50 protein-coding genes, 2 pseudogenes and 1 riboswitch are annotated in these 53,660 nt (G+C 37.6%); of the genes and pseudogenes, 36 read left to right on the forward strand and 16 right to left on the reverse strand.

Translation table 11 applies throughout. From position 1 onward, the window contains the following. The first annotated feature begins 291 nt into the window (after positions 1-291). From ACIGHG_RS07160 to ACIGHG_RS07180, 5 genes and pseudogenes are all read left to right on the forward strand, one after another. A complete protein-coding gene (locus ACIGHG_RS07160) occupies positions 292-1,491 on the forward strand; it encodes an MFS transporter (RefSeq protein WP_090916233.1) in 1,200 nt (399 codons plus the stop codon). Positions 1,492-1,646: 155 nt separating this feature from the next. Beyond that, positions 1,647-2,363 (forward strand): LytR/AlgR family response regulator transcription factor, encoded by a 717-nt coding sequence (locus ACIGHG_RS07165; protein WP_396547803.1) that lies wholly within the window; start codon positions 1,647-1,649, stop codon positions 2,361-2,363. A gap of 124 nt (positions 2,364-2,487) precedes the next feature. Further along, the gene (locus tag ACIGHG_RS07170) at positions 2,488-4,563 is read left to right on the forward strand and encodes a carbon starvation CstA family protein (RefSeq protein WP_336471830.1); all 2,076 of its coding nucleotides are present in this window, start codon (positions 2,488-2,490) and stop codon (positions 4,561-4,563) included. Further along, entirely contained in the window at positions 4,556-4,759 is a 204-nt protein-coding gene (locus tag ACIGHG_RS07175; RefSeq protein WP_090916228.1) for a YbdD/YjiX family protein, read from the forward strand. The genes ACIGHG_RS07170 and ACIGHG_RS07175 overlap by 8 nt, the downstream gene beginning before the upstream one ends. Before the next feature lie 311 nt (positions 4,760-5,070). Then, positions 5,071-5,148 (forward strand): annotated as a pseudogene (locus ACIGHG_RS07180) (LytS/YhcK type 5TM receptor domain-containing protein); the annotation flags it as partial. 38 nt (positions 5,149-5,186) lie between these two features. Here ACIGHG_RS07180 and pdxK read toward each other — a convergent pair. The 3 genes from pdxK to ACIGHG_RS07195 form a co-directional block, all read right to left on the reverse strand. Beyond that, positions 5,187-6,011, reverse strand: coding sequence for a pyridoxine/pyridoxal/pyridoxamine kinase (pdxK, locus tag ACIGHG_RS07185; protein ID WP_396547806.1), 825 nt, complete (start codon positions 6,009-6,011; stop codon positions 5,187-5,189). 169 nt (positions 6,012-6,180) lie between these two features. Next, positions 6,181-7,428 (reverse strand): chloride channel protein, encoded by a 1,248-nt coding sequence (locus ACIGHG_RS07190; RefSeq protein ID WP_336471831.1) that lies wholly within the window; start codon positions 7,426-7,428, stop codon positions 6,181-6,183. Positions 7,429-8,285: 857 nt separating this feature from the next. Beyond that, positions 8,286-8,657 carry a hotdog family protein gene (locus ACIGHG_RS07195; protein ID WP_090916221.1) on the reverse strand — a complete coding sequence of 124 codons (372 nt, stop codon included), beginning with the start codon at positions 8,655-8,657 and terminating at the stop codon, positions 8,286-8,288. Between the two features lie 188 nt (positions 8,658-8,845). Further along, positions 8,846-8,949: riboswitch (SAM riboswitch) on the forward strand. A gap of 92 nt (positions 8,950-9,041) precedes the next feature. Here ACIGHG_RS07195 and ACIGHG_RS07200 point away from each other — a divergent pair. The 5 genes from ACIGHG_RS07200 (at position 9,042) to thrB (ending at position 14,640) form a co-directional block, all read left to right on the forward strand. Then, complete coding sequence (locus ACIGHG_RS07200) at positions 9,042-10,334, forward strand: bifunctional O-acetylhomoserine aminocarboxypropyltransferase/cysteine synthase (protein WP_396547809.1); 1,293 nt, start codon at positions 9,042-9,044, stop codon at positions 10,332-10,334. Continuing rightward, positions 10,318-11,223 (forward strand): homoserine O-acetyltransferase MetA, encoded by a 906-nt coding sequence (metA, locus tag ACIGHG_RS07205; protein WP_396547811.1) that lies wholly within the window; start codon positions 10,318-10,320, stop codon positions 11,221-11,223. Before ACIGHG_RS07200 ends, metA begins: the two co-directional genes overlap by 17 nt. 143 nt (positions 11,224-11,366) lie before the next feature. Further along, a complete protein-coding gene (locus tag ACIGHG_RS07210) occupies positions 11,367-12,662 on the forward strand; it encodes a homoserine dehydrogenase (RefSeq protein WP_090916215.1) in 1,296 nt (431 codons plus the stop codon). Then, the gene (thrC, locus tag ACIGHG_RS07215; RefSeq protein WP_396547813.1) at positions 12,662-13,720 is read left to right on the forward strand and encodes a threonine synthase; all 1,059 of its coding nucleotides are present in this window, start codon (positions 12,662-12,664) and stop codon (positions 13,718-13,720) included. Before ACIGHG_RS07210 ends, thrC begins: the two co-directional genes overlap by 1 nt. After that, entirely contained in the window at positions 13,717-14,640 is a 924-nt protein-coding gene (gene thrB / locus ACIGHG_RS07220) for a homoserine kinase (RefSeq protein ID WP_336471835.1), read from the forward strand. The genes thrC and thrB overlap by 4 nt, the downstream gene beginning before the upstream one ends. Before the next feature lie 3 nt (positions 14,641-14,643). On the opposite strand, the gene ACIGHG_RS07225 is transcribed toward thrB, so the two are convergent. Next, on the reverse strand, positions 14,644-15,267 hold the full coding sequence (locus ACIGHG_RS07225) for a YczE/YyaS/YitT family protein (RefSeq protein WP_396548051.1): 624 nt from the start codon (positions 15,265-15,267) through the stop codon (positions 14,644-14,646). Positions 15,268-15,388: 121 nt separating this feature from the next. On the opposite strand from ACIGHG_RS07225, the gene ACIGHG_RS07230 reads away from it, so the two are divergent. The 5 genes from ACIGHG_RS07230 (at position 15,389) to ACIGHG_RS07250 (ending at position 19,882) form a co-directional block, all read left to right on the forward strand. Beyond that, positions 15,389-16,366, forward strand: coding sequence for a LacI family DNA-binding transcriptional regulator (locus tag ACIGHG_RS07230; protein ID WP_396547815.1), 978 nt, complete (start codon positions 15,389-15,391; stop codon positions 16,364-16,366). Positions 16,367-16,476: 110 nt separating this feature from the next. Next, positions 16,477-17,286, forward strand: a complete 810-nt coding sequence (locus ACIGHG_RS07235) for an SGNH/GDSL hydrolase family protein (RefSeq protein WP_336471836.1) — start codon at positions 16,477-16,479, stop codon at positions 17,284-17,286. Continuing rightward, the gene (locus ACIGHG_RS07240; RefSeq protein WP_336471837.1) at positions 17,283-18,200 is read left to right on the forward strand and encodes an ABC transporter ATP-binding protein; all 918 of its coding nucleotides are present in this window, start codon (positions 17,283-17,285) and stop codon (positions 18,198-18,200) included. Before ACIGHG_RS07235 ends, ACIGHG_RS07240 begins: the two co-directional genes overlap by 4 nt. Next, positions 18,193-19,185: an ABC transporter permease gene (locus tag ACIGHG_RS07245; protein ID WP_336471838.1), complete on the forward strand. Its 993-nt coding sequence runs from the start codon at positions 18,193-18,195 to the stop codon at positions 19,183-19,185. Before ACIGHG_RS07240 ends, ACIGHG_RS07245 begins: the two co-directional genes overlap by 8 nt. Positions 19,186-19,204: 19 nt before the next feature. Next, positions 19,205-19,882 carry a uracil-DNA glycosylase gene (locus ACIGHG_RS07250; protein WP_336471839.1) on the forward strand — a complete coding sequence of 226 codons (678 nt, stop codon included), beginning with the start codon at positions 19,205-19,207 and terminating at the stop codon, positions 19,880-19,882. 282 nt (positions 19,883-20,164) lie between these two features. Here ACIGHG_RS07250 and ACIGHG_RS07255 read toward each other — a convergent pair whose 3' ends face one another. The 3 genes from ACIGHG_RS07255 to ACIGHG_RS07265 form a co-directional block, all read right to left on the reverse strand. Continuing rightward, positions 20,165-20,461 carry a DUF3817 domain-containing protein gene (locus tag ACIGHG_RS07255; protein ID WP_336471840.1) on the reverse strand — a complete coding sequence of 99 codons (297 nt, stop codon included), beginning with the start codon at positions 20,459-20,461 and terminating at the stop codon, positions 20,165-20,167. A 231-nt stretch (positions 20,462-20,692) separates the two neighbouring features. Beyond that, complete coding sequence (locus tag ACIGHG_RS07260; protein WP_396547819.1) at positions 20,693-21,514, reverse strand: Cof-type HAD-IIB family hydrolase; 822 nt, start codon at positions 21,512-21,514, stop codon at positions 20,693-20,695. A gap of 513 nt (positions 21,515-22,027) precedes the next feature. After that, positions 22,028-23,311, reverse strand: a complete 1,284-nt coding sequence (locus ACIGHG_RS07265; RefSeq protein WP_396548053.1) for a purine/pyrimidine permease — start codon at positions 23,309-23,311, stop codon at positions 22,028-22,030. Positions 23,312-23,551: 240 nt separating this feature from the next. Between ACIGHG_RS07265 and ACIGHG_RS07270 the strand changes: the two are divergent. The 3 genes and pseudogenes from ACIGHG_RS07270 to ACIGHG_RS07280 form a co-directional block, all read left to right on the forward strand. Then, positions 23,552-23,641 (forward strand): annotated as a pseudogene (locus ACIGHG_RS07270) (TrkA family potassium uptake protein); the annotation flags it as partial. A 6-nt stretch (positions 23,642-23,647) separates the two neighbouring features. Beyond that, a complete protein-coding gene (locus ACIGHG_RS07275) occupies positions 23,648-23,929 on the forward strand; it encodes a YwdI family protein (RefSeq protein WP_396547821.1) in 282 nt (93 codons plus the stop codon). 62 nt (positions 23,930-23,991) lie between these two features. Further along, the gene (locus ACIGHG_RS07280; protein ID WP_396547823.1) at positions 23,992-24,360 is read left to right on the forward strand and encodes a DUF423 domain-containing protein; all 369 of its coding nucleotides are present in this window, start codon (positions 23,992-23,994) and stop codon (positions 24,358-24,360) included. Between the two features lie 162 nt (positions 24,361-24,522). Here ACIGHG_RS07280 and gerQ read toward each other — a convergent pair whose 3' ends face one another. The 4 genes from gerQ to hemQ all read right to left on the reverse strand — a co-directional run bounded on the left by gerQ (position 24,523) and on the right by hemQ (position 27,968). Then, positions 24,523-24,939: a spore coat protein GerQ gene (gene gerQ, locus ACIGHG_RS07285; RefSeq protein ID WP_336471843.1), complete on the reverse strand. Its 417-nt coding sequence runs from the start codon at positions 24,937-24,939 to the stop codon at positions 24,523-24,525. A gap of 26 nt (positions 24,940-24,965) precedes the next feature. Continuing rightward, on the reverse strand, positions 24,966-25,388 hold the full coding sequence (locus ACIGHG_RS07290; RefSeq protein WP_090916186.1) for a cell wall hydrolase: 423 nt from the start codon (positions 25,386-25,388) through the stop codon (positions 24,966-24,968). Positions 25,389-25,777: 389 nt separating this feature from the next. Then, positions 25,778-27,052, reverse strand: a complete 1,275-nt coding sequence (locus ACIGHG_RS07295; RefSeq protein WP_336471844.1) for a serine hydrolase — start codon at positions 27,050-27,052, stop codon at positions 25,778-25,780. 172 nt (positions 27,053-27,224) lie between these two features. After that, on the reverse strand, positions 27,225-27,968 hold the full coding sequence (gene hemQ, locus ACIGHG_RS07300; protein WP_336471845.1) for a hydrogen peroxide-dependent heme synthase: 744 nt from the start codon (positions 27,966-27,968) through the stop codon (positions 27,225-27,227). Between the two features lie 224 nt (positions 27,969-28,192). On the opposite strand from hemQ, the gene pta reads away from it, so the two are divergent. Beyond that, positions 28,193-29,164: a phosphate acetyltransferase gene (pta, locus tag ACIGHG_RS07305; RefSeq protein ID WP_336471846.1), complete on the forward strand. Its 972-nt coding sequence runs from the start codon at positions 28,193-28,195 to the stop codon at positions 29,162-29,164. A 32-nt stretch (positions 29,165-29,196) separates the two neighbouring features. On the opposite strand, the gene lipL is transcribed toward pta, so the two are convergent. Beyond that, the gene (gene lipL, locus ACIGHG_RS07310; protein ID WP_396547826.1) at positions 29,197-30,042 is read right to left on the reverse strand and encodes an octanoyl-[GcvH]:protein N-octanoyltransferase; all 846 of its coding nucleotides are present in this window, start codon (positions 30,040-30,042) and stop codon (positions 29,197-29,199) included. Positions 30,043-30,302: 260 nt separating this feature from the next. Further along, positions 30,303-30,992 (reverse strand): RsfA family transcriptional regulator, encoded by a 690-nt coding sequence (locus ACIGHG_RS07315; RefSeq protein WP_396547828.1) that lies wholly within the window; start codon positions 30,990-30,992, stop codon positions 30,303-30,305. Between the two features lie 236 nt (positions 30,993-31,228). On the opposite strand from ACIGHG_RS07315, the gene ACIGHG_RS07320 reads away from it, so the two are divergent. From ACIGHG_RS07320 to ACIGHG_RS07345, 6 genes are all read left to right on the forward strand, one after another. Next, entirely contained in the window at positions 31,229-31,453 is a 225-nt protein-coding gene (locus tag ACIGHG_RS07320; RefSeq protein ID WP_336471849.1) for a YuzB family protein, read from the forward strand. Positions 31,454-31,689: 236 nt separating this feature from the next. Then, positions 31,690-32,736 (forward strand): FecCD family ABC transporter permease, encoded by a 1,047-nt coding sequence (locus ACIGHG_RS07325; protein WP_396547830.1) that lies wholly within the window; start codon positions 31,690-31,692, stop codon positions 32,734-32,736. Next, complete coding sequence (locus tag ACIGHG_RS07330) at positions 32,733-33,749, forward strand: FecCD family ABC transporter permease (RefSeq protein ID WP_396547832.1); 1,017 nt, start codon at positions 32,733-32,735, stop codon at positions 33,747-33,749. The genes ACIGHG_RS07325 and ACIGHG_RS07330 overlap by 4 nt, the downstream gene beginning before the upstream one ends. A 14-nt stretch (positions 33,750-33,763) precedes the next feature. After that, positions 33,764-34,555: an ABC transporter ATP-binding protein gene (locus ACIGHG_RS07335; protein WP_396547834.1), complete on the forward strand. Its 792-nt coding sequence runs from the start codon at positions 33,764-33,766 to the stop codon at positions 34,553-34,555. A 557-nt stretch (positions 34,556-35,112) separates the two neighbouring features. Beyond that, on the forward strand, positions 35,113-36,054 hold the full coding sequence (locus ACIGHG_RS07340) for an ABC transporter substrate-binding protein (protein WP_396547836.1): 942 nt from the start codon (positions 35,113-35,115) through the stop codon (positions 36,052-36,054). A gap of 138 nt (positions 36,055-36,192) precedes the next feature. After that, entirely contained in the window at positions 36,193-37,497 is a 1,305-nt protein-coding gene (locus ACIGHG_RS07345; RefSeq protein WP_396547838.1) for an HD domain-containing protein, read from the forward strand. A gap of 35 nt (positions 37,498-37,532) precedes the next feature. On the opposite strand, the gene ACIGHG_RS07350 is transcribed toward ACIGHG_RS07345, so the two are convergent. Continuing rightward, positions 37,533-37,721 carry a 2-hydroxymuconate tautomerase gene (locus ACIGHG_RS07350; RefSeq protein WP_035434058.1) on the reverse strand — a complete coding sequence of 63 codons (189 nt, stop codon included), beginning with the start codon at positions 37,719-37,721 and terminating at the stop codon, positions 37,533-37,535. A 109-nt stretch (positions 37,722-37,830) separates the two neighbouring features. Here ACIGHG_RS07350 and ACIGHG_RS07355 point away from each other — a divergent pair, with 109 nt between their 5' ends. The 3 genes from ACIGHG_RS07355 (at position 37,831) to ACIGHG_RS07365 (ending at position 39,711) form a co-directional block, all read left to right on the forward strand. Further along, a complete protein-coding gene (locus ACIGHG_RS07355) occupies positions 37,831-38,505 on the forward strand; it encodes a site-2 protease family protein (protein WP_090916162.1) in 675 nt (224 codons plus the stop codon). 16 nt (positions 38,506-38,521) lie between these two features. After that, positions 38,522-39,031 carry a YwhD family protein gene (locus ACIGHG_RS07360; protein WP_090916160.1) on the forward strand — a complete coding sequence of 170 codons (510 nt, stop codon included), beginning with the start codon at positions 38,522-38,524 and terminating at the stop codon, positions 39,029-39,031. 134 nt (positions 39,032-39,165) lie between these two features. Then, on the forward strand, positions 39,166-39,711 hold the full coding sequence (locus ACIGHG_RS07365) for a GNAT family N-acetyltransferase (protein ID WP_396547841.1): 546 nt from the start codon (positions 39,166-39,168) through the stop codon (positions 39,709-39,711). Between the two features lie 79 nt (positions 39,712-39,790). On the opposite strand, the gene ACIGHG_RS07370 is transcribed toward ACIGHG_RS07365, so the two are convergent. Together ACIGHG_RS07370 and ACIGHG_RS07375 are read right to left on the reverse strand one after the other, a co-directional pair. After that, positions 39,791-41,848: a transglycosylase domain-containing protein gene (locus ACIGHG_RS07370; protein WP_396547843.1), complete on the reverse strand. Its 2,058-nt coding sequence runs from the start codon at positions 41,846-41,848 to the stop codon at positions 39,791-39,793. A gap of 275 nt (positions 41,849-42,123) precedes the next feature. Further along, on the reverse strand, positions 42,124-42,849 hold the full coding sequence (locus tag ACIGHG_RS07375; RefSeq protein WP_396547845.1) for a glycerophosphodiester phosphodiesterase: 726 nt from the start codon (positions 42,847-42,849) through the stop codon (positions 42,124-42,126). Between the two features lie 154 nt (positions 42,850-43,003). Here ACIGHG_RS07375 and ACIGHG_RS07380 point away from each other — a divergent pair, with 154 nt between their 5' ends. The 8 genes from ACIGHG_RS07380 to ACIGHG_RS07415 all read left to right on the forward strand — a co-directional run. After that, on the forward strand, positions 43,004-43,411 hold the full coding sequence (locus ACIGHG_RS07380; RefSeq protein ID WP_396547847.1) for a MerR family transcriptional regulator: 408 nt from the start codon (positions 43,004-43,006) through the stop codon (positions 43,409-43,411). Between the two features lie 5 nt (positions 43,412-43,416). Beyond that, positions 43,417-44,571, forward strand: a complete 1,155-nt coding sequence (locus tag ACIGHG_RS07385; protein WP_396547849.1) for an MFS transporter — start codon at positions 43,417-43,419, stop codon at positions 44,569-44,571. A gap of 185 nt (positions 44,572-44,756) precedes the next feature. After that, positions 44,757-45,584, forward strand: a complete 828-nt coding sequence (gene speE, locus ACIGHG_RS07390; protein ID WP_396547851.1) for a polyamine aminopropyltransferase — start codon at positions 44,757-44,759, stop codon at positions 45,582-45,584. Between the two features lie 343 nt (positions 45,585-45,927). Then, positions 45,928-46,803, forward strand: coding sequence for an agmatinase (speB, locus tag ACIGHG_RS07395; RefSeq protein WP_090916150.1), 876 nt, complete (start codon positions 45,928-45,930; stop codon positions 46,801-46,803). 539 nt (positions 46,804-47,342) lie between these two features. Then, positions 47,343-47,702 carry a YxeA family protein gene (locus ACIGHG_RS07400; RefSeq protein ID WP_336471862.1) on the forward strand — a complete coding sequence of 120 codons (360 nt, stop codon included), beginning with the start codon at positions 47,343-47,345 and terminating at the stop codon, positions 47,700-47,702. A 200-nt stretch (positions 47,703-47,902) separates the two neighbouring features. Further along, a complete protein-coding gene (locus ACIGHG_RS07405) occupies positions 47,903-48,340 on the forward strand; it encodes a YwiB family protein (RefSeq protein WP_336471863.1) in 438 nt (145 codons plus the stop codon). Continuing rightward, on the forward strand, positions 48,340-50,010 hold the full coding sequence (gene argS / locus ACIGHG_RS07410; RefSeq protein ID WP_396547854.1) for an arginine--tRNA ligase: 1,671 nt from the start codon (positions 48,340-48,342) through the stop codon (positions 50,008-50,010). The genes ACIGHG_RS07405 and argS overlap by 1 nt, the downstream gene beginning before the upstream one ends. Positions 50,011-51,869: 1,859 nt before the next feature. Further along, the coding region (locus ACIGHG_RS07415; RefSeq protein ID WP_396547856.1) for a Cna B-type domain-containing protein at positions 51,870-53,660 on the forward strand (1,791 nt) is incomplete at its 3' end.

Raw genomic sequence — 53,660 nt, forward strand, 5'->3', positions numbered from 1 at the left:
TGTGGATGAATTAGCAATAAAAGAGAAAGTCTTTTGACTTTTGAAGCCCCCACTTCAAACAGACCGTAAGGTCGTTAAGTGGTGGGTAGTTCACACAGCTATTTGTAGAGTCACCTTTTTACAGGGAGAATTCGTCTATTCATTGAAGAACGCCTATGTATGAGGTGTTTTTTTGTGGAAATGATAAGAGTCATATGAGTAATGATTATTCTTACGTATAAATTGTTTTACTTATACGGTATACATATGTAAAATGTGATGTAAAGACATCTGTATTGAGGAGGGCCTATAGTGGGGAAATTTAAAGAAATCTCGAATCGAAAGCTTCTCGGAATTGCTGGGCTAGGTTGGCTATTTGATGCAATGGATGTTGGGATTCTTTCATTTATTATTGCTGCTTTGCAAAAAGAGTGGCAGCTTAGTGCACAGCAGATGGGATGGATTGGTAGTATTAACTCCATCGGAATGGCAGTCGGGGCGCTCGTATTTGGGATATTAGCAGATAAAATCGGACGCAAATCTGTTTTTATTATTACATTATTATTATTTTCCGTTGGAAGTGGGTTAACGGCTTTATCAACAACATTAACCGTATTTCTTATACTTCGTTTTTGTATTGGAATGGGGCTTGGAGGAGAGCTTCCTGTTGCATCCACACTTGTATCTGAAAGTGTTGCAGCGCATGAACGTGGGAAAATCGTTGTCTTGTTAGAAAGCTTTTGGGCTGGTGGTTGGTTAATTGCTGCTCTCATTTCATATTTTATTATTCCAACATATGGTTGGCAAACAGCGATGGTTTTAAGTGCACTTCCAGCTTTTTATGCACTATATTTACGATGGAGTTTACCTGATTCACCGCAATTTCAAAAAGTAAAACAAAAACAATCTGTATTTGCAAACATAAAGGCCGTTTGGTCAGGGGAGTACAGACGAGCGACCATTATGCTTTGGATTTTATGGTTTTGTGTTGTATTTTCATATTATGGAATGTTTCTTTGGCTTCCAAGTGTATTAGTGCTAAAAGGATTTAGTTTAATTAAAAGCTTTCAATATGTATTGATTATGACATTTGCACAGCTTCCAGGTTATTTTACGGCCGCTTGGTTTATTGAACGTCTTGGCCGTAAGTTTGTGTTAATCACATACTTACTTGGAACGGCATGTAGCGCATATTTCTTTGGAGCGGCAGATTCAGTGATCACCCTAATGATTGCAGGAATGTTGCTTTCATTCTTTAATTTAGGAGCTTGGGGAGCATTGTATGCATATACACCGGAGCAGTATCCAACCGTTATTCGTGGTACAGGAGCTGGGATGGCAGCAGCATTTGGGCGCATTGGTGGTATTTTAGGGCCATTATTAATTGGTTATCTTGTAGCTACACATGCTTCGCTCTCTTATATTTTTACAATCTTTTGTATGGCCATTGTAATAGGTGTTCTTGCTGTACTTGTGCTTGGGCAGGAAACAAAACAACGAGAATTAGTATAATGAAAAGGAAGCTGTGTATAGCTTCCTTTTCATTGTTTTCTGACAAAGATATGGTATATTTGATAGAAAAATGGCCTGTAAAAAGGGATTATTTCTAAAAAAGCGAATGTATACAACAAGGCGTATGGACAAAAGGATTAGGTGGTTGGGCAGACATGAAAATTTTAATTGTAAATGAAAGAGAAGAAAACAGAGGTCAATTAATAGATTTTTTCACAGAACATGTAAACAATTTGGAATGCTTTGAAGCGAAATCGGGAATGGAATCATTGCAACTAGCGAAAAGGCATACGCCAGATTTTATTTTTTTAGATACACATTTGCCAGACGGAACAGGATTTGAAGTTGCAGGATTGCTGCGCCAATTAACGTTAAGCACAAAATTTATATTCACAGGAAATAATATAAAAGATGCGATTGTATCATTTCGTTTCCATGCTTTCTATTATTTGTTGCAACCATTTGAACAGGAAGACTTGCAATTTTTACTGCATAGTATTGAGCAAGAAAAAATAAAACAAGTGAAGAATCGATTGCAAAAGCTTCCTATCGAGAGTCATGAAGGAATTTCATATATTCTTCCAGATGATATTGTATACATAAGCAAGAATAAAGAAAATAAAACAGTTTCTATTTATACAAATGGTAATCAATATATTTCCACATATACATTACAAGAATTAGAAGGTAAGTTAGCGGCATATGATTTTTTACGTGTGCATAAAAGTTATCTTATTAATGTTATTTATGTGAAAGAATTAAAGCCTTATTATAACGGGACGTATAATCTATATTTGGAAAGGTATGATAATCAACCAATTCCTGTCAGCCGAAATTATGTAAAACGGCTTCGAAATAAAATTGAATTGTAGCAGGTCGTGGAAGAATTTGGTCATGTTAAATTAGGAAATATTCATCATAAGGAATATTATTTTTAATTATTCTGAAAATTTAGTACAATTCCCTCTAGGACATAACAATAGGAGGGGATTATGTTTGAAAGCATGGAAGTCTATTTTACTTTGGGGTGTGATTACGGCTTTAGGGGCAGTGGGATTTGCTGTGTTAGCGTTATCTCGCGGTGAAACCATTAATGCGGTTTGGCTACTTGTTGCTGCTGTTTCTGTATATGCTATTGCGTATCGGTTTTATAGTAAATTTATTGCAAGGAAAGTCTTTGAATTGGATGACAATCGAAAAACACCAGCAGAACTTTTGAATGATGGGAAAGATTATGTTCCAACAAATAAATGGGTTTTATTTGGACACCATTTTGCTGCAATTGCTGGAGCTGGTCCATTAGTTGGTCCCATTTTGGCTGCACAGATGGGGTATTTACCAGGAACACTTTGGATTATTGTTGGAGTTGTTTTAGCTGGAGCTGTCCAAGATTTTGTGATTTTGTTCGCATCTATGCGCCGCAACGGAAAGTCACTTGGTGAAATGATTAAGGAAGAGATTGGTCCTGTAACAGGTTTTATTGCAATGATCGGGATTTTAGGCATTATGATTATTTTATTAGCGGTATTAGCTCTTGTTGTGGTAAAAGCGCTTGTAGGAAGTCCATGGGGAATGTTTACAATTGCAGCAACCATTCCAATTGCTATTTTAATGGGTGTATATATGCGTTACATTCGCCCAGGTCATGTTGGAGAAGGTTCAGTTATCGGTATTATTTTACTTCTTTTATCGATTGTAGCAGGTCAATATGTAGCGGAAAATCCAGCGCTTGCGACTATGTTTACATTTAAAGGTGAAACAATTGCTATTATGCTAGTCATTTATGGATTTATCGCTTCTGCATTGCCTGTTTGGTTATTACTTGCACCGCGTGATTATTTAAGTACGTTTTTAAAGATTGGAACAATTGTTGGATTAGCGATCGGCATCATAATTGTTGCGCCAAATTTACAAATGCCGGCAGTTTCAAAATTTATTGATGGAACGGGTCCGGTATTTGCAGGGAATTTATTCCCATTTTTATTTATTACAATCGCTTGCGGAGCTGTATCCGGTTTCCATGCGCTTGTTTCTTCTGGTACAACTCCAAAAATGATAGAGCGAGAAGGACATGCACAGCCGATTGGTTACGGTGCTATGCTTATGGAATCATTCGTCGCAGCAATGGCAATGATTGCAGCTTGTGTACTAACACCAGGTACATACTTTGCAATTAATAGTCCACCGGCAATCATTGGAACAGATGTAACACAGGCAGCACAAGTAATTAGTTCTTGGGGTTTTACTGTGACGCCAAATGAGTTGAAGGAACTGGCTGTAAACGTCGGAGAACAAACGATATTATCTCGTACAGGCGGGGCACCATCGTTCGCAATTGGGATGGCTCAAATTTTTTCTCAAGTAATTGGCGGAAAAGCATTAATGGCATTTTGGTATCACTTTGCAATTTTATTTGAAGCGCTCTTTATCTTAACAACGATTGATGCAGGAACGCGTGTTGGTCGGTTTATGATTCAAGATATTTTAGGGCACGTTTATAAACCATTTGCAAAAACAGATTCAATGTTTTCTAATATTGTTGCAACAACACTTTGTGTACTAGGATGGGGATATTTCTTATATCAAGGGGTAATTGACCCACTTGGCGGTATTAATACGTTATGGCCGCTCTTTGGAATCGCAAATCAAATGTTAGCTGGGATTGCATTATTACTGGGAACGACTGTTTTGTTTAAAATGGGGAAAAAGGCATACGTTTGGGTGACACTCGTGCCGACAACATGGTTACTGATTGTTACAATGACAGCGGGCTACCAAAAGTTATTTCATGAAAATCCGAAAATTGGATTCCTCTCTCATGCAAAAGTATTCCAAAGTACACTAGATAAAGGGAAACTGTTAGCACCAGCGAAAAACGTAGCACAGATGAAACAAATTATTCTTAATGATTATATTGATGCGGCACTTTGTGGAATTTTTATGCTTGTTGTGATCGCGGTACTAATATCGTCTATTAGAATATGGATACAAGTATTGAATAATAAAGCAACGCCTTTAAAAGAAGCAGCGTATGTTCCGCGTGATGAAAGCGAGGCGCAGCATTATGCTTAAAACAATCAGTAACATGTGGAGATATCGAAAACAATTTATTAGTTTGCTTGTTGGTGTACCAAGTTATGAAAAGTATGTTGCGCATATGAAACAATACCATCCAAATGAGAAAGTATTATCTCGAAAACAATTTTTTTCTGAAGCACAAGAGGCAAGATTTAATGCAAAGGGTGGTAAAGTTTCGAGATGTTGCTAGCGAGGTTATAGTGAAAAAGGGCGAGATTTCGCTCTTTTTTTATTTGAAAGTTTCACGTGAAACATAAGTTGTAGAAAGGCCAGGTATATGTTTATACTATATAAATCCATTTTAATTTTTCGACATATAAGTCGTTATTATGCAGAATACAATATAACCTGTACCCTGCTTCCTCCTTTTGTTTTAAACCTCGCATGTGGCAGGAAAAGGCCCTGACCGCTTCTATGCACGACCAGATGCTCTCGTCCTCCCCTAAAAAGAAAGGGGTTTTTAGGTCGTTTTTTTAACTTATATAGAGAGACGAACTATTTATTCATACAACTATTATTCTTTCCTTTATTTTTGTTGGGGGTCAACTCTTAAACGATATTTTATTAAAAGAGTCATTCATAAAAAATAAAGTCACCACGTATGGCGACTTTATTTTTCATACAAGTTCTTTTCCAGCGCTAAATTTACGATATGCACCGTGATGTGTTGGCCCTACATATTCATTTAATTTGAAAGAATGAAGAATAGCAGCTGTAATAAATTCTTTTGCTACTTGAACTGCTTCTTTTACAGATTTTCCTTTAGCTAGCTCTGCTGTAATTGCAGCAGCATATGTACAACCTGCGCCATGCGTATATGTTGTTTCAATTTTTTCAGATTCTAAAATATCAAATGTTTCTCCATCGTATAATAAATCAATTGCTTTTTCTGTTCCTAGCTTGCTACCGCCTTTAATAAGTACATATTTTGTCCCTAAAGCATGGATTTTTTCAGCAGCTTGCTTCATATCTTCAAGTGAGCTAATTTTGACGCCACTCAGTTGATACGCTTCAAATAAGTTTGGTGTTACAATTAAAGCTTTTGGAACGAGTTTGTCACGTAAGCAGTCATTTGTTTCTGGATGAAGTGCTTCATCTGCGCCCTTGCATACCATAACTGGGTCTACTACTACGTTTTGTAGATTATGTTTCTCAATTGTTTCAGCAACAAGTTCAATAATTTCAACAGAGCCAAGCATACCTGTTTTTAATGCATCAACGCCAACGCCTTCAATTGTTGTTTCTAATTGTGGTTTTAATGTAGACGCAGGAATTGGGAACACGTTATGTGCCCAACCGTTATGCGGGTCCATTGTTACGATTGTTGTAAGAGCTGTCATACCGTATACACCAAGCTCTTGGAATGTTTTTAAGTCTGCTTGCATACCAGCGCCGCCGCTCGTATCCGATCCAGCAATTGTAAGTGCTTTATTTAATGACATTGTGAAAGCCCCCTCGGGTGATAGAATGAAAACTACATTTTTAATTATTATATCAATGTTATGAGGAAGTACAAAGCGAAAAAAGAAAGTAGTTAAATATGTTTTAATTAACAAAACAAGCAGTACCAACGCTTTTATAGCGGTAGTACTGCTTGTTTATTTTCTTACTTTATTTTTGTTCCATCTCCTCTTGTTTATTCCCATTATGATTAGGAAGTGGAAAAAGATTACCAATCATTGCAGCTCCAATCATTGGTAACAATAAATTAATTGGGAAGAACATAAGTAATAATAATGTAATAGCGATTGGTTTTCGTACTGCATAGCTTGAAATGGCTGTTGTCACAATAGCTACAGAAGCAACTGGGTCTAACGGTATGACAGTAGCCACAGCATATCCAATACTTGCACCAGCGAATATAATCGGAAAAATATGTCCACCACGCCAACCTGTACTTAAACAGACTGCCGTTACACATAATTTTAAAACTCCTGAAAGAAGCAGCATCCAAAATGATAATGCTGTCCATTCATGGACTAAGTCTTTTAATTGATGTTCTCCTGAAAACATTGTGTAGGGTAGTAAAGTTCCGGCAATCCCTAAAAGAATGCCACCTATAATTCCCAATGTGACTTTATATTCTTGAAAAGGATGAACGATTTTTTCAAATATATATTCTATCTTGAAATAAAAATAGCCTACACCAGCTCCTATACAAATCAGAGGTAAAAAGGCAATCCATTCCTGAAGTGAAAAAGACCCTTTCCCAAAATCAACAATAAAAGATCCTCGATTATCAAACTTACTAAGTAATAAATAAACAGAAAAACCAGCAAAAGTAGTAGCGAGATATACAATAGTTTTTTTTCCTTTGGAAATTTCGTCAATTGGTTTATTCTCATTTTCACTCGGAGCTAAATAACCGAATAATGGCGCATTAAAAATAACACTTAAAGTAGCACCAATTCCAATTTCAGTTAATCCCTTCATTCCTTTTAAAGCGAAATGAAAACGATCCCCAACCCACGTACAAAGTCCACCGATAATTCCAACAAGTGCTGCTTCCGGTCCTAAGCTTGCACCAAATATTAAAACAATAATAGCTGTTAACGTAGATTTATGTACAAAACTATACTCAATTCTACCTGTTTTTTTATATTCGCCCATTACTTCTGGCATTAAACGCGGGTATGTACCGAAGTATTTTTGTGACAGTCCGACAAGAACACCGCCAATCATTGTTACACAAATTGTATAATAAGGTGGTAATGAAAATTCTTTGGGTAAATATCCCCAAATAAAGTGAATTCCAGCATTTGTGGTAACTAAAAATAACCAGACTGTAGCACCAACTATAGAACCTAGAAACATACCGTACATGATAAGTAAAGAATGCATGCCTCTTCTAATAGTCATTTTTATGCCTCCTTTATGTTACATTCTTGTTATGAAAAATTTAGAGATTCTGATACGAGAATAATTATACTTATATATGTTATGACAGCTCTTTTTTACATTTTTGTAAAAAGACTTACTGAAGAGTAATTTATATAAAAGATAGAGAATTACCTATAGTGTTTAATATTAAAGGATTTATATGAATTTTATTTGAAATTCATATGAAAAATGTGCAGGAGTGCAGCAACATAGTTATTAAGTTAAGTTTTTAATCCCCATAAAGAAAAAATATCACTTTATAATAAGTGATGTGGAAACATTTGTATAAGTAGCGTTGTGAAAAATAGCATTTTCAAGGTTATCCTAATGAATTAAATATAACTCTTTCATTTTACATAGTAAGTAAGGTTTTTTAAATGTATTTTTGGCCTTTAAATAGAACATTTCCTGTATTTTTTCAAATTTATCCCGCTATTTGTGGGCAGTAAGACCTCCACCTCAAGATTTAGAGAGAAGGTATTGTCCAGTTCCAGTGGCTAGAATGTTCGGTGGCTTCGCTTCTTCCTACGAGGTAAAATACATCTCTACGTCAGAAGCTCCATCCCCCTCACATTCTGAACGAGCCACTTCCACTTTTCTTCATTGTCCAGCTCTAGTGGCTAGAATCCCCGGTCGTTTCGCTCCCTCGGACGAGGCAAAAAGCGCCTCTCTGTCGGGTGCTCCAACGTCCTGCGATTCTGAGCGAGCCGCTTCTGCTTTTCTAAAGAAGATAGGCGGGGAAGTCAAAAGCCTGATTGGGCGGTTTTTTTAATCAGTAAGGAATGAAAAATCCCCCACTTCAAGAGGCATTGGCCGATAAGTGGGGGTAGTTCAAATTATTGACGAATAATTCCTTGGAAGGATCCTTCCAATACTTTTTTACCATTTTGATTAAAGCATTCTGCCTTTGAAACAGCAATTATTCGATCTGCTTGTTTTTCATGATGAATAAGTGTGACTTCACATCGAACAGTATCTCCGGTAAAGACTGGGCGTAAGAAAGTAAGCTCCACATCTCTTGCAATAAAATTTAAATCGCCGCCAATTTTTGTAGGTAATGTTGCAACGAGTAATCCTTGTACCATTACGCGTCCATGTTCATCTGGAACAACATGATGTTCACCAGCATCACCAGAAATTTTACTAAATAGCTCTACATCCTCTCTCGTAAATGATTTTTCAAAAGTTAAAATTTCTCCGACTTTCATGTATCTATCGCCTCCTATTGGTTTATGAATGAGTTATCATTCATACTTTTAATTTTACAGAATATTCTTTATTTGGTAAAGTTCAGCGGTAGAGGGAATAAAACAGTTAATGAAATACTTTAGAAATATTCAGAAAAATATATTGACATGAGGAAATAGTTTCTATAAAATCATCGGTAATTGCATAAGTCTTATCAAGAATAGGTGGAGGGAACGGGCCCTATGAAACCTTGGCAACAGCCGTAAATCGGAATTGTGCCAAATCCTGCAGGTATTTCCTGAAAGATAAGAAAGGCTACATGGCGAGCGTTTATCTAAGCTGCTTCTTTCTTATTTAGGAAAGAAGCAGTTTTTTATTTTATATAAAAGAAAGGAGTTTGGGAAATGGGAGAATCATGGGGAAAAGGAACGATTTGCGTGCAAGGTGGCTATACGCCGAAAAATGGTGAACCGCGTGTTTTGCCGCTTTATCAAAGTACGACGTATAAATACGACACTTCTGACGATTTAGCGGCTCTCTTTAATTTGGAGGCAGAAGGATATATTTATACGCGTATCGGCAACCCGACACTTGCGGCATTTGAGCAGAAGTTGACAGAGTTAGAGGGCGGTGTTGGTGCGGTTGCAACCGCATCAGGGCAAGCTGCGATTATGCTAGCGGTATTAAATATTTGTAACAGCGGCGATCATTTGCTCTGCTCATCAACAGTATATGGCGGTACATTTAATTTATTTGCAGTTAGTCTTAAGAAGCTTGGGATTGAGGTTACGTTCTTTAATCCAAACCTATCTGCTGATGAAATTGTTGCCCTCGCAAATGAGAAAACAAAGCTTGTGTATGCGGAATCGCTTGGAAATCCTGCGATGAATGTACTGAATTTTAAAGAGTTTTCTGATGCGGCAAAAGAGCTTGGAATACCGTTTATTGTGGATAATACGTTAGCGACACCGTATTTATGTCATGCATTTGAACATGGTGCAAACATTGTTGTTCATTCTACAACGAAATATATTGATGGTCATGCAAGCTCACTTGGCGGCATTGTCATTGATGGGGGAAATTTCGATTGGAGTAAATTTCCTGAATTTGTTGAACCAGATCCGAGCTATCATGGTGTGAACTATGTGAAAAAGTTCGGGCAAGCAGCATACATTGTGAAAGCTCGTGTACAGTTATTAAGAGACTATGGAAATTGTATGAGCCCATTCAATGCGTACATGAGCAATATTGGCTTAGAAACGTTGCATCTTCGTATGGAGCGACATAGTCAAAATGCATTAGCTGTTGCACAGTGGTTATCGCAGCATGAGCGCGTTGATTGGGTCAATTATCCTGGACTTCAAAATAATGAAAATTATGCATTGGCGCAAAAATATTTACCGAAAGGTGCGAGTGGTGTTTTGACATTTGGAGTAAAAGGAGGTCTTGAATCTGCTAAACAGTTTATTAAAGATGTGAAGCTTGCCACATTGGTGACGCATGTTGCAGATGTAAGAACTTGTGTCATTCACCCTGCAAGCACAACGCATCGTCAGCTTACAGAAGAGCAGCAGCGTTTAGCAGGTGTAACGCCTGATTTAATTCGATTATCGGTTGGTATTGAAGATGCGGCGGATATTATTGCTGATTTAAAAGCAGCACTTTCTGGAGGAAAACAGTATGCCGATCATCATTGATAAAGATTTACCAGCTCGTAAAGTATTACAAAATGAAAATATTTTTGTGATGACGAAAGAGCGAGCAGAAACGCAAGATATTCGTGCCTTGAAGATTGCTATTTTAAATTTAATGCCAACAAAACAAGAAACAGAAACGCATTTGCTTCGTTTAATTGGAAATACACCACTTCAACTCGATGTCCATTTACTTCATATGGGGTCCCATACATCAAGAAATGTAACTCAGGAGCATTTAACAAGCTTTTATAAGACATTTCATGATATTGAAGGAGAAAAATTTGACGGGCTCATCATTACGGGTGCTCCGGTTGAAACACTTACTTTCGAAGAGGTAGATTATTGGGAAGAACTGAAGAAAATTATGGCTTATTCGAAGACACATGTTACATCAACGCTTCATATTTGCTGGGGGGCACAAGCTGGATTGTATTATCACTACGGCGTTCCGAAATATTTGCTAGAGCAAAAGATGTTTGGGGTATTTGAGCATGAAGTGCAGCAGGAGCATGTGAAATTATTACGCGGTTTTGATGAAAACTTTTTTGCACCGCATTCTCGTTATACAGAAGTCCGTGCATCTGATATTCAAAAAGTAGAGGAGCTTGATTTGTTAGCGACATCTGAAGAAGCCGGTGTGCATATCGTTATGAATAAAGATGGAAAGCATATTTTTGTTCTTGGTCATAGTGAATACAGCTGTGAGACATTAAAGCAAGAATACGAGCGTGATCAGCAAAGAGGACTGGATATTCCTATTCCCAAAAACTATTTTAAACATGACGATCCTCTAGAAAAACCAGTAGTAAAGTGGCGTAGCCATGGAAATTTACTATTCTCAAATTGGTTGAATTACTATGTGTATCAGGAAACCCCGTATATTTTGTAAAGGAAGGTGTGCATAACACTTGGTAACGTTTTCTTTGTAAAGAACGATCTTTATTATTCAGAATGTTCTAAATATATTGTTTTTTGTAATTTTAACTTATATAATGGCACCTAAATACAATTTTTAGAGGGGTGGACAGTACTATGAACGAAATTCAAGTCGGCCTATTAGGTCTTGGAACTGTAGGAAGCGGCGTGGTGCGCATTATTGAAGATCATCAAGATCGTTTAGCGCACCAAATCGGTTGTCCTGTCAAAGTGGCAAAAGTATTAGTACAAAATTTAGAAAAAGAACGAGAGGTCCAAGTAACCCCTACATTATTAACGAAAAATCCCAATGAAATTATAAATAATCCAGATGTTGATGTTGTGATTGAAGTGATGGGCGGTATAGAAGATGCAAAAGCATATATTTTACAATCGCTGCAAAACGGTAAGCACATTGTCACAGCAAATAAAGATTTAATGGCACTTCACGGTGCAGAACTTCTTACTGTAGCAAAAGAAAATCAAGCAGATTTGTTTTATGAAGCAAGTGTAGCCGGTGGTATTCCAATTCTACGAAGCATTGTGGAGGGCCTTTCTTCTGATCGGATTACAAAAATGATGGGCATTGTGAACGGAACAACAAATTTTATTTTGACAAAAATGTCTGACGAAGGGAGAGCGTATGACGACGTGTTAAATGAAGCGCAGCAGCTTGGATTTGCAGAAGCAGATCCAACATCGGATGTTGAAGGTTTAGATGCGGCACGAAAGATGACAATCTTAGCGACACTTGGATTTTCTACGAATGTAGAACTTCATGATGTGAATGTAAAAGGAATTACATCTATTACGGAGGAGGACATTACGTATAGTAAGAGTCTAGGCTATACAATTAAGTTAATTGGTGTAGCTAAGCGTGATGGTGAAAAATTAGAGGTAACGGTAGAACCAACATTGTTACCAAATACACACCCGCTTGCAGCTGTTCAAAACGAATATAATGCAGTATATGTATATGGTGAAGCGGTAGGAGAAACAATGTTTTACGGACCAGGTGCGGGAAGTTTGCCAACAGCAACAGCTGTTGTATCTGATTTAGTAGCGGTTATGAAAAATGTACGCCTTGGTGTAACAGGAAATAGTGCAGTAACTCCGCAATATGAGAAAGTATTAAAAGCAGAAGACGAAATTTACGTGAAGAAGTTTCTACGCCTGCATGTAAAGGATGAAGTAGGGGTGTTTGCGAAAATTACATCGCTATTCTCTGAACGCGGCGTAAGCTTTGAAAAGATTATTCAAATGCCATTACAAAAGAAAGGAGCAGCTGAGATTGTTATTGTTACACACCGTGCATCCCTTGCAGATTATACGTACATTCTAGAAACACTAGAGACGTATGAAGAAGTAGATTGTGTGAAAGCAAACTACCGTATTGAAGGAGATGCTCGCTAATGTGGAACGGATTACTTGCTGCTTATAAAGAGTACTTACCGATTACTGAGCAAACACCGTCGCTTTCACTATCAGAAGGAAATACACCACTGATTTTATTAGAGAACCTTTCAGAAAAATGGGGTGTTTCTGTTTACGCGAAAGTAGAAGGTGCAAACCCGACGGGTTCTTTTAAAGATCGCGGGATGGTTATGGCTGTAGCAAAAGCAAAAGAAGCTGGCAGCAAAACGGTTATTTGCGCTTCAACAGGAAATACATCTGCGTCGGCAGCTGCTTATGCAGCGCGCGCAGGTTTATCTTGCATTGTTCTGATTCCAAATGGAAAAATCGCTTACGGCAAGTTAGCGCAGGCAGTCATGTACGGGGCTGAAATTATTAGTATTGATGGGAACTTTGATCATGCTTTACAGATGGTACGAAAGCTTAGCGATGCAGCGCCGATTACCCTAGTGAATTCAGTAAATCCATATCGCATTGAAGGACAAAAAACAGCAGCATTTGAAGTTTGTGATGCACTTGGAAAGGCGCCTGATATTTTAGCCATTCCAGTTGGAAATGCGGGGAATATTACAGCGTACTGGAAAGGTTTTATAGAATATAACGATAAGCATGGAACAGGATTACCAGAAATGCGTGGTTTCGAAGCGGAAGGATCGGCGGCGATTGTGCGTGGATATAAAATTGAGGCGCCGGAGACAGTTGCTACTGCAATACGTATTGGGAATCCGGCAAGCTGGGATAAAGCCGTCGCTGCTGCACATGACTCAAATGGGAAAATTGATGAGGTAACAGATGCAGAAATTCTTCAGGCATATGAAAGGCTTGCTAAGTATGAAGGGATTTTTGCGGAACCTGCTTCTTGTGCATCGCTTGCTGGAATTTACAAGCAAGTACAAACAGGAGAAATAACAACAGGAAGTAGTATTGTTGCTGTTTTAACAGGAAATGGTTTAAAGGACCCTAACATTGCAATTGATACGAAAAAAATTCAGCCACTTGTGTTGCCAAATGATGAAAAGATTGTGTTTGAGCATATTCAAGGAGCTGCCCTTCGATGAAGGCGGCTCCTATGTTTACAATTCGTGTGCCAGCTAGTACGGCAAATCTTGGGCCAGGCTTTGATTCAATTGGTCTTGCGGTAAGTAAATATTTAACGGTAGATGTATGTTCACATTCTAGCTGGGAGTGTACGGCAAAAACAACGATTCTTCAAGGGATTCCAAAAGATGAGAAGAATTTGCTCATTCACACAGCGCGCCAGGCAGCTGCTCGTTACGATAAGGAGCTTCCTTATTGTCATCTTCATCTAGACAGTGATATTCCATTAGCACGCGGACTTGGAAGTAGTGCTTCGGCAATTATTGCGGGGATTGAACTTGCGAATCAGCTTTGCGGATTACATTTATCTAGAAGAGAAAAGCTATTGATTGCAACGGAAATGGAAGGGCATATCGATAATGTTGGAGCAGCGTTATATGGCGGACTTATGATAGGAACATATGATGGAAAAGATATTTCATTTTTGTCACAACCTATTTATGATATAGAACTTGTAGCGGTTATTCCTTCATATGAACTAAAAACAGTTCATTCGAGGGACGTGCTTCCGAGTACGTTACAGTATATGGACGGCATTCGCGGCAGCGGTGTTGCTAATGTACTTGTAGCGGCTTTATGTAAAGAGGACTGGGTGCTTGCGGGTGAAATGATGAAACAGGATATGTTTCATGAACCATACCGTAAAGAGCTCGTACCAGAACTGCAAAAGCTTCAAGAATTAGAACATCAAAATTTATATGGTGTTTCTTTAAGCGGCGCTGGGCCAACTGTGCTTTGTTATGTGAAAAAAGGAAGTGCTGAAGAAGTAAAGATATGGCTGCAATCGATTTTCAGCCATTGCGTAGTAGAAAAGCTTCAAGTTGTGAACGAAGGGATTCATATTATATATGAACAACAAAAGCCCATTGAAAGTATATAACTTTCAATGGGCTTCTTGCGTACGACAGCTTTGTAATGCTTTTGTACCAACTTGAATAAATGTTTGAATGAGCCAGCCAGTTGTAAAAGAGAGAATAATGGTGCCGAAATAAATAGGACCATTTAGCATGAAACTAGCAGTTAGAAATAAACAAGCTAGAGAAATTTCAGTTTTTTGAAAGGACCATTTTGTTTTTTCCGAGATTGTTAATACAAATGCTTCTTGCGGTGCAGTCCCAAGCTGTGATGAAACATAGATACCAATACCTGCGCCGACAGATACATTTCCGCATATGAGTGTTATATACTTTGGAAGAGCTCGAATGCCATCCATTATAACTGTAACTGAGCCAATCATATCAACAAAGACAGAGATTAGCACCATCGTCACGATTGTCCCAATTGTAATACGCTTTCGATTCATACAAAGTACGATAAGAGTAAAAATCAAATTAATAATAAACATCCAAGAGCCGATGCTTAAACCAAAGTTTTGATATAAAGCAATGAAAAGGGAATCATATGGGCTAAGGCCAAATGAAGTAATGGTTGTCATCATATTGATTCCGAGAGAAAGTAAGAGTAATCCACCTATGAAAAAGATATGCTCTAATTTAAGATTCATAATGCAACGCCAATCCTTTCTTATTTCGTCTGCTAGCACAGGATATAATGTGGAAAGCTTACCAGGTCAAGGGGCATTTCTAAATTTTTTTGTATGCGGTAATATGGGAGAAGGAGGTGTTATGATGTCAAATATAAAAAAAATCGCAGAAATGGCAGGGGTTTCGATTTCTACTGTTTCTCGCGTTTTAAATAATCATCCTTATGTAAATGAACAGAAACGAAAAGAGATATTAGCCATTATTGAAAAGTTAAATTACACGCAAAATTCAAATGCGATTCATTTAGTACGTGGAAGAACCAATGCGATTGGTGTGCTTCTCCCGTTCGTCAATAATCAGTATTACAGCGCCATTATAGAAGGTATTTCAAGAGAGGCTGCAAAGCATAATTACAATATGATGCTCTGTCAAACGGGTTATAACGCTGATAAAGAGATAGAAGTTTTGAATATGTTAAAGATGAAAAAATTGGACGGGGTTATTATATGTTCGAAAATAAATGCTTGTAAGGAGATTGAAAAGTACGCAACATTTGGCCCGGTTGTGACGTGTGAAGATACGATATCCAATACAATTTCTAGTATTCATATTGATCACTACAAAACGTTTGCTTTAGGAATGGAGTATTTAATAGAAAAGGGACATACACAAATCGGTTACTGCATTGGACGAAGTGATAGTTTTAATAGCCAAAATCGAAAAAGAGCTTACGCAGATGCCTTATCATCTATTTACGTTACGCCGCAAGAAGAGTGGCAATTTGTAGACTGTTTTACAGTAGAAGATGGGGCTCGGATTGTTCAATCATTACTTCGTATGAAAGAGCGTCCAACAGCTCTTCTTGTTTCTTGTAATCATATTGCAGCTGGGATTGTAACAGCTGCTCAAAAAAGCGGTCTTTCCATCCCAGAGGATCTCACAATTATTGGGTGCGATGATCAGCAGGTTGCAGAAATATTAGATATTACAACCATTGCTCATTCAAGTGTGGAAGTTGGTGCAGGTGCATTTACAATTTTGCACGACCAAATTATGAATAGAGAAGCAGAAGTAAAACGAATTGAGTTATTTGCGAAGTTAACGGAAAGACTGACAACATAAACGAAAAGCACAATCTTAATTAAAATGATTGTGCTTTTTTATAAGAGGAGGAAAATCGCTTTTCAAATTTCTGTTTGGTATAATATGGTCAATCTATAAGGGGGGATAGCGTGAGACCGAAATTTGTGAAAGTTATTTTATTCGTTGCACTAGCGTCTTTTTGTTTATTTGCATACGGATTTATTACTAGTGTGAGTGATGTTTTAAATCCGAAAACTTCTAAGCTAACTCCTGCCGTGCAAAAAGAAGCTAAAGGGAAACAACAAAAGGAAACATTGCAAGTTGTTAGCTTAGGTGATTCGTTAACACGTGGTGTTGGAGATAAAGAAGGTATTGGATATATTGGACGGATGAAGAATGAACTGCAAACAAAATACAAACAAAAGGTAGCGCTCACAAACTTGGCGGTGAGCGGTGCGAAAATGCCAGATTTATTAAAACAAATGGAAAGCAGCGGTGCCGGGTATGCAATTAAGCAAGCGGATGTGCTTGTTTTGACAATTGGCGGAAATGATTTATTTCCAGGATGGGAATCACTTGGAAACTTAGATTTAACGACATATCGTCCTGATACCGCAACATTTCAAGCTAATGCAAAGAAAATTTTGGAACAACTGAGGAGTTTAAATCCAAACAGTCCGATTTTTTGGATTGGCTTGTATAATCCATTTGAAGATGTAGAAGAGTTAAAAGGCTCGTCTCCAATTGTTGTCGATTGGAACGGATCATTAGAAAAGCTTGCGCTTAGTTATGCAAATGTATACGTTGTTCCAACGTTTGATATGTTCCAAAATCGCGGTAAGGATTTATTATATTCTGATCACTTCCACCCGAATGAAACTGGCTATACATTGATAGCAGATCGTTTATTACAAAACGTTGTTAGTCAGTTAGAACTAGCTGGAGGTGAGAAAAAATGACGATGGTCCTATCTGTCCGGAATTTAAAGAAGGTTATTAAGAAAAAAACGCTCGTTGAAGATGTATCATTTGATATACAGCAAGGAGAAGTATTTGGATTTTTAGGACCAAATGGAGCAGGGAAGACAACGACGATTCGGATGCTTGTTGGTCTCATTACAGCAACAGAGGGAAGTATTTCAATTGGTGGTTATGACATAAAAGAAAATTTTCGCGGTGCGATGCGGCAAATTGGAAGCATTGTTGAAAACCCTGAATTGTATACATACTTAACGGGATTTGAAAATTTAAAGCAATTTGCCCGTATGTTAGGGGGAATTTCCGATGAGCGGATTATGGAAATTGTCAAAATGGTACATCTTGATGAACGCATTCACGATAAAGTGAAAACATATTCACTTGGGATGAAGCAACGTCTTGGGATTGCACAAGCTCTTCTTGGCAGTCCGAAACTCCTTATATTAGATGAGCCGACAAATGGTCTTGATCCGGCTGGTATTCGAGAACTTCGTGAATTTGTGCATACACTTGTGAAGGAAGAAAACATGAGCGTATTTATTTCCAGCCATTTATTAAGTGAAGTACAAATGATTTGTGACCGCGTGGCGATTATTAATAAAGGAAAAGTAATTACGGTAGCAAGAGTTGAAGAGTTAGTGAAACAAGCAAGCGACCGCGTGGAGTGGATTGTGACGCCGCTTGATAAAGCGAAAGCGTTGCTTGAAGAGTCGGGTGAAGTGACAGAACTTGTCGTGGAAGAAGGACGACTATTATGCCGCATGAGTCAAGAATGTGTAAGTTTTTATAATAAGCAGTTAGTTGAGCATGCTGTAGACGTTCATAGTGTAAAACAAGTTGTATTTACATTGGAAGATCTGTTTATGGAACTGACAAAGGGGGAGCAACATGAGTGAATTTGCGAACCTCGTCTATAATGAGGCGGAGAAAATATATCGAAAGAAACGTATTGTAGTAGTCATGCTCATTTTGGCGATTTTAATTCCGATTTTTGTTTATGCACAGTACCGAGAAGTACAGACGACTGTAAAGCGTCTTGGTACGAGTGATTGGAAGGTATCCTTACAGCAGCAAATCGTTGATTCACAAAACCGTTTAAATAATTCGCGTCTTCCCGAAGAATGGAAAGCGTGGTTAAAGGTAAGAGTGCAGCAGCAACAATATTATTTAGATCACAATATTAATCCAAGTGCGCCAGGAGCCCCGACATTTGTACGTATGTTTATTGAACAAGGAATTACGTTATTTATCCCGCTCCTTATCATGATTGTAGCCATTGATATTGTATCGGGAGAGCGGAGCGATGGCACGATGAAAATGCTTCTTACTCGGCCGATTCGGCGCTGGAAAATTCTTTTAAGTAAATATGTGACGATGGTGCTGTTTATTTCATTTATTTTGTTGCTTGCCTCTGTTCTTTCCTATGTGTTATCAGGCATTGTATTTGGTTATGCTGGGTGGAATTTGCCGGTGCTGACAGGGTTTATTACGGAGAAAGATACGTTAAACACAAGTTTTGTGCATCTTATTCCGCAGTGGCAATACATTGTTATGGCTTACGGACTTGCTTGGTTTGTAGCAATTGTTGTTGGCACAATCTCATTTATGGTTTCAGTACTGATTCGCAATACACCAGCTGGTATGGGAATTATGCTGGCAGCGTTAATTGCTGGAGGTATCTTAAATAATTTTGCAACGTCCTGGGAAGGTGCAAAATATATTTTTAGTGTCAATTTATCGTTAACGGATTATTTATCAGGACAGTTACCAGCGCTGCAAGGATTGTCGATGAGTTTTTCGTTAATGAATCTCACGATATGGGCAGCTGTATCACTCATTATTGCTTTTGCAGTATTTACAAAACAAGACATGGTGAATTAATACGATAGGAAGTGAAAGAATGGAACAATTACTAAAGAATGATTGGGCACCACTATTAGCACCTGAATTTGAAAAACCATATTATCAACAATTACAATCATTTTTAAAAGAAGAGTATCATACACATGTTGTGTATCCAAAGCAGGAAGATGTCTTTAATGCTTTGCGTTATACAGGCTATCAAGATACAAAGGTACTTATTTTAGGACAGGATCCATATCATGGACCAAATCAAGCGCATGGTTTAAGTTTTTCGGTGCAACCTGGTGTACGCACGCCGCCGTCATTGCAAAATATGTACAAAGAGCTGCAGGATGATCTTGGCTATCCAATTCCGAATAACGGTTATTTAATAAAATGGGCAGAGCAAGGTGTTCTTTTATTAAATACTGTATTAACGGTGCGTCAAGGAGAGGCTAATTCTCACAAAGGAAAAGGGTGGGAAGTTTTCACGGATCGTATTATTGAGTTGTTAAATGAACGGGAAAAACCAGTTATCTTTGTATTATGGGGACGTCCTGCACAGGCGAAGAAGAAGCTTATTACAAATCCTAATCATCATATTATTGAATCTGTTCATCCAAGTCCATTATCAGCACGTCGAGGATTCTTTGGCAGCAAACCATTTTCAAAAATAAATCATTTCTTAGCGAATAATGGAAAACAGGAGATTGATTGGCAAATTCCGAATCTCTAAATGAGGATTCTTTTGTTTAGGGATTTATCCCGCTATTTTTGGGCAGTAATACTCTCACCTCAAAATTCAGCGAAAGCATTGTCCAGCTCCAGTGGCTAGAATGTTCGGTGGCTTCGCTTCTTCCTACGAGGTAAAAAATCCCTCTACGTCAGAAGCTCCATCCCCCTCACATTCTGAACGAGCCACTTCCGCTTTTCTAAAGAAGATAGGCGGGAGATAACTGATGGCAGTTTCACTTTATACGTGCAAAAACAGACCACTACGAATGTAGCGGTCTGTTTTTTATTTATTTTCTTCGTGTTTTAATTTTGCATCTAGTACGAACGTACCAAATGGAATAACAGATGCAACAAGCGCACCAAACGCCCATGACTTTGACTTATTATGAATCATAGTTACTTGAATAACAGCGAAGATGAATAGTATAAACAGGACACCGTGTGCCATACCTGCTACAGTAACGGCTTTCGAAAAGCCTGCAAAATACTTCAGCGGCATTGCAATGAATAGAAGGATTAGAAAAGAAATCCCTTCAAGTAATCCAATGACTCTTAAACGTCCAATCGGTGTTGATAACATAAAATGGCCTCCTTAATTATGTAAGCTTGTATATGATAAATTTGTATTCCTTTTGTAAATAAAATAGCCTAGTTTATTTCATTATAATCAAAAATGAACTTTACACTATGGTAATAGTGCAAAGTTCAAAATATCTTCACAAGCTGATACATATAAAAAATAAATCGCGCCTAAGTATTTGACTCGGGCGCGATTTTATGAATGATTGTTCTCTTCAATGTGAAAATTGTTCTATACCAGTACTTCGCTGTTCAAAACAAATTGTTCTACGACTTTTGCGACACCATCATTCATGTTTGTATCTGTTACATGATTCGCAATTGCTTTAATATCATCAGGTGCATTGCCCATTGCAACACCAAGGCCAGCGAATTCAATCATAGCCTGGTCATTATAACTATCGCCCATTGCAATTACTTCTTCACGTGTAATACCAAGTTTTTGGATGAGTTGGTGCAAGCTTGTTCCTTTTGTTACACCATATTCTGTGAATTCTAAGAAGAATGGCTTAGAACGCATAACACTTAGTTGTCCTTCAAATTCTTGTTGCAATTTCTTTTCAACTTCTGCAAGACGTTCAGGTGCCTTCATCATTAATACTTTCACAACAGGTTCTTTCACTGCACTTACAAAATTATGAACCTCTATAATTGGCATACCTGTAATATGACCTTCAACTTCTGTATATTCATTATTCTCCTCTGTCACAATATCATCGCCAATGTACGTATGAATCCAAACATCTTCGTTTTGACTTGTTTTATATAAATTATGAACAATTTCAGGTGATAATGTGCTGCTAAATAACTCTTCTTTTGTTTTACAGTTAATGATTTTTGCGCCGTTAAACGATAAAATGAAGCTGCCGTATTCTTCTAACTTCAGTTCTTTTGCAATTGGCCACATCGCAAATGTTGGACGGCCAGAAGCTAGAACAACTTTTACACCGTGCTCTTGGGCGTTCATTAGGGCTTCTTTTGTACGCGGTGAAATCGTATGATCATCGCGAAGTAATGTATCATCTAAATCTAGTACAATCATTTTATAAGACATTTGGTTAATCCTTCCTTACTATGAATTTATAATATGAAATAAATCGTAAGACATCGAACCTCTTTGAAGATGGAATCGATTCTACATATATGCAAGTTAAAAAACGACATAAAACTCTCTTCTTTTTAGGAAGACGAGAGCATTTAGCCACGCATAGAAACGGTCATGGTCTTTTCCTGCCACATGCTAGGTTTAAAAAAATCGAGTACAGGTCATGTTATATTCTGCGTAGCAGCGACTTATATGTCGAAAAATTAAAATGGATATATATGTTTCTATTATCGTAACAATTCTTAAAATAGACTGCAACGCTTGAAGTTTGCCAATTTTGTTTACGTTTTGTGTCGATTAGTCAAGATTCCATAAATAGGAAAAACACCTACTTATAAAAGCTTCACGCCCAAACAGTCGGTAAGAGGTTAAGCAAAGGAGCGAGAAGCAAACCGTCTGTAAGGACCCGATCGGTTCAATTAACCCTCAACGAGAAATCCGTTCGTTGAGGAAAGTTTCACTTTATCCTGCTTGTTTGTCTGGTGAACGAGAGAATAATATTTCTAGTATAATCGCCATTACAGAGCCAAGTACAAGACCGTTGCTTAAGAAGGATGCAAGGAATGGCGGCAGTGAAGAAAAGGCTCCTGATGGGATGAACATGACGCCAATTCCGGTAAAGAGAGCGAGGCCCGCAACTTTGAATAAGCGTTCTTTATCTTTCACGGTTTCATATTCTCGAAAAGCTAACCCAATCATACTTGCAAATACCGGATAAATAGCTGCATAGCCAACTGCTACTGGAATTGCTGCAATGAATGAAGTAACCTTTGGAAATAGGCTCATAAGAATAATAAAGGACGAACCAAGAATAAACGGTAATCGTTTGTAAATGCTCGTTGTCGCAATAAAGCCGGCTGATCCAGAAATAGCAACAGGCCCAATTGCTGAAAATAGACCGCCAAGGAGCTGATTAATACCAGTTATAATTCCAGCTTGTTTAAAACGATTTTGCGGTGCCACTTCTTCGTATTTCGAAACTACTTGTTGAACAACGCGAATACTTGCTAACATATTAGTTAGTAGTAATAACGTAACGAAGAAAATAGTAATAACCATATTCCATTCTAAGCGAGGTGTGCCAAATACAAAGATAGATGGTATACGGATAATATCTGTTACAGGTGTAATTGGGTTTGATAGACCGAAACATGCAAATAAAACCCACCCAACTACAATACTGCATAGTACAGAATATTGACCGATAATAGGTAATTTCATGATAAAGAAAGATAAAACAATAATGATAAGAGAAAGAATAAAGACTTTCCCTTGAACAGCTGTATGCTGTTCGTTAAGCCCAAACATGCCTTTTAAAAATGATCCACTTAGCTGTGCGACGAGTAAAAATAGGTAGGTTCCAATAACAGTGGGTGTAAAATAGCGGACAAGTTTATCAATAAGTCCAAATGTACTAAGAAGAATGCAAATAATACCACTTAATAAGAAGGAATATTGCAGTACACGAAGCGTTTCACTGTTTGAACCAAATAATACAACGCCTAAGCTTGCATACAAGGAAAAGATGCCCCACCAAAGTCCTGCAGGTCCTTCTTGAATTGGCAAGCGATGACCAAAGAAAGCTTGTAAAATACCTGCAAATCCAAGAACAAATAATGTCCGTTGGACGAATGCGATTGCTTCTGCGCCTTCCAGTCCGTAGTTAGCGGCGACACTAATTGGAACGATTAGGCTGCCGGCCAAAATAAATAATGCCCATTGTAGGGCAGAAAGAAATGTTTTCATCATATATCAACCTCTTTCTTGTATTCCATTTCTAGTATATATGTATTTGATTTGTTGTGGCAAAAATTGAACATAGAGAAAAGAAATGAAAGAATATCATGAGTGCATGTAAACAATTAGTTATTGCAATTATATGTATGTATTTTATGGTGATTATTGGATAAAGTGGGTTTGTGATTATAGAAGAGAGATGAAAAACCCCTCCACTGATGGAAGTTTCACTTTATTTCAGGCAATGCGGAAAAATTAGCAGAACGTGATATGATAATAGTATTTGGCCCAGTAGAGAAGTTGGAGCAATTTGAGAAAGAATTACAATACATGAGGTGAGAAAATATGCAAATATCTAGCGATAAGATTTTAAATAAAATGGCAAGTGAAATTGCAAAAGCGAAAGGGAGTGAATCACATAAAGCAAAAGAACATCTTTTAGTTGTTCGTGCATTATGTGATCTATTACTTGAAGAACAGACAGAAGCTTCTGTATATGTTGAATCAAAATTACAAGCACATGTTATAGCGCCGCAAATGCCTGTCCAACCAATTGCTTCATTTTCAGGAGAGCCTGTATATGTGAAGGAAGATGATGCAAACGGAAACTCTCTCTTGGATTTTTAGATGCTAAATAGTTGGATTGTGTGTGGAAATTTTTTATTATAAAAGTAAAAAGGGGAATTCTAATGAAAATTTTCTTCTTATTGGGTTGTATTATGGCAGCATTATCTGTTGCACTTGGTGCATTTGGAGCACATGGACTTGAAGGGAAAATCTCAGCGAAAATGTTAGATGTATGGAAAACAGGTGTTACATATCAAATGTTTCATGCAGGTGGATTATTTATTGTTGCTTTATTAATGGATAAGATTCAATCTTCTCTTGTAAGCGCAGCAGGCTGGTGTATGGTAGCAGGTATTATTATGTTTTCCGGAAGCTTATATGCATTAAGTACAACTGGTATGAAATTTTTTGGACCAATTACTCCGCTTGGCGGCGTAGCGTTTATTGTAGGCTGGATTTTACTAGGAACTGCGATTGTAAAAGGTTTATAAAGTGAAACTTCTTCTTGGGAAACGTTTTTCTTCCCAAGAGGTTAGTTGAACCAATCGGGCCCTTACAGATGGTTTGTACCTTACTTCCTTGCTTAACCTCCTACCAGCTGTTTGGGCGGGGTAAAAATAAAACAAAAGCTGGCATTTGCCAGCTTTTTCTTATCATCTTGGGGGGTAAGTTGCTGGTTGTTGTGCTGGGAAATAGATGATCTCTCCTGGAAATTCTACATAATCAAGATAAATCATAAGCAGTAAATAACGCTTTCCAGACTTAGGATCACTTATAATGACGTGATCGCGTCCTGCAGCTTCAATGATGCCTGTATAGGATTGTGTACCAAGGGAGCTGCCGCGCTCATATGTCATAAATAGAGTTGCTGGTTTTCCCTTGTTTAAACGAAGGATATTTTCAATATATGATTGCTCAAGTGGAAGCATCCCTTGAGAAGCGGCAAGTTGTGCTTGCGTAGCTTGCGACGTCGGCATTTGCTGCCCTTGTTGTCCCGGCTGCGGTTGCATATATCCCCCAGATGGCTGGTAAAATCCTCCTCCATAGTATGGGTTTTGTTGCTGTGCCATACGAAATCCCTCCTCTTTTCAGTTCGCTAATACACACCTGGACAGTCTTCACCACTTGGCTGGAAAAAGCAATGGTTTTTAAAACGGCCAGAAATTTCTTGATTAAACCAAGTTGGTGGACAATCACCTACTGGTCGGAAAAACCATAAAGAAAAATTAGCGGGCCAGAAGCGTTCACCTTGAATCGTACGTCTTGCCATAGCGATATCACTTTCACGGGCACGCTGATAGAAGTAACCTTTTTGCGTAGCCTCAAATCCACCAGGACTTTGAAATACCATTTGACGAAGGTTTCGAATTTTTTTAAAGTCCAGGCAATTCCCTCTTACGCGATTGACGCCGACATTTCCAACTAAAAGCATTCCTTTAGGTCCTTCGCCTTCTGCTTCTGCTCGCATTAATCTGGCAAGTAGTTTTACATGTTCTTCTGTATATGCAATAACACCCATCTGTTTCACCTCTCTTATTACTCCGCTAGAGAAAAGAAAGTGTAGAATAATTACTAATTCATAGGTATGAAAAAAAAGGGGCAGATATGACAACCAAACCATGTTTTAATATGTATCTCTATAGATATTAGTTGAAAAATTGAAACAAAAACCCCTTTTTTTAGGGGGGCGAGAGCATCTGGCCATGCATAGAGGCGGCCAGGGCCTTTTCCTGCCACATGCAACGTTTAAAACAAAGGGCGAAAGCAAGTAGCGGACATTTTCTTGCTGCATAGCAGGGACTTAGATGTTGAAAAATTAAAATGGATTTATATCACTACTCACAAGAGGTAAGGATTATTCTGAGAGAGATTTGGATAATAAAAAGCTAGCAATTTGCTAGCTTTTTATCATCCAAATAATTTTGACCACATATTAGAGAAGAAGTCTCCAATAGATCGCATCGTCAATACGAACCAATTTGCTTTGTCTACTTCCTGTGTTGTTTTTACATCGAATTTAGTTTGTTTATTTCCATCAAGGAAACCATATTGATCAGTAGATTCTAAAACAAGTGAGCCTACTTTGGCATTCTTTTTCACAGGTGCAACTAAGTTTCCGTCTTCGGAGATTGATTTGTTTGCTTCATAGGAAATTTTGTAAGGTGGTTTACTTCCTTTTTTTGTGACTACCGTTATCTCTTTTTCAGGTGTCACAGCTACAGTATCTTCTTTTCCTTTTACGACAGGAATTGTATTATTTGTATCTATTTTCAATTTCTGTTTTTCAAAGTTTTTGAAACCGTAATCCATTAATGCACGGGATTCTATGAAACGCTCATCCATTGATTTTGTTTTAATAATAACGGATATTAGGCGTAAATCACCGCGTTTGGCTGTAATGGTAAAGCAATATCCAGCTGTATCAGAACTTCCTGTTTTTAAGCCGTCTGTTCCTTCATATGCAAATGCAGCGCCTGGTAACATCCAGTTCCAGTTTTCCATACGAATTGGGCGCGGATGATTATCTGGGAAGTTTCTGAATCTTTGTTTTGTATCCTCCAATATTTCTGGATATTTTGTGATAATTGTTCTAGATAAGATTGCCATGTCTCTAGCTGATAAAGAGTTTTCACCGTTCGGATCTGTTCCTTCCGGATGCTTTCCTTTTAAATCAGCATTATTTAATCCTGTAGCATTTACAAATTTATATTTCTTTAACCCTAGTTTTTTTGCATGTTCATTTGCGAGATTTAAGAAATTCTTTTCACTTCCAGCGAGAAGTTCGGCAAGTGCAATGCTTGACCCGTTTGCTGAGGAGACAAGAATAGAATGATATAATTCTCTAACTGTATATTGTCGTCCTTTTTCAAATGGAACATTGGAAAATTCGTTGTTACGGGAAATCTCGTAAGCATAATCAGAGATATTTACTTTTGTATCCCAAGTGATTTTCCCTTCTTTAATGGCTTCTAAAACGGAGTACACAACCATGAGTTTTGACATACTAGCAATTGCAAGTAATTCATCGGGGTTTTGTTCGTGTAGTATTTTTCCTGTATCTGCATCAAACAGAATAGCAGCAGCGGCTTCGACATGTATATCTTCTTTTGCATAAGAGGGGGTTGCTCCTATGAAAGAAAACATGAGTGTAAGACCTAATAAAATAGATAGCATTTTCCTCATAATAAATTATCACCTTCGCATCGTTATTAGCATATAGCCTGTACTATTCTAACATGAGTTTGAATATGGAAAGATTACAATTTTGTAAGCAATTTGGATAATTTTTCTATTTTATTAGAGTTTCCTATTATGTAAAACAGCAAAAAAAGGGCAATTTTTGCCCTTTTTACTATTATACGTGTAAAAATTTTGCGACTTTTTCTCTTGGTAAAATGTTTCCAACGAAGAATGTTCCAAATTCACCGTAGCGTGCGCTTACTTCATCAAAGCGCATTTCGTATACAAGTTTCTTAAATTGAAGAACATCATCGGCAAATAATGTTACGCCCCATTCGTAATCGTCAAAACCAACAGAACCAGTAATGATTTGACGTACTTTTCCTGCATATTGACGACCGATTTTTCCGTGGCTATACATTAATTTTTTGCGTTCTTCCATCGGTAACATGTACCAGTTGTCTTCACCTTGACGACGTTTGTCCATTGGATAGAAACAAACGTGGTTTGCTTTTGGCAACGTTGGGTATAGACGCGCAAGAATTTGTGGATTTTGATATGGATCTTCTTCAGCAGGAAGATAATTACTTAGTTCCACAACAGATACGTAAGAGTATGTAGGAAGCATGTACTCCGCTAATGTTGTTTTATTGAATTCGGCTTCAATTTCATTTAATTCTTCCATTGTTGGACGTAAAATCATGAACATAATATCAGCCTTTTGTCCAACGATTGTATATAGGGCATGGCTACCTTGTTTTGCAACTTCTGTTTTATTCCATTTTTCAACGATGTTTAAAAATTCGAACATTGCTTGCTGACGTTCATCACTAGATAATGTTTTCCATGCTGCCCAGTCCATAGAACGGAAATCATGTAAACAATACCAACCATCTAACGTTTTTGCTGCTTCACTCATTAGATTCACCTCGAATAGTCAAGTTTTACACGTTAACTATATCATATATAGATGAAAAAGCATGTATCTTAGTCTCAGGCGCACAAAATTGTCACATTTCATAGCAGAATTTTGGGAAAATATAATCATTTTTATTTTATCAATTTTTTAGAAGCAATAAGTTTAAAATAGAGGTAAAAAGCGGTATTCTTAAATATGGATTTCAATTCGTAGGAGGGTTATTGGTGAGCGATTTATTTACAACAGTAAAAGAAAAAGTTCAAGGTAAAGGCATTTCTATCGTACTTCCTGAAGGTACTGATGAAAGAATTTTAGGTGCTGCAGAGCGTTTAGCAAAAGAAGAGTTAGTAAAACCAATCTTAGTTGGTAATAAAGAAGAAATTAGCGCGAAAGCTGCTAGTATGAACTTAACATTAGCAGGTGTTGATATTTATGACCCAGCTACATACGAAGAAATGGATGCAATGGTAGCATCTTTCGTTGAACGCCGTAAAGGGAAAGCAACAGAAGAAGCTGCTCGTGAAATCTTAAAAGACGAAAACTATTTCGGTACTATGCTTGTATACATGGGTAAAGCACACGGTTTAGTAAGCGGTGCAGCGCATTCTACAGCTGATACAGTTCGTCCAGCACTTCAAATCATTAAAACAAAACCAGGCGTTACAAAGACTTCTGGCGTATTTATCATGGTACGCGGTGATGAGAAGTATGTATTTGCTGATTGCGCAATCAACATTGCACCAAACAGCCAAGATTTAGCTGAAATTGGTATTGAAAGTGCAAAAACTGCTGAGTTATTCGGCATCGATCCACGCGTTGCAATGTTAAGCTTCTCTACAAAAGGTTCTGCGAAATCTCCAGAAACAGAGAAAGTTGTAGAAGCAACTCGCATCGCGAAAGAAATGGCTCCTGAATTAACATTAGACGGTGAGTTCCAATTTGATGCTGCATTCGTACCATCTGTAGCAGAAAAGAAAGCACCAGGTTCTGTTATTAAAGGTGACGCTAACGTATTTGTATTCCCAAGCTTAGAAGCTGGTAATATTGGCTACAAAATTGCACAACGTTTAGGTAACTTCGAAGCAGTGGGACCAATCTTACAAGGCTTAAACATGCCAGTAAATGATTTATCTCGCGGTTGTAACGAAGAAGAAGTGTACAAGCTTGCTTTAATTACAGCAGCACAAGCGCTATAATTATGAAAAAATCCCCGCATTTGCGGGGATTTTTAACTTTCTAACCCAAGTGATTTGTTATTGCGATCAATCATCCGCCGTAAGTGATGTTCATATAGCGGTACTTCATCTACTGTAAGTTGTGATGGTGTTAATTTGGGTGCAAAGTGCTGTAATGTTTGTAAAAGGCGCATCATTAAATCTTGAACAGTAATTGTTTCACCAAGTAGTTCAGATAATGAAGCCATTGTACTTGGGACAATTTCAGGATACGTAAATCTAGTTTCTTCACCTTGAATTGCTAGGTTATAAAAATCACGAACAAGAGCTGCGCGTGCGGAGCCGCTTCCTGTAGCACATAAGTAAATTTGAACAGCTACGCCGCCGCGAATACGGCGTTGTGAAATACCAGCAAATTTTTTATCGTTAATACTTAAGTCATAGCTGCCAGGACAATAGGAGCCAACGATTTCTTTTGCTTTAATAGTAACATGGTAATCTTTTAGCATTTCCTTAATTAAATGCCACATTGTATCATAGCCAAGGTCGATATCGATACCTTTATCTGTTTCTTGGAATAGAAGTGAGACGTTTAGAACTCCTTCATCTAATACAACAGCAAGTCCACCTGAATTGCGGACGATAACATGGAAGTCTTTCTTTTTCAGAAATTCAATTCCCTGCTGTAAGTAAGGTAATCGTGTATCTTGAATGCCAAGAACAATTGTATTGTAATGAACCCAAGATCGCATTGTTGCAGCGGATGTACCATTTCCGACTGTGGTACATAACGTATCATCCATTGCGAAAGACTGTAGCGCATGAAATTGTGGACCTAAGCTTGATTGGTCAACAATGCGCCATTCTGATTGAGATAAAATCGAACGAGAATCGCTCATGTAACTAACCCCTTATCTATAAAATGACAATATTTATTATAGCAAAAAAGAGTGATTTTATAAAAACGGGTATAAAAGCCCCTTTCTTTTAGGAGGGCGAGAGGAACTGGCTATGCATAGAATCGGTCAGGGCCTTTTTCTGCCACATGCTAGGATTAAAACAAAGAGAGAAAGTGAGTGGAGGTCACTTTTTGTTGTAGTTAGCGGTGATTTATACGTTGAAAAGCCAAAATAAAAAGGATGCTATGATAGCATCCTTTTTATTCTGCAATCTTTTCTAAATTTCCGTTTCGATCCATGCGAAAGGATGTTTGTGTACGTTCTTCATCGTCCATTAATGCCAGTTTACGTGCACGGTTCATAATTTTCATGAGCGTCTCGTAATCTTCTTGAACGGTTGTTGATTGCTGTTCTAATTTTTCAACTTTCTTTTCTAGCTCAGCATTTTTTCTCATATATTCAGCGATGTCTTGTTTCAATCTCTCATTCTCTCTTTCGAGTGCGGATACTTTTACATTAGAAGTTCCGAGAGTTTGTAGAAAACGGATAACGTCATGCATTGCAATGGAAGAATTTGTTGGCATTGCTTGCGTAGTTTGCATAGTTTGCATAGGTTGAACAGGTTGCTGGGTATCAATACTAATCTTTTCATTCACTGTTACAGTAGATGGAATCGGCGGTGTATATAAAAGGCGTTTTTTCGCTGGTTCGCCCCCATTTGCACGCATTTTATCTTTGCGATGTTTTTTCGCAAGTTGTAATGCTTGATCGTAACTATAGCGTACGACAGCATTCCAGCGAAATCCGCAGGCTGCTGATGTACGATTTAATTTATCACCAACTTCTTCAAAGGCATTTAATTGTGTACTTCCTTCGCGAACGTGACGTAAAACAGTTTCAGCAAGAAGTAAATCATCTTCTTCAGTCCAAGCATCTTGTCTTACTTTCATAGATTCATCTCCCTTTCTTTTTATCAATATCTTATTTTTAGAATGGACAAAATGAATTACTTTTATACAAAGCTGCCAAAATTATGGTAGATTTTGAGTGGAAATATGTTTGTATGCCACTTGTTTCTTGCAGGAAGAAAACTTGCATCACATCGAAAAGAAAGGTAAAATACCATTTAGTGTTTATTGTTATATGTACTTGAGAAAAGTTTCAAATAGAGGAAGTGTTATATACAATGGGAAACGAATTTCGTGTGTGTGATGATTGTCAGGCAACGAATATTAAAACGTTAGTACCGCGTTTAAAGAAAGTAGATGAATGTGCAGATATTAAGATCGGCTGTCAATCATATTGCGGTCCTGGTCGTAAAAAATCATTTGCATTTGTAAATAATCGTCCAGTTGCAGCGCCAAATGAAGATGAGCTAATTCAAAAAATTGAAGCAAAGTTAAACAAGTAAAAAGATACGATGCTGTATCTTTTTTTGTTTTGTAAAATGTAACAAAGTTTTATATAACAAAATTAGTGGTTGACAAATTTCAGTTTGCGTTTGTAGAATAAAAGAGAACGATATTGAGAATCATTATCAAAAATCAAGTTATATTTTTGATTTTCTTTTTTTGCCTCTTAATGAGAATGAAATTCATTTTCTTGTTATACATATTGAAAGTTAGGATGTTGTAGATGGAAGTGAGTATGAGAAAGGTTTACGAAGAAGAATCGGTAGACAGAAAAGAGATAAAAAGCCGTCCGCTTATCGCCGGGATGATTTTAATCGTTGGAACTGCTTTATTAGCGTTAAGTATGGCAGTTTCTATTTCATTTGGTGCTGCTGATATTAGTTTGAAAACAGTATGGCAAGCTGTATTTCAGTTTGATGCATCTACTACATATCATAGTGTGATTCAAGAATTGCGTCTTCCAAGGGCAATTGGAGGAGTAGCTGTAGGGGCGTTTTTAGCAGTATCTGGCGCAATTATGCAGGGGATGACGCGAAACCCACTTGCATCTCCATCACTTATGGGGATTACAGATGGAGCGGTATTTGGCATCGCAATCATGTTTGCATTCTTTCCAAACTCGCCATATGTAATGTTTGTAATTGCTTCTTTTATCGGGGCAGCATTTGGTGCAAGTATTGTATACGGAATTGGAGCAGCGTCTCCGGGCGGATTAACACCAATTAAGTTAGCGTTATCTGGTGCAGCAATTAGTGCCTTACTAGGCGCAATTTCATCTGGGATTGCCTTATATTTTAATCTAGCGCAAGAAGTTAGTATGTGGCATGCAGGCGGCGTTGCTGGTGTGAAATGGATGAGTTTAAATATGTTAATTCCAGTTGGTCTTGTTTGTCTTATTATCGCGATTATGCTAGCGAGGTATATTACGATTTTAAGTTTTGGTGAAGAAATTGCTATTGGTCTTGGACAAAATACAAAGCTCATTAAGTTTATTGGAACCATTCTTGTACTTGTATTAACAGGTAGTGCCGTTTCTATAGCTGGATCTGTTGGATTTGTTGGTCTTGTTATTCCACATTTAACACGTTTTCTTGTGGGATCAGATTATCGCTGGATAATTCCATGTTCTGCCGTTCTAGGCGGGTTACTTATTGAGTGTGCTGATATGATCTCACGTATTATGAATCCGCCGTTTGAAACGCCAATTGGAGCTGTAACAGCGATGGTCGGTGTACCATTCTTCCTCTACTTAGCACGTAAAGAAGGGAGAGGGAAAATGTGAGGCAAGGAATGTTAACGAGAAAAAACGTATCAATTCTATCTAGTATTGGTATGTTAATTTGCATCGTATTTTTAATTAGCTTACATACAGGTACGTTCAAAATTTCACCAGTTGAAGTGTTGAAAACGCTCGTTGGACTTGGGTCAGAAGAGCAAACAACGATTTTATTTGATTTTCGGATGCCGCGAATGATTGTTGCTCTTTTAGTAGGATCAGCTTTAGCAGTATCCGGTGCAATTATGCAAGGATTATCACGAAATCCACTTGCCGATCCAGGAATTATTGGTATTAACGCTGGATCGGGATTATCAGTTGTAATCTTTGTTTATTTCTTCTTTGGAAAAGTAACGATGACTTCGTTTTTATCTGTATTCATTCTGCCGTTTTTTGCTTTAGTTGGTGCAATATTAGCGGCGGTTATTATTTATGCACTTGCTTGGAAAGATGGTGTTTCGCCGGTTCGTTTAGTTCTGGTTGGGATTGCAGTGGCAGCTGGGTTCAGTGCTGTGAGCTTAGTATTCTCGATGAAAATGACAGCGAATGACTTCCGTTTTGCTACGATTTGGTTATCGGGAAGCTTATGGGGGACAGATTGGAAATTCGTATTAAGTGCGCTGCCCTGGATGCTTATTTTCTTACCAATTGCTTTTATGAAGGCGCATGTTTTGAATGTAATGAATTTAGGAGATGCGGCGGCAACGGGTCTCGGTCTGAACGTGGAGAAAGAACGCCGTAAGCTATTATTTATCGCTGTTTGCTTAGCTAGTGCGTCTGTTGCAGTTGCAGGGGGAATCAGTTTTATTGGATTAATGGCACCGCATCTTGCCCGCCGCTTAGTAGGCGGAAAATATCAAATTATGATACCAACCGCTGCGTTACTCGGAACATTATTGCTATTGTTTTCTGATCTTCTTTCGCGCAGCTTACTTACAACATCAGAAATACCGGTCGGTCTTGTCATTTCAGTAATTGGCGCGCCATATTTCATTTATTTACTTATAAAAACAAGATAAGGGAGACGATTTGTATGCCATCTTTATCAGTTGAGTTGATATCTGTTGGATATAGTGAAAATTTAATTATTGATGGGTTGTCTGTTGAAATACCTGAAGGAAAAATTACAACCATCATTGGTCCAAACGGATGCGGGAAATCTACGCTTTTGAAAACAGCATCGCGTATTTTAAAAGCAAAACGAGGTACTGTTTATCTGGACGGAAAAGCAATTGAGAAACAGCCAACAAAGGAAATTGCGAGAAAGATGGCAATTTTGCCACAGACAGCAGAAGTGCCAACAGGTCTTACTGTATTTGAACTTGTTTCATATGGACGTTTCCCACATCAAAAAGGGTTTGGCACGTTATCAGAAGAAGACTATTGTTACATTCGCTGGGCGCTTGATATGACTGGTATGAAGGAATTTGCTAATCGTCCAGCTGAGGCACTTTCAGGCGGTCAACGTCAACGTGTTTGGATTGCAATGGCGTTAGCACAAGGAACGGACGTGCTTGTACTAGATGAGCCAACAACATATCTTGATATGGCACATCAACTTGAAGTACTGAACTTATTAAAAAAGTTAAATGAAGAAGAAGGAAGAACAATTGTAATGGTTATTCATGATCTAAATCACGCTTCTCGTTTTTCTGATTATATGATTGCGTTAAAAGATGGGAATTTAATGAAACAAGGAGCGCCAGAAGAAGTCATGACATCTGAAACGCTTCGCGAAGTGTTTGAAATTGAAGCACAAATCGTTCCGTGTCCTGTTGGTGGCAAACCAATTTGTCTTACTTACGATTTAATGACAAGTGTGTAGGCAAGCTTAAGGTTGTCTAGCGGCGTTAAAATATTGATGATAGGGCCTAAGTTTTACTGCCCGTTAGAACGGGTAAAGGCGGGGTTTCCATTAATTTGTATAAATTGTTATATATATTTAAATTTTTCGGCATCTTTATCTAGCTCTGTCTCCTAAGCCCTCATGTCTAAGAACCTTCCACACAAGAAGGTAAAAAGCACCTTATGTGTGAAAAAACCTTAGCCAACGGGCCTAAACAGTCGGTGGCTTCGCGTCTTCCACCGAGGCAAAAAGCGCCTCTATGTCAGAAGCTCCATCCCCCTCTTGTTCTGAGCGAGCCGCTTCCGCTTTTCTTTATAAGTCGCTGCCACGCAGAATACAACATGACTGGCACTTGCTTTCTCTTTTTGTTTTAAACATTGCATGTGGTAGGAAAAGGCCCTGACCGTTTCTACTCGCGACCAGATGCTCCTCCTAAAAAGAAAGAGGGTTTTATATCGTTTTTTAATTTGTATATATAGTTTTATTTAAAGAGCTCTTGTAGCACTTTTATTACAACGAGATAAGGAGAGGAAAATATGAAGAAATTCAAAGTTACTCTATTAGTTTTAGTATTAGCGATTACGTCTGTATTATTTGCTGCATGTTCTTCTGATAAGAAAGAAGAAAAGAGAGCAGACGCAAAAAGTGAAGAGCGTGTTGTAAAACATGCAAAAGGGGAAATTAAAATTCCTGCAAATCCAAAGAAAATTGCTGACTTAAGTGGGTCAACAGAAGAGTTATTAGTTTTAGGTATGAAGCCGGTTATTACGGCAAATACGACTCAAGAAAAAATTGATGCACATATTGCAGATAAATTAAAAGGTGTAAAGCCAGTTGGTTCTGCCTGGGGAGATAAAATTAACATCGAAGCAGTAGCCGCTGCAAAACCAGATTTAATTTTAGTAAACAACCGTCAAGAAAAAATTTATGATCAGTTATCTAAAATTGCGCCAACAGTCATGTTAAGCACTCCATTAGATCAATGGCGTCCGAAGTTTGAAGAAGTAGGAGAAATCTTCGGTAAAGAAAAAGAGACGGCTGCATGGCTAAAGAAATACGATGAAAAAGCGAGTAATTTACATGATAAAATCGTTGCAAAGACTGGTGATGCAAAATTCATGGTAATGGCTGCATATCCGAATGCATTCCGTGTGTACGGTGACTACGGTTACGGTAGTATTCTATTTAAGGATTTAAAATTACCAGCAGTTAATGGTACACCAACAGACAAGCCGTTAGTACAATTACAAAAAGAAGCATTACTTAATTACAATCCAGACTTCTTATTTGTATTCATAACAGGTGACGGTGCCCAGCGTCTAAAAGAATTTCAAGAAGAAACCATTTGGAAAAATATGAACGCTGTAAAAAACAATCATGTGTATATGATTAAAAACGAAGATTTAAATAAAGGATATTTCCCACTTGGTAAAGAGATGTTATTAGACGAACTATCTACGTTTATTTTAGGAAAATAATAATGATAGAGAAAATCACCTTTGTTTTTTGAAGGTGATTTTCTTTTTATGCAGTAATATACAGTCTTTCATTTCTTTCTGTTTCACCTTTCGTTTATAATAGGAGTAAGAACTTATAATGGAGGGCGGTGAATTTTAATGGCATATGTAAGCGATAAATTAAATGAAACGAAAGTGTTTAAAGACCCGGTGCATAAATATGTGCATGTGCGCGATTGCGTGATTTGGGATTTAATCGGAACGAAAGAGTTTCAACGTCTGCGCCGTATTAAGCAGCTAGGGACGACATTTTTTACATTTCACGGTGCGGAGCATAGTCGCTTTACTCATTCACTAGGTGTCTATGAAATTATTCGCCGCATGATTGATGATGTGTTTGATGGAAGACCGGATTGGAATGCTGAAGATCGTTTGTTGTGTTTATGTGCAGCACTTCTGCACGATGTAGGGCATGGTCCTTTTTCTCATTCATTTGAAAAAGTCTTTAAATTAAACCATGAAAAATTTACACAAGCAATTATTGTCGGTGATACAGAAATTCATGAGGTGTTAAGCCGAGTTGATCGTGAGTTTCCACAAAAAGTAGCGGATGTCATTGCGAAAACTTCTACTAATAAATTAGCGATCAGTATGATTTCTAGTCAAATTGATGCAGATCGCATGGACTATTTATTACGAGATGCGTATTTTACAGGTGTGAAATATGGAAACTTTGATATGGAACGGATATTACGCGTAATGCGTCCATTTAATAATCAAGTTGTGATTAAATATAGCGGAATGCATGCTGTTGAGCATTATATTATGAGCCGTTATCAAATGTATTGGCAAGTATATTTTCACCCAGTCACGCGCAGTGCTGAAGTGATTTTAACAAAAATTTTGCACCGTGCGAAAGCGTTGCATGAACAATACTATACATTTAAATATCATCCCGTTCATTTCTATTCTTTATTTGAAGGAGAAGTAACAGTAGAGGATTATTTAAAGTTAGACGAGAATGTCATGTATTATTACTTCCAAGTATGGCAAGAAGAAGAGGATGCTATTTTAAGTGATTTATGCCGCCGTTTTATGAACCGTAACTTGTTCAAATGCGTCGATTTTACGGAAAAGCATGGGTTAAACAATTGGGTAGAATTAAATAGTTTATTTAAGAAGATTGGGCTTGATCCAGAATATTATTTAGTAGTAGATTCTACGTCAGACTTGCCGTATGACTTTTACCGTGCAGGTGAAGAGGAAGAGCGCCTGCCGATTTTACTGCTTATGCCAAATGGAGAACTGCGTGAATTATCTCGTGAGTCGGACATTGTGGAAGCAATTACAGGTAAAAAGAGAACAGATCAGAAGCTATTTTATCCGCATGATTTACTGTATGAAGATGGACGAAAAGGGAAAGTAAAAGAAAAAATTATTCGTTTATTAGAAGGAAAGGAGTAAGAGAAGCAGCTGTGCTGCTTCTCTTATATCAATGATTACTCTTGGTCGCTTAAGCGTTTTCCACCAATTGCGTAATGATTTTTAGACATTTCTTCAATGAATACAACGATTTTTTCTTCTGGAGCACCAGTAGTTTCACTTACTGCAGCTGTTACTTTTTCAGCAAGGGCTTTCTTTTGCTCTTCTGTGCGGCCTTCTAACATTTTCACTGTTACGTATGGCATATGTATCGCTCCTTTTATGTAGATTACAGTACTATTATAACGGATTCTTGAAAATAACAATCAGAAAATGAAAGATTTTTTGTTTAGATAATTAAGAGGGAGATGAAGTATGGATAATTTCTTTAGATACCCATTGCATGAGTTACCGTTGTTAGCTCTTGCAGTTGCAATAGCACTCTCTGTACATGAGTTTGCACATGCATATGTTGCTTATAAATTTGGAGATTTAACAGCGAAAAATCAAGGGCGTTTAACAATATCGCCCCTTTCTCATATCGATCCGATTGGCGCAATCGCATTCTTGTTTATCGGTTTTGGGTGGGCACGCCCTGTACCGGTAAATCCATATAACTTTAAGCGTCCGCGCCTTGCGGGAATTTGCGTTTCGATTGCGGGGCCAATTAGTAACTTATTACTAGGTGCTTTCGGACTTACTGCCTGGTATAGCTTGCTGAAATTTGGAATTATTGAGGCGGTTCCAGTAGCAGTAGGAGAGACACTATTTCAGTTCTTTCAAATTTTTATTGGGATTAATATAGTTCTGTTTGTTTTTAACTTGTTACCAATCCCGCCGCTAGATGGTTACCGTGTTGTGGAAGATTTAGCGCCGACCAGCATACGCGCGAAAATGACGCAATATGAAAAATACGGTTCGATCCTTTTATTAATTCTTGTCATTACACCGTTAGATCGATATACGATTCAACCAATATTTCAAGTTGTCATTCCGCACATTTTAGGTATATTGCATAACATAATTGGACCATTATTCGGATTGTATTAGAAGAGGAGGCTTTTCTATGGCAGAGAAAAAGAAACAAATCGGTTTTAATATTATTAAAAATGATTCTACAGATGGACACGGCGGCTTTGGAGTCGGCGCATTAAGTCTTGAAAATATTTCTCCTGTTATTATTGATGTAACAGAAGGAACAGCAGTTGTAGATATCGGAGCAATGCATGCACGCAGTGCTGTTGAAAAAGGAATTAAATTTTTAATCAATAAAGAAGAAGTACCAAATGCAAAACCGTACTGGCTCGTTTGGGTAACAATTGAGCGCACGGAAAAAGGCGCGTATTATGCAGGTGTAACTGCATGTGAGATGACAGTAGACCGTGAAATTCGCCGCGGTTATAAATCACTTCCTGAGCATGTAAATAAAATGGATAAATCATTAAAGCGTCACATTATGGTTGATCATATGGATGAACCTTCTAAAAAAGTGCTTGGAACATTCTTAAAAGAGCATAATGAGGAGCTATGGAATCTTTCTAGTGAGAAATTACGTAGTGAATTGTTAGGAGAGTAATAGGCACCCCTTTCTTATTGAAAGGGGTTTTTTGTTTGTTTGAAAACATCCTTTTAATTGAATAGTGCAGGAAATGCTGATATTTGTCAGAAAATATATATTTAAATAGAAAATTAAGCGGTAGAGGTGGAAATATGAGAATGAGTGGAGATTCTATTTTTGTAAAAAGTTTAGAAGAATGTGATGCAGAAGCTATGATGCATTTGGAATCGAAAAACCGAGACTTTTTTCAACTGTATGCAGCATTACGAGAGGATAATTTTTATACGCTAGAGGGTCAAAGGGAGCATATCAGGAAAGGGAATGAAAAGCAGGAACTTGATGAGCAGTATTCATTTGGCATTTATCTAAATGAAACTGGAGAATTAATCGGATCTGTTACATTGTTTGAAGTACTACGCGGCCCTTTGCAAAGGTGTTTTATTGGATATACCTTAGATAAACATCATAATGGGAAAGGATATATGACAGAGGCTGTTAAGCTAGTCGTGTCTTACGCATTCGATGAGCTAAATTTTCATCGGATTGAGGCGGGCGTTATGCCGCATAATATAGGGTCAATAAAAGTTTTAGAGAAATCAGGGTTTCATAAAGAGGGAATTGCAAGGAAAAATGTAAAGATAAATGGAAGATGGGAAGACCATCAAGTATTAGCGATTGTAAATGATAATGATGAATAGAAGCGTCATATAAGAAAGAAAAGGGAACGTGAGAAATAGCGCTCCCTTTTCGATTAAGGTTTCACTTTATACATTTTCATCACCAAGGAAAATACTTCTTCCACCAGCTTGGTTTATTTTTTTCTTTCTCTTTTAGCACTGCCTCAAATTCATCTTTTTCATCAATATGATCCATGCAGTACTCCGTTGGCTCAGTCCCTTTTACAAAATACATTTTGACAGAAACAGGGCACCCTTTCGTGGCGATTTTCCCGTTTTCAGGGTTAATGTTTAATGCGACTACATTGGCTGGTTTTTTAAAGTCTTGTTTTGGAGTTTCTTCTAACCCTTGCTCCATAATCGCTGCCCACATATTTTTTGCATAGACTTGCTCAGCTGGGTTAGAGATTGTTTTTTGTTTATCATAGCCGACCCAAACGCCTGTTACGAGATCTGGTGTAAAGCCAATCATCCAGCTATCTGTCTCGGTTGAACCGGATTTTCCAGCGTATGTGCGGGATAACTTTGGAATAAGGGTTTGTCCAGTGACGGAGGCGTAGCTATTTAGCTTTTTATTAAACATGCCCGTCATCATTTCTTCCATTACAAAGGCATTGTTCTCATCAAGAATTTGTTTATTTTCTAAATGAGAATCATACAAAATGTTGCCGTCATGATCGACAACACGCCGAATAAATGTTGGTTTCACTTGTTTGCCCCCGTTAGCAAGCATGCTATAAGCGCTTACCATTTCAAGAGGCTTTACAGGAGATGTTCCGAGCGCAAGTGATGGGACATCTTTTAATGAACTTGTAATTCCAAATTGCTTCGCCGTTTTTACGAGTGATTCTTCTCCTAAGAAAAGATGTGTTTTTACAGCGTATACATTGTCGGAAACAGCAATTGCTTGCATCATTGTAATGAAATTATCGGCGTAGTAGTTTTTATAATTGGTCGGCTTATATTTTGAAACACCATCGCCTAATGTGAACACAGTATACTCACTTTTTAAGCGAGTTGCTGGTGTAAATCCTTGTTCAAGAGCGGCGTAATATAAAAAGGGTTTAAACGTGGAACCTGGTTGCCGATATGCTTGTGTTGCCCGGTTGAATTGGCTTTTTTTATAATCACGTCCGCCGACAAGAGACATTACTTCGCCGGTTTGAGGATTTATAGATACAATAGCTGTTTCTATCTCCGTTGTACTTGGAATTGTGTTGTTTACTGTACTTTCAGCAATTGTTTGAAGTTTCGGATCTAGCGTTGTGTATACACGCAGGCCGCCGCGTGCTACTGTTTGCTCATCAAGACCAGCATCATTGATGAGAGAAGCTTGTACGGCATCTTGAAAGTAAGGCGCTATTTCTGCTACTTCTTCTTTTTCAAGTGAAGCAAAGCTGAGTTGTTCTTGTTTTGCCGCTGCAGCTTCTTTTTTGGTTATATATCCTTGTTCTACCATTTCATTTAAAATAAGAGCTTGTCTTTCTTGAGCCCGGCTTTTATGCAAATAGGGAGAATACAAACTTGGTCCTTTTGGAATACCTGCAAGCATACTTGCTTCTGCTAAATTTAAATCTTTCGCATTTTTATTAAAATAGAGACGTGCCGCTGCCTCGATTCCGTAGGCACCGTGCCCGTAGTAAATTGTGTTTAAATATCCTTGTAAAATATCATTTTTATTGTAATTTACTTCTAGGCGAATGGTGTACATTGCTTCTAACAGCTTTCGTTTCCATGTTTTATCGTGATCCAAATATAAATTACGTGCGTATTGCTGCGTAATTGTACTTGCGCCCTGTACTTTTCCCATCGCTTTAATGTCGGCAATCACTGCCCCGCCTATGCGCTTTAAATCAAAGCCATGATGTTTATAAAAGCGCTGATCTTCAATAGAAAGTGTTGCCTCCCTTACGTAAGATGAAATATGATCGAGTGATACGTTATAACGTTCCTGCGCCCCGTGACTTTGCCCCATAACTGAGTCGTTATTTGCATAAAAGATAGTTGTTTGTGGGACCGCAACAGGTGGTGGTCCTAAAATTTTCGCAACGAGTAACAAAACAAAAATAGTGAAAACAAAGAAAAGGACACCTGATAGTAGTGCAGTAAGGAAAAAGCGCATATATTTCGCATGTTTTTCATTTGCCGTAAGTTCCATTTCTTTTGTCACCCCTCATAGCATACTTTTACTAGTATTGAGGTTTTTGGTTGTTTTTAAACTATATAAATCCATTTTGGCTTTTTGACATATAGATTGCTTCTATGCAGAAAAAAGATTCTGCTACTGTCTTTCTCTTTTTGTTTGAACATCGCATGTGGCAGAAATAGGATCTGACCGCTTCTACGCATGGCTAGACGCTCTCGCCCATCTAAAAAGAAAAGGGTTTTTATGTCGGTTTTTCGATTTGTATATATATAAAAAAGAGCTTCTTATTAAGAAAGAAGCTCAAAGGCACGTGTTGGCCAGTCCGTAATGATGAAATCAACGCCGTAATCTATCATCTTTTGTAAGTCTTCGTATTCATTAATTGTATAAGGACGGAATACATATCCTTGTTGCTGGGCTGTTTGTACAAATTCTTTTGTGAGTAATTCAAAGTTTGGATGGAGGCCATTAGCCTGTCTTTTCTTTGCTTCAGCAATTGGATCGGCGAGCGGTTCATCGTATAAAATTGCACGGGGAATCTCTGGTGCTAAAGCTGCAAGGAGAGCAACCGATTCATGATTAAACGAAGAAAATACAATTTGATTAGAAAGATGAAATTCACGAACAAGATCTACGACTTTTTCTTCTATACCAGGATAACGAATGACATCTGTTTTTAATTCAATATTTAATTGCAGTGTTGTTGTAGAAAGCCAAATGAGCACTTCGCGAAGCGTTGGAATTTTTGCTTCATGAAAAGAAGAATCCTTGTAACTACCAGCATCAAGCGCTTGTAACTGCCGGACATTTTGTTCACAGACAAGACCCTTTCCATTTGTCGTTCGGTCCACAGTTTCATCGTGAATAACAACAATTTCTCCATCCTTTGATACATGTACATCAAGCTCAATGCCATGCGCACCAACGCGATCGGCTTCTTGAAAAGCAATCATAGTATTTTCTGGGTGTGTACTTCTCACACCGCGATGCGCAAAAATAAGTGGTTGTTTCATATATAATGAATTCTCCTTCTCATTTTTTTAATTCAATTATGAAACTGAACGATTGAAAAGACAACCTTTGTAGGAAGAATTTACAAAGGTGTAATAGTTGCATAAAAGTTAACGTTAACGTAAAATGTAATAATGTTAAGGAGGAGGAATAGACGTGTATAAAATTGAGGAAGTTACAAAACAAACTGGTTTAACAAAGCGAACTCTTCGTTATTATGAGGAAATTGGTTTAATTCATCCACCAGAGCGCAGCGAAGGAAATATTCGCTTATATACGGACGAAGATGTGGAGAGAATAAAAAAAATTGTAGAAGCGAAAGAAGTATTAGGGATTACGCTTCAAGAAATGCAGTATTTCTTATCGCTTAAAGAACGGATGGAGCAAAGAAGAAATAGCGATAATCCGCGCGACCGAGAAGTTATTCACGAAATAGCAAATATGCTGACAAATCAAATTGAGACGCTAGACAAGAAAATGTTACAAATGAAGCGTGTGAAAGAAGAATTAGAACATAGCTTGAAAAGAGCAACGAAGTTTTTAGAAGAAACAAGAGGAGAATGATTCATATGGAGAGTAAACAACGAGTTGGAAGACTCATTACAGTAGTTGCTACGTTTCTTGCCTTTTCGGGCATTGGAGTAGTCGATCCAATTTTACCAATCATTGCAGAGAAAATTGGTGCAACGCATTGGCAAGTAGAAATGTTATTTACAGCTTATATTTTAACGATGGCCATTATGATGCTGCCAGCTGGGCTTCTTGCAGCAAGGTTTGGTGATAAGCGTATGATGACAATCGGTCTTGCGGTTGTAACCGTATTTGCATGTATTTGCGGATTATCACAAACCATTGCACAGTTATCCATTTTTCGTGCTGGTTGGGGTTTAGGAAATGCGATGTTTTTTGCGACAGCGATGACATTATTAATTGCGCTCAGCAAAGAAGTGCATGAAGCAGTTGGATTGTATGAGGCTGCGATTGGTTTAGGTATGGCGGGAGGTCCGTTGTTAGGTGGTTTATTAGGTGGATACTCTTGGCGTTATCCATTTTTTGCGACAAGTGTTTTAATTGGTTTAGCATTTATTCTCGTTTTCTTTTTTGTAAAAGAACCAGAGCGCAAAGTGAAACGTCAGTCAGCTGGATTGAAAGAATTACTTAACTTGGTGAAGTATAAACCTTTCATGCAAGGTGCCATCTCCGGGATGTTATATTACTATGCTTTCTTTGTTGTTTTGGCGTATTCACCGCTTATTTTACATTTATCTGCTATTCAGCTTGGGTTCGTCTTTTGCGGCTGGGGTCTTGCATTAGCGTATGGTTCTGCTAAACTTGCTCATCGATTAGAAGAGAAATACGAACCAAAAATGTTACTGCGTTATAGTTTACTTGTGTTTGCTGGCTTTTTAATCTTATTATTCTTCGTACAAGTAATGTGGTTACAAATTGCACTTATCGTTTTATCAGGACTAGCATCTGGTCTTAATAATGCATTATTTACAAGTTACGTAATGGATATCTCGCCTTATGAAAGATCTATCACATCTGGTGTATATAACTTTGTTCGTTGGTTAGGCGGAGCAATTGCACCAATTTTATCTGGAATTCTCGGTCACGTGATTTCACCGCAAAGTCCGTTTTTAGTAGGAGGAATTGTTGCGCTAGTTGGATGTGTGATGATTTGTCTGCCGATTCGAGAAAATGAGAGAAAACCCCTTTCCTAGGAAAGGGGTTTCTTACTGTTTTATACATAATTGACCAAATATACGAACAAAAACAACTTGTTTCAAATATATTTACGGTATTTTTATAATTTTTAACTATACATTTTATATGTTTTGTTTTATTTTTGTTAGGGGACATTAATGGTGTCCACATTATAAATTGCAATGAAAGGCGTGATCGCACAATGGAACTATGGTTCACGGAAAAACAAACAAAGCATTTTGGAATTACAGCGCGTATTAACCGCACTTTACATACGGAGCAAACAGAATTTCAAAAGCTTGATATGGTTGAAACTGAAGAATTCGGTAACATGCTTATTTTAGATGGCATGGTTATGACAACACAAAAGGATGAGTTCGTATATCACGAAATGGTAGCGCACGTACCATTATTTACACATCCAAACCCTGAAAACGTTCTAGTTGTTGGCGGCGGTGATGGCGGTGTTATTCGTGAAGTATTAAAACACCCAAGTGTGAAAAAAGCGACACTTGTTGAAATTGATGGAAAAGTAATCGAGTACTCTAAAAAGTACTTACCGGAAATTGCTGGTGAATTAGAAAACCCGCGCGTAGATGTAAAAGTAGGCGATGGCTTTCTGCACATTGCTGAAAGTGAAAATGAGTATGACGTAATTATGGTTGATTCTACAGAGCCAGTAGGCCCAGCTGTAAACTTATTTACAAAAGGATTCTATGCTGGAATCTCTAAAGCGTTAAAAGAAGATGGTATTTTCGTAGCGCAAACGGACAATCCTTGGTTCACACCAGAATTAATTTCAAACGTGTTTAAAGACGTAAAAGAAATTTTCCCAATTACACGTTTATACACAGCAAACATTCCAACATACCCAAGCGGACTTTGGACATTCACAATTGGATCTAAGAAGCATGATCCACTAGAAGTAAGTGAAGAGCGTTTCCACGAAATCGGAACGAAATATTACACAAAAGAACTTCACAAAGCAGCGTTTGTATTACCGAAATTTGTTGGAGATTTAATTAAGTAAGAAAAGCGGAGCCGACTGTTCAGGCCTGATGGCTAAGGTTCTTTCCCACAGAAGGGGCTTTTTGCCTTCTCGTGGGGAAGGTTCTTAGACGGGAGGGCCTAGGAGGCGGAGCTGGACAGTAAGAAAAGCGGAAGTGGCTCGCTCAGAATGAGAGGGGGATGGAGCTCCTGAGAGAGAGGCGTTTTTTGCCTCAGAGGAAGGCGCGAAGCCACCGAGCATTCTAGCCACTGAAGCTAGAAAGTAAGAAGAACGTGGTAAATCGATAAAGAGGAGCAAATGGCTCCAAATTTGAGACAAAATGAAAGGTTGGGATACCTTAAGTTCCAGATAGGAGGAAAAGAATATGCGTTTTGATGAAGCTTATTCAGGTAAAGTATTTATTAAAAGTCATCCAAGTTTTGAAGATGCTGAGGCAGTTATTTACGGGATGCCAATGGATTGGACAGTAAGTTATCGTCCAGGTTCTCGTTTCGGCCCAGCACGTATTCGTGAAGTATCAATTGGACTAGAAGAATATAGCCCATATTTAGATCGTGAACTAGAGGAAGTTAAATATTTTGATGCTGGTGATATTCCGCTTCCTTTCGGTAATGCACAGCGTAGCTTAGACATGATCGAAGAATATGTAACAAAACTATTAGATGCTGGTAAGTTTCCGCTAGGTCTTGGCGGTGAGCACTTAGTGTCTTGGCCAATTTTTAAGGCGATGGCCAAAAAATATCCAGATTTAGCAATCATCCACATGGATGCTCATACAGATTTACGTGAGTCTTATGAAGGTGAGCCTTTATCTCACTCTACACCAATTCGTAAAGTGTGCGATTTAATTGGCCCAGAAAACGTATATTCTTTCGGTATTCGTTCTGGTATGAAAGAAGAATTCGAATGGGCAAAAGAAGTTGGTATGAACTTATACAAATTTGATGTATTAGAACCATTAAAGAAAGTATTGCCAACACTTGCAGGACGCCCAGTCTATGTCACAATTGACATTGACGTATTAGATCCAGCTCATGCTCCTGGTACAGGAACATTAGAAGCTGGCGGTATCACATCAAAAGAACTATTAGATTCCATTGTTGCAATTGCAAATTCAAATATAAACGTAGTTGGAGCAGACTTAGTAGAAGTAGCTCCTGTATATGATCACAGTGATCAAACACCGGTCGCAGCAAGTAAATTTGTGCGCGAAATGTTACTTGGATGGGTGCAAAAATAAAGTGAAGCCGACTGTTTAGGCCTGGTGGCTAAGGTTCTTTCTTGCAAAAAGTGTTCTTTACTTTTTTGGCGGGCAAGGTTCTTAGACGCGAGGGCCTAGGAGGCGCAGCTAGATAAAAATAAAAGCGAAGCTACCGAGTATTCTAATTACCAAAATTAGCTAGAAAGTAAGCTTTCTAAAAAGGCTATTTCGAATGAATTTGAAATAGTCTTTTTTGTGTTGTTTTTATATAAATCCATTTTGATTTTTCAACATATAGATTGCTGCTATGTAGAAAAAAGGATCCTGCACTTGCTTTCTCCCTTTGTTTAAACTTCGCATGTGGCAGAAAAAGGACCTGACCACTTTTATGCATGGCCAGATGCTCTGGCCTATCAAAAAAGAATGGTTTTATGTCGTTTTTAAAATTTCGATTTATATAGTTAACTTTCCTTACAATGATGTAAGGAAAGTGTAAGAGAAATCGATAGAGACTATCTTTTGTACATTTTATACTGAAGATAATATAAGGAAGTATTATGTAAGAGGTGAAAAGCTTTATGCGTATGATGTTAAAAGTTGTAACAGTATTTGTTATTTTATGCGGGGCAGGAGCCTTTTATTTACAATCAAAAACAGAAGGTGTGCAAGCCTTTGTAGATAACTTTTTTTCAAGTAAGGAAGTAAAGGAATGTTATGCTGTCACAAATCAAGGTGAGAAAAAAGGGGATCAGTATTTGTATGCCTTTACTGCTTATGATAGAGAAGGGAATAAGCAAGTTGTAAAAAAAATGATAAATCGTGAACTGCGACGTGGAGAATATTTGAAAATCTATGCAAAAGGTAGCCAAGCAAAAGGTTGGGCAGAAGCGCGGGAGAATGAAGTACCAGTGAAAGTGCTAGAAAAGCTGAAGAAATAATAAAAACTCCAAGTTTATAATGAACTTGGGGTTTAATGTTTTACAAGGATAATGGTTATAAATTGTTTTTTGAAATACAGCTTTTGTTAGGTTTCCTAATATTTCAGCAGACAGAAACTGCACTTTTTTGATATGATAGGAAAAGTGATTTATTATAAGTTTTATGTAATATCTATAACATTTTGAAAGGTGTGCAGGACGTGGAAAAGCAACTTGCAGGCTTACCAGTACAAGTTCAATTTGTAACGGAAGTTCGTGAGGGAGTTCGAAAGGAAACTATTGCTTTTGATGTAAATGGTCTATACTATGTAAAAGGTCAAAGTACATATGTAACGTTTCAAGAGCCGAACGAACAAGGCGAAGTGAAGACAATTATTAAAATCCAAGATGATCAAGTTCTTATTATGCGTTCGGGTGCTGTTTCGATGCGCCAAACTCATAAAAAAGGTGAGTGGACAACAGGAACGTATACGAGTGAACTTGGAACGTTTGCGTTGCAAACGAAAACGGATAACGTCCTTTTTAAATGGTCGGAAGAAAAGAAAAAGGGACAACTCTTTCTAACGTATGCATTGCTTCTAAGTGAACAAGAAGCAGGCCGATATACAATTACCATTAATCTTAAGGAGGCAAAATAATGAACTCTTTAGAACAAGTAAAAGAACTCATTAAAGAGGAAGTTAAAGCTGCTGTAGTAAAAGCAGAATTAGCGACAGAAGAACAAATTACAAACGTTGTATTAGAAACACCAAAAGATAAAACACACGGTGATTTCTCGACAAACATGGCGATGCAATTGGCACGTGTAGCAAAAAAAGCACCTCGTATGATTGCAGAAGAATTAATTGCAAACTTTGATAAAGCAAAAGCTTCTATTGAAAAGATCGAAATTGCTGGCCCTGGTTTTATTAACTTTTACATGGATAACAGCTATTTAACAGATTTAATTCCAACGATTATCACATCTGGTGAAGCTTATGGTGAAACAAACGCAGGTAAAGGTGAAAAAGTACAAGTTGAGTTCGTATCTGCAAACCCAACAGGTGACCTTCACTTAGGACATGCACGCGGCGCAGCAGTTGGTGATACGTTATGTAATGTATTAGCAAAAGCAGGTTACGATGTATCTCGTGAGTATTACATTAATGATGCGGGTAACCAAATTCATAACTTAGCGCTTTCTGTTGAAGCACGTTACATGCAAGCGTTAGGTTTAGAAAAAGAAATGCCAGAAGACGGTTACCACGGTGCTGATATTATCGGTATTGGTAAGCGACTTGCAGAAGAATTTGGCGATCGTTACGTGCATGCAGATGCAGAAGAAAGCTATGAGTTCTATCGTCAGTACGGTTTAAAATATGAATTAGAAAAGCTTCAAAAGGACCTAGCAAGCTTCCGCGTTAACTTTGATGTTTGGTATTCTGAAACATCACTATACAAAAACGGTAAAATCGATGAAGCTCTTGCAGTATTAAAAGAGCGCGGGGAAGTGTTTGAAGAAGAGGGCGCAACATGGTTCCGCTCTACAACTTACGGCGACGATAAAGACCGTGTATTAATTAAAAATGATGGTTCTTACACATACTTAACGCCAGATATTGCGTATCACCGTGATAAATTAGGGCGTGGTTTTGATAAATTAATTAACATTTGGGGTGCTGACCACCACGGTTACATTCCTCGTATGAAAGCAGCAATTCAAGCGCTTGGATATGATAAAGATACATTAGAAGTAGAAATCATCCAAATGGTACAATTATATCAAAATGGTGAAAAAGTAAAAATGAGTAAACGTACAGGTAAAGCTGTTACACTTCGTGAGCTTATGGAAGAGGTAGGCGTGGACGCAATGCGTTACTTCTTTGCAATGCGCAGCGGTGACTCTCATTTAGACTTTGATATGGACTTAGCGGTATCAAAATCAAATGAAAACCCTGTATATTATGCACAATACGCACATGCACGTGTATGCAGTATTCTTCGTCAAGGTGAAGAACTCGGCTTAGCTGCAGGCGGCGATGTGAATTATAAGCTTGTTGCTTCTGAGAAAGAAGTAGACTTATTAAAGAAACTAGGCGAATTCCCAGCAGCAGTTGCAGAAGCAGCACAAAAACGTCTGCCGCACCGCATTACAAGCTATGCATTTGATTTAGCGGCAGCGCTTCATAGCTTCTATAATGCAGAAAAAGTATTAAACCAAGATAATTTAGAATTAAGTAAAGCTCGTTATGATTTAATGCGTGCAGTACGTATTACACTGCAAAATGCATTAGCATTAGTTGGAGTATCTGCACCAGAGAAGATGTAATGAATAAAGTGAAACTTCCATCAGTGGAGAGCTTTTTCATCTCCCACTGATGGTTAGCCCGCCCAATCGGGGTCTTACTGCTCGTTAATGCGAGATAAAAGGGAAAATACCCCTTTACGTTAGAAGTGATTACAAGTTGATATAAAAATATCTGATCAGTCTATAGGCTGATCAGATATTAAAGAAATAAGAACTTTGGAAAGCTTAAGCAGAAAAACGATAAAAAGCCATCTTTAAGAAATCGATTTCAGTTTTCTATTCTAAATATATTTGTCAAAAATGTGTTATATTGATAAGAAAAAATGGGAAATAGTGCTTGATTATTGCTTTTTTGTAATTGTTTTAGAATAATAGGTTGTGGGAATGATTTCTTTTTTCGGGAGGGGATATGATTAGAAAATTGTCTAATTGTTGCAAATGATGTTGCTACAGCTACGCCAAATATTTAAAATAACACTTCATCTAACCAAGAGTCTAAACTATTAGTAAGTAATCTTGAAAACTTCCAACCTAGTCAAGAAACTAGGGGTTACATGTCTAAAATATATAAATACAAATTAAAAAACGACATAAAAACCCTCTTTTTTAGGTAGGCGAGAGCATCTGGCCATGCATAGAGGCGATCGAGGCCTTTTTCTGCCACATGCAAGGGTGAAAACAAAGCGAGAAAACGCAGGGTCCAGGTCATGCTTTGTTCTGCATAGCAGCGACTTATGTGTTGAAAAATCAAAATGAATTTATACAGTACATGCGGTACAATTTAATTTTTTGTGATTTGATAAGAGTAATGAAAGGATATAAATCTCTCAGATTCGATATTATCATCAATTATATAGATATGTCAATATTTTAACATTTGGATTTATTGTCTTTTTAGAAAAACTAACGATTCTTATCAAGTAGATGAAACGTATATATAAGTTTAGTTTAATTCCTCGACATAGACATGGAACCAATTAGGCGAAGCACATTTTCTCGACACTCATTTATATACTCCAAAAATGAAAAGACCGACTTTCGTATTTCTGTACGATGCGTATGAACTCGGTTGGCAATTACACTCTTTTTTTATTACCCCAAAATTTGTTCTACTATATTCAGATTTGGAGAATATGACTTTCATCCACATAGACAAATAATACTTATTATAACGCTGAGGTTGAAATACTTCTTGTTTTTCTTGTCAGTTTGTTTCAGTGTGTAGGTCGGTTGTGTATCTAAACATAAGACGCTTTAACAAATGACTGATTTCACCTCGATTCATGGTCACAGAAAACGTATCTTCAATGACATTCTTTAGTATACTAGCACGTTTTAAAGCTGCGATTTTTTTCGGCTTGTGTCATACGCTGCAGTGCTTGTTCATCTTCAGGGGAATAAGTATGGAAGTTGACTAGATGCATATTTGTTGTGAAATAGCTCGTCATATTGCCCACGCTAAATTTTTTACGTACATAGCAATCATTTTGTGATGAATGTGAAGAAGTTTTGCAATCTCTACGACATAATACCCTTGCATAATAAGACGAATGATTGTCATGAAGGCTTTTTAAATTTCCTTTTCCTGACTTTGAATTTGTTCTATTGTTCGTTCATTCGCTTATTTGTCCTTGTTAAATCGTACAGATCAGAAATTTCACCGTTTAGATGTATTGGAAAAAATTAGATGAATTTATATAAAAGTTAAATTTTAAGTTTCTAAGCAATGGGAGGAGTGAAGAAAGAGAAAAAGATGATAATGGCTATTGAAAATATGTAAGTAAAATAGCGCAATGACATTGAATAATAGAGGCTTTGCTACAGTCTGTTTATTCCAAAATTTTTCTATATTGTAATTCATAAGGAGGTTAACATAGGGCATGTATTTAAAAAGAATCACTTCGATTTTCTCAATTATAATGATTTTTATATTTACTATAGGTCAGAGTTTGATGCCTATAATAGCAAATGCACAAGAGTTAAATACAGCAGGACTTGTGGATAGTTTTAAGATAGGTAAAACAGATCTACAGAGCGGAGAAGTGACTAAAGTAACTATAAACTTCAGTGAAAAAAATGGAGTTAGGCTGAAACCTGGAGACACACTAACATTAACATTGCCTCCAGAATTAAAAGGATTAGATACAACGTTTAATTTAGATGATTATGGTACTTGTACAGTTACTGCAGGTACTGTGGTATGTACATTTAATGATAAAGTGAATAACTATCAAAATATTAAAGGGTATCTAAACTTTAAAGTGCAAGCTACTAATGTAGGAAATGATCAAAAGAAAGAGGTTGAAACCAATTTTGGTACAAATTTAGATAAGCAAACTGTAATAATTACCGGTCCAAACGGTGGTGGTGGTACAGATCCTGGAGAGAAACCGTTTTTTTATAAAACTGGTGATATGCTCTCAGGTAAGGACAATGAAGTGCGTTGGTTCTTGAATATAAACTTAAACAAAGAATATTTAAGTCGTGATATTGTTGTGACTGATAGCTTACAAGAAGGTCAAACACTTAATAAAGATAGTTTCTATATAACTATTGATAATTACACAGGCCGTTCATCCTTATCACTTCAAGAATTTGTAACTAAACGTTATGGAACTATTACGTTTAATAGTGATAACTCATTTAAAGTTGTGATTTATAAGGATAAAGCACATGCTACCGCATTTACGATTGGTTATACAACTACTATAACGGAAAGCGGAAAGAAACAAGAATATTTTAAGAATGACTATAAAATTGATTACCAAATTCTATACAAAGACCCAGTTTCTGAGTCGGGTAGTTACCAAGTCGAAAATATGACAGCTGGCGGTGGTGCAGAAGGTAACAAGGTTCCAAAAGGAACGCTAAGAATTGTTAAATATATTGAAGGAAATGAAGAAAAAGTAATATCAAATGTTTCATTTAAGTTGTATAAAGAGTCGGGTGAACAAGTTGGAGATGTATATACAACAGATGGACAAGGTATGATCGAAATCACTAATTTACAACCAGGAAAATATTATGTGCAAGAAGTTTCAGCTCCAAACTATATTGATTTTGATCCTCAAGCAAAAGTAGATTTTGAAGTTAAATCAGGTGATGTAAACGGAATTAAGTTGCCGATTTCGAATAAAGTGAAAACTACATCCGTTACAGGAACAAAAACTTGGAATGACAACAATGCGAAAGATCGTCCAAGCACAATCAAAGTCGACCTACTACAAAACGGTAAAGTGGTAGACACGAAAGAAGTAAGCGAAGCAACAAACTGGAAGTACACGTTCGAAAATCTCCAAGCATACGATGCAAATGGAGTAGCATACAAGTATGAAGTGAAAGAACAGCCAGTAGACGGATATCAAACAGAAGTAAAAGGTTATGACATTACAAATACAAAAGTAGGCCAAACGAAAGTAGAAGGAACGAAGACGTGGAAAGACGATAATGCGAAAGATCGTCCAAGTACAATCAAAGTCGACTTACTACAAAACGGTAAAGTGGTAGACACGAAAGAAGTAAGTGAAGCAACAAACTGGAAGTACACGTTCGAAAATCTCCAAGCATACGATGCGAATGGAGTAGCATACAAGTATGAAGTGAAAGAACAGCCAGTAGACGGATATCAAACAGAAGTAAAAGGTTATGACATTACAAATACAAAAGTAGGC

Source organism: Bacillus sp. NPDC077411, from assembly GCF_044543425.1.
Taxonomy (GTDB): Bacteria; Bacillota; Bacilli; order Bacillales; family Bacillaceae_G; genus Bacillus_A; species Bacillus_A bruguierae.

Bases quoted from the DNA above. Each gene is read 5' to 3' on its own strand.
- thrC (WP_396547813.1), top strand. From the start codon at position 12,662: ATGTGGAACGGATTACTTGCTGCTTATAAAGAGTACTTACCGATTACT.
- ACIGHG_RS07245 (WP_336471838.1), top strand. From the start codon at position 18,193: ATGAGTGAATTTGCGAACCTCGTCTATAATGAGGCGGAGAAAATATAT.
- ACIGHG_RS07280 (WP_396547823.1), top strand. From the start codon at position 23,992: ATGAAAATTTTCTTCTTATTGGGTTGTATTATGGCAGCATTATCTGTT.
- ACIGHG_RS07350 (WP_035434058.1), bottom strand. From the start codon at position 37,721: ATGCCATACGTAACAGTGAAAATGTTAGAAGGCCGCACAGAAGAGCAA.
- ACIGHG_RS07365 (WP_396547841.1), top strand. From the start codon at position 39,166: ATGAGAATGAGTGGAGATTCTATTTTTGTAAAAAGTTTAGAAGAATGT.
- ACIGHG_RS07240 (WP_336471837.1), top strand. From the start codon at position 17,283: ATGACGATGGTCCTATCTGTCCGGAATTTAAAGAAGGTTATTAAGAAA.
- ACIGHG_RS07250 (WP_336471839.1), top strand. From the start codon at position 19,205: ATGGAACAATTACTAAAGAATGATTGGGCACCACTATTAGCACCTGAA.
- metA (WP_396547811.1), top strand. From the start codon at position 10,318: ATGCCGATCATCATTGATAAAGATTTACCAGCTCGTAAAGTATTACAA.
- ACIGHG_RS07360 (WP_090916160.1), top strand. From the start codon at position 38,522: ATGGCAGAGAAAAAGAAACAAATCGGTTTTAATATTATTAAAAATGAT.
- ACIGHG_RS07275 (WP_396547821.1), top strand. From the start codon at position 23,648: ATGCAAATATCTAGCGATAAGATTTTAAATAAAATGGCAAGTGAAATT.
- gerQ (WP_336471843.1), bottom strand. From the start codon at position 24,939: ATGGCACAGCAACAAAACCCATACTATGGAGGAGGATTTTACCAGCCA.
- ACIGHG_RS07190 (WP_336471831.1), bottom strand. From the start codon at position 7,428: ATGACTATTAGAAGAGGCATGCATTCTTTACTTATCATGTACGGTATG.
- pdxK (WP_396547806.1), bottom strand. From the start codon at position 6,011: ATGTCATTAAATAAAGCACTTACAATTGCTGGATCGGATACGAGCGGC.
- ACIGHG_RS07345 (WP_396547838.1), top strand. From the start codon at position 36,193: ATGGCATATGTAAGCGATAAATTAAATGAAACGAAAGTGTTTAAAGAC.
- ACIGHG_RS07265 (WP_396548053.1), bottom strand. From the start codon at position 23,311: ATGAAAACATTTCTTTCTGCCCTACAATGGGCATTATTTATTTTGGCC.
- lipL (WP_396547826.1), bottom strand. From the start codon at position 30,042: ATGAGCGATTCTCGTTCGATTTTATCTCAATCAGAATGGCGCATTGTT.
- speB (WP_090916150.1), top strand. From the start codon at position 45,928: ATGCGTTTTGATGAAGCTTATTCAGGTAAAGTATTTATTAAAAGTCAT.
- ACIGHG_RS07315 (WP_396547828.1), bottom strand. From the start codon at position 30,992: ATGAAAGTAAGACAAGATGCTTGGACTGAAGAAGATGATTTACTTCTT.
- ACIGHG_RS07165 (WP_396547803.1), top strand. From the start codon at position 1,647: ATGAAAATTTTAATTGTAAATGAAAGAGAAGAAAACAGAGGTCAATTA.
- ACIGHG_RS07400 (WP_336471862.1), top strand. From the start codon at position 47,343: ATGCGTATGATGTTAAAAGTTGTAACAGTATTTGTTATTTTATGCGGG.
- ACIGHG_RS07175 (WP_090916228.1), top strand. From the start codon at position 4,556: ATGCTTAAAACAATCAGTAACATGTGGAGATATCGAAAACAATTTATT.
- thrB (WP_336471835.1), top strand. From the start codon at position 13,717: ATGAAGGCGGCTCCTATGTTTACAATTCGTGTGCCAGCTAGTACGGCA.
- ACIGHG_RS07230 (WP_396547815.1), top strand. From the start codon at position 15,389: ATGTCAAATATAAAAAAAATCGCAGAAATGGCAGGGGTTTCGATTTCT.
- ACIGHG_RS07385 (WP_396547849.1), top strand. From the start codon at position 43,417: ATGGAGAGTAAACAACGAGTTGGAAGACTCATTACAGTAGTTGCTACG.
- ACIGHG_RS07260 (WP_396547819.1), bottom strand. From the start codon at position 21,514: ATGTCTTATAAAATGATTGTACTAGATTTAGATGATACATTACTTCGC.
- speE (WP_396547851.1), top strand. From the start codon at position 44,757: ATGGAACTATGGTTCACGGAAAAACAAACAAAGCATTTTGGAATTACA.
- ACIGHG_RS07290 (WP_090916186.1), bottom strand. From the start codon at position 25,388: ATGGGTGTTATTGCATATACAGAAGAACATGTAAAACTACTTGCCAGA.
- ACIGHG_RS07355 (WP_090916162.1), top strand. From the start codon at position 37,831: ATGGATAATTTCTTTAGATACCCATTGCATGAGTTACCGTTGTTAGCT.
- ACIGHG_RS07195 (WP_090916221.1), bottom strand. From the start codon at position 8,657: ATGAAAGTCGGAGAAATTTTAACTTTTGAAAAATCATTTACGAGAGAG.
- ACIGHG_RS07370 (WP_396547843.1), bottom strand. From the start codon at position 41,848: ATGGAACTTACGGCAAATGAAAAACATGCGAAATATATGCGCTTTTTC.
- ACIGHG_RS07210 (WP_090916215.1), top strand. From the start codon at position 11,367: ATGAACGAAATTCAAGTCGGCCTATTAGGTCTTGGAACTGTAGGAAGC.
- ACIGHG_RS07335 (WP_396547834.1), top strand. From the start codon at position 33,764: ATGCCATCTTTATCAGTTGAGTTGATATCTGTTGGATATAGTGAAAAT.
- argS (WP_396547854.1), top strand. From the start codon at position 48,340: ATGAACTCTTTAGAACAAGTAAAAGAACTCATTAAAGAGGAAGTTAAA.
- ACIGHG_RS07320 (WP_336471849.1), top strand. From the start codon at position 31,229: ATGGGAAACGAATTTCGTGTGTGTGATGATTGTCAGGCAACGAATATT.
- ACIGHG_RS07325 (WP_396547830.1), top strand. From the start codon at position 31,690: ATGAGAAAGGTTTACGAAGAAGAATCGGTAGACAGAAAAGAGATAAAA.
- hemQ (WP_336471845.1), bottom strand. From the start codon at position 27,968: ATGAGTGAAGCAGCAAAAACGTTAGATGGTTGGTATTGTTTACATGAT.
- ACIGHG_RS07295 (WP_336471844.1), bottom strand. From the start codon at position 27,052: ATGAGGAAAATGCTATCTATTTTATTAGGTCTTACACTCATGTTTTCT.
- ACIGHG_RS07200 (WP_396547809.1), top strand. From the start codon at position 9,042: ATGGGAGAATCATGGGGAAAAGGAACGATTTGCGTGCAAGGTGGCTAT.
- ACIGHG_RS07255 (WP_336471840.1), bottom strand. From the start codon at position 20,461: ATGTTATCAACACCGATTGGACGTTTAAGAGTCATTGGATTACTTGAA.
- ACIGHG_RS07340 (WP_396547836.1), top strand. From the start codon at position 35,113: ATGAAGAAATTCAAAGTTACTCTATTAGTTTTAGTATTAGCGATTACG.
- ACIGHG_RS07375 (WP_396547845.1), bottom strand. From the start codon at position 42,849: ATGAAACAACCACTTATTTTTGCGCATCGCGGTGTGAGAAGTACACAC.